Genomic DNA, 55214 nt, shown 5'->3' with positions numbered 1-55214 from the left:
ATAAGCTTTTCCGGATGATGCTGGAAGCGTTCGTCCGGCCCTTTATGTAAATGCTCGAAACCGTGCCTGTTTCAAAGCTGCTTCTGACTATGCAGAAAGAACCCATATGACTGTCCTTCTGGATGAGTGTGGCGGAACAGCCGGACTTGTCACGGCTGAGGACATTATTGAAGAAATCGTTGGAGAAATTCAGGAGGAATTTGATATAGAAGAGCATGCGCTGGTCGAAAAAGTGCTGGTAGAAGAGATCAATAAACTTCTGGATATTGATGTTACAGAAGAAGTAGTAGACAAGATCGGGGATAGGTGTTTCAGGTAAACGAAATGGATCATCAAATTAAACTAATCGAAATCAGAAAAGCGGATTCTGCTACAGAAACCTTTGCTGCCCATAAAAACAACAGCAGGTTGTGAACTTTTTTTTACAATTTCAGTGAAAATCGCTTGATTTTTTTTAGGAAGGGAGTATGATAATCTCAATAAGGAGATGATTACATGATTGCAGCACATTTTTTACAAAGCTTCCGCTTTGTCATGATGGGAGCAATGGGGCTTACAGCATTAAGTCTGGTCACTTTCCAGTGCGTTGAATTGTATCACGCATTGATGACAATGTTTCACAAATAAGCAGTACGCATATAAAAACCCGTTCTCTATGGCAGAGAACGGGTTTTTGAATGGGGAGAATGATCAGACAGTCTTCTCTTACGAATAAACAGAACAAAACCGATGGCACGTAAACCATCGGTTTTAGTCGTTCATTTCCCACGCTACTTTCAGGGAATCTGTAATATACTCTGCAACTTCTTCTTCATTAAGCTGGTCAGTAACCATCTTGGAACTGTGGTCAGCATAGATCATTTTCCGTTTGTTAAACAACTCTTCGATTTCTTCCAGACTGCGTCCCTGGAGTACCGGCCGGTTGTCCACAATCATATGGAGGCGTTCTTTCCAGGAATCCCATGTAATATCAAGATAAAAGATAATGCAGTTAGCCATACAGGTTTCGCGGACTTCTTCCTGCATAAAAGCGCCTCCGCCCACAGAAATAACCTTTAATTTCTGCCGGGCATAATGCTGGATCAGCTGCTTTTCTTTTTCCCGGAATTCTTTCTCCCCGATAGTTTTGAAAATTTCCGGCACCGGCATCTGGTATTCCTGTTCGATGACTTCATCAATATCTATAAAAGACCGGTACAGCTTCTTTGCTACAAGCTTGCCTATAGTTGTTTTGCCAACGCCCATAAAGCCGATAAACACGATACTTTTTTCTCTGAGTGCCCGTTCGTTTGTCTGCATAAAAAGCTCTCTTTCCTTTATAAGAATGTCATTTCCAGCTTATCTTCTAAAATGAATTGTACCACATCCGGGTCCGGACACGCCAAAGCCTTCCTCTGGAAAACCGGTGATTATTCCATGCAGAAAAGTGGAATAGGTGGAAGAAGACATACATAAGAGAGAGGGGCTGTCAGGTATGATGGACAACACAGAAGCAATTATAGAACATTCCTTGTATTCATTAATGGAAAATAAAAAATTTCTTCCTGATTTACAGGAAGAAGACAGAACCAAAGCTTTTTCTTCCCTGCTTTCTATACTTTCTACTCCAAACCACATTCATAAATCCTTTCTCCGGGTGACACTCCGAGATGGAAAGGTAGTACGGATTCCGGCTTTCCGGGTCCAGCACAACAATACGCTGGGTGCTTACAAAGGAGGCATTCGTTTTCATGAAAGCGTAAATGAAGAAGAGACGGTTACTCTTGCTTCATTAATGTCTCTTAAAAATGCCCTTCATGATGTACCGTTCGGCGGTGCCAAAGGCGGCATCTCCATCAATCCGAGAGATTATAATAAAAAAGAGCTGAATCTTATCTGCAAAAAATACGTGCAGTATTTTGCTGATATTCTCGGGACGGATAAGGATGTGCCGGCTCCCGATGTGGGATCAAGCGAAAGGGAAATGGACTGGATGATGGCCGAATTTAAAAATATTCATCCCGGGCAGTCCTACCGCGGAAGCTTTACTGGAAAAAGCGTTTTGAATGGAGGATCGCTTGGGCGTAAAGAAGCAACGGGAAAAGGCGTTTACTTTACCTTTCGTTATATTCTTCATGACTTTCTTAAAGAACATAAGAGCGATTATCCGGACAGCACAAACGCTTTTTTGAAAACAGCCGTACGCTATACGGATAAGCCGTTAAAAATTGCGGTGCAGGGATTTGGAAATGTTGGTTCCGTTGCTGCGCTGGAGGCGTATCACTGCTCTCATTTAAACAATAAAGTGGTCGCCGTTAGCGATAGAAATGTAACGCTCTATAATGAGAATGGTCTGGCTGTGCCTGAACTTGCCGCTTTTACGAAGGAAAACGAAGGAGATCTTCCTCAAACTTCCGACGAAATCAAGGAGCTGGGCATAGAAGCTGATATTATGGAACGCGACGACATCATTACAATGGATGTTGATGCTTTATTTTTTGCGGCACTTGGTAATGTAGTAGATGCAGCCAACATGAAAGACATTAAAGCGGAGCTGCTTGTTGAAGGAGCCAACACACCTATTACAGCAGAAGCAGACAAGTACTTAAGTGATAAGGGCACTGTGATTATTCCGGACATTCTGGCTAATGCCGGCGGTGTTATTGTTTCCTATTTGGAGTGGCTGCAGGGAAGAGAGACGACAATGTACACGGAAGAAGAGGTATTTGAGCAGCTGATCGGCAAAATGAAGCATACGATGAATACGATTCTTCCCCAGTTCTTCGGTGATCCTTTTTCCCTTCGCCAAAACTGCTTTATTCACTCTGTCACCAAGCTCTCCACTATTTTGTATATCCGGGGAAAGCTTTACTGACAGAGAAGCAGATTCATTTTCTCCCTATTTGATTGGGCGTATAATAGATGTACACCAAGAGAAAAGGGGGCAGAACAATGGATATTTCCTTATATAAAGATGTCATTAAAGATGAGCGCGGCAATTATTACAGAGCGATAGCCTACCGTAAGAAAAAATTAGTGCTCGTTCACGCGTTTATCGATCTTTCGTTTGATACTATTCTGGAGTTTACGAAGAGCTTTCAGGAAAAGTATGGCGCATACGAGCACCAGTTTTTGGGCAAACAGCCGATGGACAGACTGCGTCATGACTATATGTTTGCCCTTGAAAATCGGGATGGGATGCGGCTGTACACCCTCGAAGAAGTTGAAGAATATTATGATATCGAATTTATAGATGCTATTGAGTTTTTCCGCCATACTCAGGCGGGAAGGCCTGCTCTGTAATGAAGAAGCTGGGATAATGGCAGAAAAACACCCGGAGCCTTTTCGGGGCTCCGGGTGTTTACATACAACGTAATAAGTGGGGTGAAACAAAAAAGCAGTATAACGCCGGCCTAATGCTGCGCTGTATTATTTCTTTTTGGCATAAGCTCCGTTCAGGCGCAGGATATTATCAATCTTTTTCGTGTTCGGCCCTACGACACTCAGCGTTTTATCTTTAATGCTGATAACGGTATACGGAACAAATTTCTGGCCCGCTTCCCCAAATTCCTTATTTGCTGCCGGATTGTTCACGATATCTTTTTCGGTATAGGAAATCTTCTGCTCCTGCAGCCACGTTTTGACTTTCAGGCAGGATTCACAGTTTGGCTGGGTAAATACATCAATAGAATAACTCATTGATCTTCCTCCTTCGTTTATTTAGAAGATTCATTTTTGTTGGCGTTGGCTTCCTTAATAGCATTCCATTCTTTTACGATAAGAATGCAGGGAATGACAGAAGCTAATAAAAAAGCGATCATCCAAACCGTATCGCCTTCCTGAAAATGATTATAGGCAAAAAACAGCCCAAATCCAATAAACAATCCTAAATACAGCATTTTGCCGATTTGTACAATAGAAATTTCCATGCGGACACCTTTTCCTTCCGGATATTTTTCCCTCAGGCATTTTATTTTAATACTTGTAAGTATAGCAAACAACCCGTATGGGAGCGACACTCCTGTTCTTTGATCCGGTTGATTGGTCCGGGGGGTTTCAAGGAGGCGGAAAAAGGATACATAGAATAAAGATAGATTAAATATGCCGATGAGGTCCAACCACATAACATTGGCATAAAGATGGAGGAGAAGTTATGAAAAATATTTCAAACTGTACCTGGAGCCTGATCGCGGTTTTTGCTGCTGTAGCAGCGGTCGTGCTGGCAGCCAGCCGCAAAAACAACCAAAAAGAACTGCCGCAGCGCTCAGAAGAAGAAACAATAAGCAATTCCCCCAAAATAGATAAAAGAGAAAGTGTGGACGCTGAAACAGATCCTTCAGAAGAAGGTCTCTCCCAGCTTGATTCTGCCCATAAATCAGAATGGCAGGCCAACGGCTTTCCTCAAACCCATAAAGGGCTGAAAGAACTGGAAGAAGCTGAAAACAAAAACAAGTAACAGCGTGAAGCCGTCCTGGAGAAGGATGGCTTTTTTTGATGGCGCCGTTTTTTATAAAAGAGGTGTTAGCGCTCTTCGTTTTGGGAATACAAAAGTCATGAACGATAAAAGGAGAGATAAGTAAATGGAAAGAGTATATGTAACAAACGCTTCGACTGCAGAAAGAAACCTGGCCTTTACGAAAGCGGTGCTTGAAAGTGGAGACGCCCACAACACAACAGACCAGCTTCTTCACATAGATGGTCTCCTTGATCCAGAAGATTTGGAAGGAAAAGAATTTCAGCTGACGTTTAAGACAGACAAAAATGAAGAATTAACAAAAAAAGTAAAACACGATACATCATTTCAGCCTAACTATGGCCAGACGACCTTTATTATTCAACCGTAACAAACAGAGAAGCTGCCCCTTTCCGGCAGCTTCTTTTTTCGTTGGATGACTTATAATTGTCAATTTTACTATGATTTCCTGTGATTTAGATCACACTGTTATGTACAAAGACCTATTATACTAAGGGTAGATAGAAAACTACCTTTGAAAGGGGTAATGATCAATGGAAAACTACCAAAAAATTCTGGCAGCCGTGGACGGATCGGAAGAGTCTAAAAATGCTTTCAAAAAAGCAGTCGCTTTGGCTAAAAAAGAAGATGCGGAGCTTATTATCTGCCATGTCGTCGATACCAGCTCCTATAACAGAATTGAACATTACAGCTCCGCCTTTATTGCAGGTCTCGAAGACTATGCCAAAGAACTTCTTGATGACTATGAGAAGCAGGCCAACGAAGCCGGAGTGAGAAAAGTAACACCGGTACTCGAGCACGGTTCCCCTAAAGTGAAGATTCCAAAAGAAACAGCCGGAAAGCACGAAGCAGACCTCATTGTGGCAGGCGCTACCGGTCTCGGAGCAGTAGAACGGTTTATTATAGGAAGTGTTTCCGAACAAATTGCAAGACGGGCCAAATGTGATGTCCTGATTGTTCGAATGACTGAACAGGATAGTTAACAGAATTTTCCCAATTTACAGCATACAAAGGAGTGCCGTACCTGTTATGATTAGGGTAAATAGTAAGGGGGAGTGATAACCATGACCTTTGCTTCTTCCATTGAAAGCCGGGCGCGATTGAAGAACAGCCAGGCCGTTCGTGATTTTTTGTATGATGATCCATTCCGCCGGCTGCAAAGCCGGATGCAGCGGCCGGTGATTCATAAGTGCCGCGGGAGCTATCTTTTTTTCGAAGGCGATCGAGCTGACGAATTTTACTTTATTCGAAAAGGGAAGGTCAAGCTCCAAAAAACGACCTCAGACGGCCGGGAAATTATCTATTCCGTCATTAATGAAGGAGACCTGATCGGGGAGTATTATGGCGAAATCGACGGTTCTTACAGTTATGGCGCGGTAGCTTTGGAGAAAGTAGAGGCTTTGGTTATCTCTGCCGGCTCTTTAGAAGATTTGATGCGGGAATCGGGTGAATTTGCGGTTGAGTTTTCAAAATGGATCGGCAGAAAGCAGTATTTGTACCAGAAAAGATGCCGGGACCTGTTATTGTATGGAAAAAAGGAAGCACTTGCCTCAACGCTTCTGGAGCTCGATGCCTCTTTTGGCACTCCCTGTCCGGAAGGAAGAAGGCTGTCTGTCAGGCTGACGAATACGGAAATAGGTGCGTTAATCGGTCTGACCAGAGAAAGTGTGAACCGTTTTTTAAACAGCTGGAAGCAGGAAGACGTGATTGATTTTCAGGAAAACCGTATTGTTATAAAAAATATTCATCATCTGCAGGCGTTGATGTCCAAATAGAGATGCATACTATATCAGAAAAACCGGTGATGTTGTCTTCACCGGTTTTTTTGCTATACTAAAGAATATGGAATAAAAAGGAACAAAGGGGTAATCAATGAAGCCGTTACTAATGAGAACAGCGGGACTGATCCTGTTTTTCATGGGATTTTTTCCTATTGCCGGAATTACCGGATATTATTTTTTCATGCCGGCCCAGCCTGTAGCTTTAGCGGCTACAGTAATGGGAAGTGCATTACTTATTTTGTCGTCGGTGTTCCGTCCAGCCCGGGAAGAATAAGCGCAAGCTGTTGAATAAAGAAAAGTTGTCAAAAATAGAGGAACTCTATACAATAGTACAGTGTAAGAAAATCGTATGTGTACTAAGCCTTACGAGTTTATATCTTGCAAATATAAAACAATAGGTGATAAAAGATGGAAGAAAAACAACAGTATCGGGTGTTATTGTACTATCATTATGTAACGATCGAAGATCCGGAAACAAAAGCCGCTGCCCATTTGAACTACTGTAAGCATATTGGCTTAAAGGGGCGCGTCTTTATAGCGTCGGAAGGCATCAACGGCACCGTTTCCGGAACGGTGGAACAGACCGAAAAGTATATACGCGCCATGCGCCATGATGAACATTTCGCAGACACTATTTTTAAAATAGATGAAGTGGAAGGCCATGTATTCAAAAAAATGCATGTCCGTCCCAAGCGTGAACTCGTTTCCTTAAGGCTGGAAGATGATATTGATCCTAAAGAGCAGACAGGGGATTATTTAAGCCCGAAAGAATTCTATGAAGCGATGCAGCGTGAAGATACGATTGTCCTGGACGCACGTAACGATTATGAGTACGATATCGGTCATTTTGAAGGGGCTGTACGCCCGGACATCCGCTCTTTTAAAGAACTGCCGGACTGGATAGAAGAGAATAAAGAACAGTTTGAAGGAAAGCAGATTCTGACGTATTGTACCGGCGGTATCCGCTGCGAAAAATTTTCCGGATGGCTTAAAGAAGAAGGATTTGAAAATGTGTCTCAGCTTCACGGGGGCATTGTTACCTATGGAAAAGATGAAGAAGTAAAAGGCGCCGGCTGGAACGGGAAATGTTATGTATTCGATGAGCGCCTGAGTGTGCCCGTAAATCAGCTCGAGCATGTTATAGTCGGGCGCGACCACTTTGACGGGCAGCCCTGCGAACGTTACGTTAACTGCGGCAACCCTGAATGCAATAAGCAGATCCTCTGTTCGGAAGAAAATGAAGCGAAATATATGAGAGGCTGCACGCATGAATGCCGTGTCACGCCTAGAAACCGTTATATTATTCAACATGAACTGTCTAAAGCAGAAGTGGATGAACGACTTGAACTCATCCGCCGGGAGAACGTCCAGCACGCATAGGAGCATAATAGCATGAAGCCGAATGTCCGCCCGGCCTCATGCTTTCTTTCTATCATTAATAACTACATAGGAGTGGAATGGATGAATCAGGCATCTAACGAGCAGTCAAAGATAAATCAGATGGATAAACAAATAAAGCAGTCAGGCAGCGGGTATTCAAAAACGGTACTCGAAACGGTAAACGATGTATTTAACATAGATTTAATAGAAATTTCCGACCGCGGAGAAGGCAGGTACAATGAGCGTTACAGCGACCCGGTGATGGAGGCGGCAGGGGAAAATCGTCAGCCTATCACCGATATAGAGATTATGAAGCTGTCTAAATGGGACGTGCTGCAGGACTGCCTGGAGCAGGAAGCGTACCTGGACGGAGAAAAGGCACGGATGTGGATAGATGAGGTATTTGGCATCAACCTTAAAGGTGTGGCATCATTGGAAGAAGCAAGGATTTCTGTTTATTCTAAAGGGATCTGGGTGTCCCGTCAGCCGGAAGACTTAATTGTTATTGATACAGGCAGAGGAGATATCGACGTGCACGTCTATCCTTCTCCTGCTTATACAGCAGCAAAAGGAACGTCAGAACTTCCCTCTTCCCTTCGGCAGGCCCTGCTGTCTCTCGGGTATATTCATTTAGAAGAGAGCCATTCGTTTTATTATAAAAATGAAAACAATGAAAGTGTGTCGACGTCTTTTAAGGGACGGACAATGGCTGTAATTTCGGAAGCTACGGCTTTTATGGCATAATAAAAGCCTCTGCACGTGGCAGAGGCGGATACTTTATGCTTTTTCTACAATATAGGCTTTTTTCTCAATATACTTTTTGCCGCCGATTTCTTTTGAGTGATCGAAGTAGCCCTGCACTTCGTGAATTACCTTGTATTGGCGTTTAGGATCGCTGAATAAGTAGTTTTCATTTGTAGCGATTAATGTCACGTGCGTATTTTCCACGAAGCTGTCCAGCTCTTTCGCTGTATAGTTGGCTCCGATTTTTAGTGATTGTCCTGCTTGGCTTCCCATAAAAAAATCCTCCTCATAATATCTTCTATTACTGCGCATTACCCGTTCTCCGGAAAAGTATGCAGATTTACCGGAATTTCTAAAAGGAGGAATAGAATGAATATAAGAAAAATGACCGAAGCAGATATACCAAATGTACAGGAGACAGCGGAAGCCTCCTGGCGCGAAGCCTATGAAGGCCTGGTCGAAAAAGAGGCGCAGGATCGTTTCCTCGAGTATGCCTACTCTTCCCAGATGCTGAAAATGAGGCTTAAGCGTTCCGCCTTTTTTGTAGCAGAAGAAAATGACCTCATCGCCGGATTTATTAACGTTACGTACCCAAACGGCGATCGGGAGAGCGTGCTGGCCGCTCTTTATGTGCGTCCTGACTACCAGCGTAAAGGTATCGGAGAAGCCCTGTTCAGAGCCTGCTTTGATGTGCTCGAAGAGGCAGAGGTTCTCACGTTACATGTGGAAGCGGAAAACAAGAAAGGAACAGCGTTTTATAAAAAACATGGATTTGTTGAAGTAGAAAGAATGGAAGAAACGCTCGGTGATGATACGTTTCAATCTATTCTCATGAAAAAGTCTTTTTTATCATAAATAATGATCAGCCAGACGCAGCATGTGGCTGATTAAAGACAGCGCACCAAGTACAGCGAGCGTGAGCAGCAGTTTATTTTTCTGCCGGCGTCGTCTCTGATCCAAAAAAATAAATACAATACCGGCAAACAAAAGAGCCGGAAGAGCAAAACGGATCCATTCCATATGCAGGCTCCTTTCTATTTCCATTATAGGGAGAAACGATAGGGTCTGTAAATTCAGGCACGTTTTCTGCATAATCCGCTTTTTCTTCGGGAAAGGGAAAGCAAACAGGGAAAAGGGGGCGGTCTAAGTGTATATTTTTTCTGAAGGAGACATCCGCAGCTGCGTAGAGCTCGATGAGAACATGCTTCACGTTATTGAAGAGGGGTTTGAAAAACTTGATAACGGCGAAGTGACGATGCCGCCTGTACTGCGGGTGGATATTCCTGAAAATAACGGAGAAGTGGACGTGAAAACAGCGTACGTGAAAGGATGGAGTCAGTTTGCTCTAAAGGCGTCCTCCGGATTTTTTAATAATCCCGAAAAGGGACTTCCGAGCTTAAGTGGTATGATGCTGTTGTTCAGTACGGAAACAGGCATGCTGGATGCGTTTCTTCAGGATAACGGCTATCTAACAGATATACGGACGGCATTAGCCGGAGCTGCAGCCGCCAAATATCTTTCTAAACAAGGGCCGGTCCGTGCCGGAATAGTCGGCACCGGCGCTCAGGCCCGCTTCCAGCTGCGTGCCCTTGCGCTTGTAAGGGAGATTGAAGAAGTACGTGTTTACGGACGGAAGGAAGAGCGGGTCCAGGCTTATATCGGAGAGATGGAAGAAGAGCTGAACATTCCGGTACAAGCCGCTGTTTCTATAGAAGAGACGGTCCGGAAAAGCGATATAGTCATTACAACGACTCCTGCCAAAGCACCGCTCATAAAAAAAGAATGGCTCCACCCGGGCCTGCATATTACTGCAATGGGGTCCGACGCAGAAGAAAAAAATGAAATAGCGCCGGACGCACTGGCAGCGGCAGATATCAAGGTGTGTGATTCCAAAGCCCAGGTGTTTCGTCTCGGTGAGTTCCATCATGCAGAATCGGCCGGACTGCTGGGTCCTGATGATCCTTCGATTGTAGAACTTGGCACGATTATTAACGGAAAAGCCCCCGGCCGGACGACCGGTGAACAAATCACGATTTGTGATTTAACGGGCACCGGTGTTCAGGATACGGCCATTGCGGTCCAGGCTTTCAAAAAGCTGCGGGCCGAAAACAAAGGCACCGTGTTTGGAGAGTAGAAGCAAGCAGGATGCGATGTCAGCCGATATCGCATCTTTTTATGTGTGTTTTCAAGGAAAGCCTCCGCTGTTTTGTGGATTGTGCTTGCAACGCCTGAAGTGACACGCTACACTTTATCATATTGGACGAAAAGGCAGAGTAACAGAGGAAGGGAGGAGAGCAATGGAACCTACCGCCAAAACACCAGTGAACGTGGAGATGGTAACAAAAATAACCCAGGACGGGGAAAAAGATGAAATTCGTCTTTCCACAAAAGGCAGCCTCGTTCACAAAAACGACTGGGTGTATGTACTTTTTACGGAAACAATGGAAGGCGTGGGAGAGGTGAACACCACGCTTAAAATAGGTACATCGGAAATGCTTATTCTCCGGTCCGGATCTGTTTCGATGCGCCAGGTATATATTTATGGGCAGATGACAGAAGGCACGTATGAAATGTCTTTTGGGAAATTTGCGACAGAAGTCCAAACCCATCACCTTGCCGCTTTATGGGAAGACAGCGGCAGAGCAGGCAGGATCAAGTTCGGCTATGACCTGAAGCTGCAGGGAGAAGAAGCAGGACGGTACGACATCACAATTGCGATAGAGGAGGAAAAATAAGTACATGAACATTGCAGAACAGATAAAAGATACGTTAAAGCAGGAAATTATAAAAGCAGTAGAAAAAGCCGGGCTCGCCTCGGGAGCAGATATTCCCGAGGTGGTGCTGGAAACGCCTAAAGATAAAGCACACGGGGACTTTGCTACCAATATGGCCATGAAGCTGGCGAAAATAGCCAAAAAGGCGCCGCGTCAAATTGCAGAAGACCTGGCAGCAGAGATAAATAAAGAAGCGGCTTCCATTAAGACAATAGATATTGCAGGCCCCGGATTTATTAACTTTTTCCTCGACAACAGCTACTTAAAAGAAATTATCCCGGCTGTGCTTCAGGAAAGAGAAGACTACGGCTGGACAAATCACGGAAACGGCAAAAAGGTGCAGGTGGAGTTTGTCTCCGCCAATCCGACAGGAGACCTTCATCTCGGCCATGCACGTGGAGCGGCTGTCGGCGACTCGATCTGCAACATTCTGGCTAAAGCAGGCTATGACGTATCCAGAGAGTATTATATTAACGACGCCGGCAATCAGATTAACAACCTGGCCTATTCCATTGAAGCCCGCTATCTGGAAGCGCTCGGCATGGAAAGCACAATGCCGGAAGGCGGCTATCAGGGAGCGGACGTCAAGGGTTTCGGCGAGGACCTTGCAAAGGAACACGGCGATAAATATATCAGTATAGACGAAGCAGAAAGACTCGCTTTTTTCCGGGAATACGGCTTGAAGCGTGAAATGGAAAAGCTGAAAGAAGCCCTGCAGGAGTTCCGGGTGGAATTTGACGTATGGTTTTCGGAAACATCTCTTTATGAAAACGGGAAAGTGAAAGCGATTCTGGACTTTCTTAAAGAAAAAGGCGAAACGTATGAAGAAGGCGGTGCTGTCTGGTTCCGTTCCACTGAATATGGAGACGATAAAGACCGCGTGCTTGTGAAAAACGATGGCAGCTTTACGTACCTCCTGCCGGATATTGCGTATCATAACGATAAGTTTGAACGCGGCTTTGAACAGTTGATTAACGTATGGGGCGCCGATCATCACGGGTATATCCCGAGAATGAGAGCTGCCGTGCAGGCGATCGGCTACGATAAAGACCAGCTTGCTGTAGAGATTATTCAAATGGTGAATTTATATGAAAACGGCGAACGTATCAAAATGAGCAAACGAACGGGAAAAGCTGTCACGCTCAAAGATTTGATGGAAGAGGTAGGCAGAGATGCCACCCGCTACTTCTTTGCGATGAGAAGCCCGGATACGCATCTTGATTTTGATTTGAGTCTCGCTAAATCAGAGTCCAACGAAAATCCGGTGTACTATTCCCAGTATGCCCATGCGAGAATTTCGAGCATTCTGCGTTCTGCAGAACAAAAAGGCATCCCGTATAATCCGGAAGCGGAAATTGATGGCATCGGCACCGAAAAAGAAATGGAACTCTTAAAGAAAATCGGGGAGTTTCCAGAGACGGTCGTGTTTGCAGCAGAAAAGCGGGCGCCTCACCGCATCACGAACTACCTGCATGAACTGGCTTCTTCGTTCCACAGCTTCTACAACGCAAATCGTGTCGTAGATCCGGAAAACGTACCGCTTTCCCAGGCCCGCATGAAGCTGGCCGCTTCTGCGCAGTATGCCCTGAAAAACGGTATGAAGCTGATCGGTGTTCATGCTCCGGAAGAAATGTAAGATACTAAAAAAAGAAAATGACATGCTGAAGGTTTCGGTTCCCCATTCGTGGGAACCGGCCTTTTTTATTGGCGGCGGAAGCGTTTGAACAGCGGAAGCTTCCATAAAAAGGAGCGGGCCGGCTTCTGCTGTGGTTCCTGCTGTTCCTGATACGTTTCAAAAAACAAGTCTTTCACAGGGGTGGACGGGGGCACGGGAGGATCGAGTGTAACGAGATCGCCTTCTGTCATGTGAATCAGCTCCGTATGACATTCGGGCAGTTCTTTCACAAGGTCTGCCTGAAAAGCAAGCGCCCGCTGGAGGGTGGGAAATGAGGCTTCCAATATACCTGTATCCTCCTCTGTAGACGGTGTCCGGGCTGCGGTTGTTTCAATCAGCGTTACTTTATAATGAGAGGGCATATTCATTCCTGCCTTTCCGATCGCTCAAGCGTTCTTTCTCCTACAATACCCGGAAAAGCAGATAGATAAGCCAATCGTCTCTCCGGCGGGTTTTTAAAGATTTTATTACAAAAAATTCAGGAGACTCGGCTACATTTTCATTTATGATACATTGAAAAAAGAAAAAGGGGGAGAGGACATTGGCAAAGAGAAAAACGAGCCTGTTGTCTATTTTTATTATATCGCTTCGTCTCGGCCTGACGTCATTTGGAGGACCTATTGCCCATCTGGCTTTTTTCAGGCAGGAATATGTAGAGCGCAGGCGCTGGCTGCAGGAAAAAGAATATGCAGACCTCGTCGCTTTGGCGCAGTTTATTCCCGGGCCGGCAAGCAGCCAGGTCGGAATGGGAATCGGGCTCATGCGGGGAGGGCTGGCCGGTGCATTCGTCTCGTTTCTGGGATTTACGCTTCCGTCCGTCGTTGTCCTTATGGTATTTGCTCTTGCTTTGCAAAGCTACGGGCTGGCAGACGCCGGCTGGATTCAAGGGTTGAAAGTCGTCGCCGTAGCGATTGTAGCCCAGGCGCTGATTGGAATGGGCAGAAACCTGGCGCCTGACCGGGAGCGGGCGACGATCGCGGTACTGACGATAATTGTCCTGCTTCTCTGGCAGACAGTATTCAGCCAGGTTGTTTTAATTGCAGCCGCAGGTGCTGTAGGTTACATATTGTACAAAGGAAAAACAAATGAACGTACCAGCCCCTTGTCGGTACCTCTATCGAAAAAAACGGGTACGGCCTTTTTAGCCGTCTTTTCCGGCCTGCTCGTTATGCTTCCGCTTCTCCGCCCGGTAGTGAATACGTGGTGGTTTGATATGTGGGACAGCTTTTACCGGGCGGGAGCGCTTGTGTTTGGCGGAGGCCACGTGGTGCTGCCTTTACTGGAGCAGGAAGTTGTGCCGGCAGGGCTGGTCACCGCCGATGAGTTTCTGGCAGGATACGGGATGGCGCAGGCAGTACCGGGTCCATTGTTTACTTTTGCTTCTTATTTAGGAACGGTGGCCTCCGGTATTCCCGGCGGAATAACAGCCACGGCGGCTATTTTTCTGCCTGCCTTTCTGCTGATTGCCGGGGTACTTCCTTTTTGGAATGCAGCAAGGCAGAGCCGGTCGATGCAGGGAGCGCTGTACGGCATTAATGCCTGCGTAGTCGGTATACTAGCTGCTGCATTCTATGACCCTATTTTCACAAGCGCAGTTCAGACCTCTATAGAGGCCGCGCTTGCAGTCCTGCTATTTGGGCTTTTGGTTTTCTGGAAAGCAAAGCCGTGGGTGGTTGTGCTGGCCGGCGCTGTACTCGGCCAATTATTACTTTAGAAAAGAGGGGTAACAATGCATGCAGAACACATATTAAAAAAGTTATTTTTATGCGGCGAAACAGAAGCCGAAGAGGCGGCACAGCAGATGCATCCCGACTATGTGATTGATCTGCGGGCAGAGGCGGAGCAGCCTCTGCAGGGAGCGGTTTCCAAAGAAGGAACGGTGTCTTTTTCGCTGGTGAACGGCGGGCCGACACCGCTGGAAGAAATGCAGCGGGCGATTGCTTTTACAGCAGAAACGGTAAAAAATAACAAAAGCGCAGTACTGCACTGAAAAGGCGGAAAAAGCCGCACAGGTAGTGTGGCCGCAGGTGTGTTATTGGAACTGGGGATTACGGAAAAAGTGCAGGAAGCAGAAGCGCTCGTACGGGGAGCCAGGCCGGAAGCGGTTCTGGATGTACATGCAAAAGAAACGCTGCGCAGGCTGTATGAATAGACAAAGGACCGGCCGCGGCCGGTCCTTTGTTATCGATTGGACATAAATTTAATCATTTCCGCCAGGTCGCCGAGTATTTTTTCAAGCCGTTCAATTCGTTTTTCAAACCGCATCAGCAGATACATCGAAATCATAATAGGGAAACCGAAGTTGGCCAGCAGGTGGACAAACAACGGAATATCATACAGGCTGTTCATTAGAAGTCCTTTCCAGGCAGCGCTTGAGCTTGATAAGAGCCTGACGGTTGATTTTGGAAACGCCCTGCTGGGTAATAGCGAGACGGGCGCCTGCTTCCTTCGTTGTCAGGCCTTTATCGTATAAAAGCTGAAGCACTTCGATCTGTCTGGGCGTCAGGGATGACATCCCTTCGTAGAGCTTCCCATTTTCTATTTTTTCCCCAAGATGCGGTTTTTTCTCTACTACCTGCGTTTCCAAAGACTCTTCTTCGCCGTCTGCCGTTTCGGAAAAAAAGCTTTCTTCATAGTCTGATCCGCTGTCGCGGTAGACATGTTTGTCGGTATACCTCCGTTCTTTTTTATCAAACTGTACTGCTTCCCAGCGGATGGTTTTACTGACATACTGAAGCAGCCGGATACTGCTGAGAAAAGAATGAAAGGCGCGGTCGAGTTCTTGTTTTGCTTCGGATGAAGACTGGCAGACATGGTCAATAAACAGCCGCCGATGCGTTTCCTCCTTCAGAAATGACTGAATAAGCGGGTGATCCAGAACAGCACGCTGCTCCTTCAGACAGGCTTCCATAGCAGGGCATGGGCAGTAATCACTAACGGTGAGATTTTCTATAAAATGGCAGGTCATGTTGATCCCTCCTTACTCTATAAAGGGGAATAACGCCAGAAATAACAACCGGAATAAGAACACTTGTTCGTTTTTATGATTTATCTTTATAAAAAACGTGTTCCGCTCTTATTTCGTTATCTTCCAAATGGAGGACGCCGAAGGAATAATAAGGCAGTTTTCTTTTGTCTGTCACCGATCCGGGATTAAACAACAGTGTTTTATTTACATAACGAAGCAGAGGCAGGTGGGAGTGGCCGAAAAGAATACAGTCCGGTGCTTTTTCCATATCAGCGAACGCTGCCACAGCCCTTTTTTCTGTCGTCTGCCTGTCACCGTGTCCGTGAACGAGGCCGAATGTCTGACCGCCGGCGGAAAAAATATCCCGTTCCGGGAGGCGGGTTCGTTCGTTTTCCCCGTCTGTATTTCCAGCTACTGCTTTCACAGGCGCAAAGCGTTCCAGTTCCTGTAAAAAAGAAAGCTCCTGAATGTCTCCTGTATGCACAATCAGGTCGCAGTTTTCTATTTCCTGCATGAATCTGGATGGAAAGCGGCTTCCTTTTTTAGGCATATGGGTGTCCCCTAATACGACAATTTTCATAAAAGCGGCTCCTCTCTTTAATAAAATACAGAAGTGAATAAAAAGTGTAGCAGGAAAGGGCGGGAAAATGAACTATACAGCGGCATTTGACCTGGGCACCACGTCCATTAAAGGGATTTTAATCAGTAAAGATGGTGTAATAAAGCATACAGCAGAACGAAAGGTTCATACGTATTACCCTGAAAAGGGGTACGTGGAACAAGATCCGCAGGAATGGTGGAAGCATTTTTGTTCCATCCTGAACGAATGGAACAGCAGTGGTGTATCCGCTGCGGATATTCTGGCTCTTTCTTTCAGCGGTCAGATGCAGGATTGTATTCCAATAGATGCAGAAGGCCGGCCGCTGCGACGGGCTGTTTTATACAGCGATGCAAGAGCGGGAAAGGAAGCAGAAGAGCTCTCCGATCTGTTTTCGACAGCAGAAAGCAATCCGTTTAATGGTACGATGCTGCCGCCCAAACTGCTGTGGATCAACCGACACGAGCCGGAAGTGGTCGAAAAAACAGCGTATTACCTGGTCGGGGCAAAGGATTATATTATTTTCAAACTGACCGGACAGGCCTGCACGGACCCTACGACAGCTTCCACGACAGGAATGTTTGATCTGTCGGAAAAAAACTGGATGACAAAAGAATTAACGGCATGCAGTCTCCCGGCAGATAAACTGCCGCGTCTTTGTGCAGCGCACGAGCCCGCAGGTGTCGTGCAGGCAGAAGCCGCCGAGGCATGCGGTCTTCTATCCGGTCTGCCCGTTTTATGCGGAAGCGGGGACGCAGGAGCTACTACGATTGGAGCAGGAGCGGCCGCCGCCTCCCAGATGTATCTATATATGGGAACGACCGGCTGGATGGCCTATGTCAGTGCAACGCTGGAAAAGCAGCGCGAGGGGGTCTTTCAATTACTGCACCCTTCACAGCATGCCTATATTGTTATCGCGCCAATGCTTAATGGTGGTAATGTGCTGGAGTGGGCGGCAGAAACGTGGTATGGAGAGGAAGCAGACCCATACGGAAAGATGAAGGAAGAAGCAGCTCTTGTGCACGAACCTTTCCCGGGGCTGCTGTTTCTGCCTTACCTGCAGGGAGAGCGGTTTCCCGTCCAGGATATGGAGGCATGCGGGGTATTTACCGGAATAAAAAAAGAAACCGGACGAAAAGAACTCGTACGGGCCGTTTACGAGGGGCTTGCTTTTCATGTGCGGCAGGCGTTGGAGCAGTTTCCGCGCGGCCATAAAAACGAAATGGTGATTCCGCTGATTGGAGGAGCGGCTCAAAACGAGGAATGGTGCAGGGTATTAGCTGAGGTGACCGGAGAATGCTGGACCGTTCCGACGGGCATGGATTTTCTGCCTTGTCTCGGAGCGGCCGCACCGGCTTTTATTTATCTAGGCTGGTCGTCCGGTTATGACGCTTATGCTGCACAGGTACTGGTCCGGCACGAAAAAAGCAGATACGTTTCGGGTGTATCTGAAACCTATGAGATGCTTTATGACAGCTACAAAAAGCTTTATCTGCTGTCAGCAGCCTTGTAAATAAAGGCACGGCCGGAGGGGAAGAGCCTGCGGCCGATCTTTTTTATACATGCCTGTAGTTTGGGGGTTATTTTTTCGGGGTACTTGTTTTTTAACAATGTTTCTATCTTATTCATTTTTTGTAAGCGCTTAACAAATAATGAGGAGGTAAGACGATGGCCAATATGAACCACCCGAAGCCGAAACTGTATGTGATGGACAATGGCCGAATGAAAATGGACAAAAATTTTATGATCGCGATGCATAACCCGGCAACCGCAGATAACCCGAATGCTCCGGCAGAATTTGTTGAATTTCCCATTTATACGGTGTTGATCGATCATCCTGAAGGGAAAATTCTATTTGATACAGCGTGTAATCCAAACTCAATGGGACCGGAAGGCAGATGGATGGAAGCCACGCAGAAAACGTTCCCGTGGGAAGCGGGGGAGGAATGCTACCTGCACAACCGGCTGGAGCAATTAAATGTCAGGCCGGAAGATATTAAATATGTCGTGGCATCCCATCTTCATCTAGATCACGCCGGCTGTCTGGAAATGTTCACGAACGCCGAAGTAATTGTCCATGAAGATGAATTAAATGGTGCCCTGCAGAGCTACGCGAGACACAAGCAGGCAGGTGCCTACATCTGGGCAGATATAGATGCATGGATCAAAAATGGCCTGCAGTGGAAAACCGTCCGCAAAAACGAGGATTTTCTTAAGCTGGCGGACGGCGTTACGCTGCTGAATTTCGGAAGCGGTCACGCCTGGGGAATGCTGGGCCTTCATATAAACATGCCTGAGCAGGGTGGTATTATTCTGGCTTCGGATGCGATTTATACAGCGGAAAGCTACGGACCGCCGATTAAGCCTCCCGGTATAATTTACGATTCGGTCGGATTTGTCCGAACCGTGGAAAAGATAAAAAAACTCGCAGATGAAACCGGGTCGCAGATCTGGTACGGACATGATTCGGCCCAGTTTAAACAATTCCGCAAGTCGACGGAAGGCTACTATGAATAAGCACTAAAAAGGAGAAGTGAAAGCATGAGTAACGCAAAACTGGTATTTACCCCGTTATCCTATACGGGCTGGGGATCTCTTTCCCATCTGCCGGGAGAAGTGGAAAAACACAGCCCGAAGCGGATATTAGTCGTGACCGATCCAGTACTTCAGGACATCGGCGTAGTAGAAAAAGTAATCTCTCCTTTAAAGGAGCAGGGATATGACACAGACGTATATACAGAAGTAGTGCCCGAGCCGCCGATTGAGGTTGGAGAAAACCTGGTGGAGTATATTAGAAAAGGCGGGTATGAATTAGTTATTGGGCTTGGCGGCGGCAGTGCTCTTGACATGGCTAAAGCAGCGGCTGTGCTGGCGACCCATGAAGGAACTGCAGAGAGCTATTTGAATTTAAGCGGCAGCCGGGAGCTCAGCAGCAGAGGGCTGCCCAAAATTCTAATTCCAACCACCGCAGGAACCGGCTCAGAAGTAACCAATATCGCCGTATTCAGTCTGGAAAGTACGAAAGATGTGATCACACACGATTATCTGCTGGCAGATGCAGCCATTGTAGATCCGGAGATTACGATGAGCGTTCCTGCGAAAATAACGGCAGCAACCGGAGTGGACGCCTTAACGCATGCGATGGAAGCTTATATTTCCAAGTTTGCAAGCCCGGCAACGGATGCTCTGGCACTGCATGCAATAAAGCTGATCGGGCGTTCGCTCGTAACAGCTGTGAAGGATGGAAACAATAAAGAAGCACGGTCAGATATGAGCCACGGCAGTTACATTGCGGGGCTGGCTTTCTTTAATGCGGGAGTGGCCGGCGTTCATGCACTGGCTTATCCGCTGGGCGGCCAGTTTCACATCGCCCACGGGGACTCCAACGCTGTGCTGCTGCCTTACGTTATGAGCTATATCCGCAAAAGCAGTGAAACCCGCATGAAAGATATGTATGAAGCCCTTGGCTTTGATGGCAGAGACCTCACAGCGGAAGAAGGGTCCAAAAAACTGATTGCCGCATTGGAAGGCCTTGTAGAAGAAGTCGGGATTCCTAAAACCCTGCAGGGCTTTAATGTGCCTGAATCAGCACTCGATTCCCTGACCGACGATGGCGTGAAGCAGAAGCGGATTCTGGCAAGAAGTCCGCTCACGCTCGAAAGAGAAGATATCCGGAAGATCTACCAATCGGCGTTTTCCGGCAGAGCTATAGAAGCATAAGATTTATTTCAAACAAGAAGCCCAGTCTGCATAAGCAGGCTGGTTTTTGGCGTGAAAGCAGCTGGAAACAGATGATCTGCCTGTTTGAAAAAGCAATAATCGGTAAAAAAATGAAATAATTTATATGACTGAATGTTCATTCATTACGTTTTTTGTTATACTGTAATTAATAAACGATAAAAAACGTCGAGTGATTCTTTATACAAAATGAAGAATCACATTTTGAGAGGAGCGATACATCTTATGGAAACATTCATCATCGTTAACTGGATTGCCTTTATTCTTGTAACCGCTTACGCATTATTTCTGTTCGGACAGCTCGTTTATACCCGCTACACGTATATAAAACTCGGGAAAAAAGCGGAATTTGACCGCAGTACCAAAGAGCGCTGGAACGATATCATGGTCAATGTGTTCGGTCAGAAGAAATTATTGAAAGATAAAAAAAGCGGTATTATTCATCTTATGTTTTTTTACGGATTTCTGCTCGTGCAGTTCAGCGCGATTGATATTATCTGGAAAGGGCTTGCGGTAGGCTCCCACCTGCCTCTTGGGCCACTGTATCCGGTATTCACGCTGTTTCAGGAAGCCGTTGTGTTAATGATACTTATTGCAGTGGTGTGGGCATTCCACCGCCGCTACGTGGAAAAACTTGTCCGCCTGAAAAGAAACTGGAAAGCAGGGCTCGTGCTCATTTTTATCGGCGGCCTGATGGTATCGAAAATGCTTGCCAAAGGCATGGAATTTATTTGGCTCGATAAATCATTAACCGGTTTTGAACCGATGGCCTCTGCGATTGCGTTTGTGGCCTCTCCACTGGGCGCAGGAGCCGCAGGACTATTGTTTTACGTGTTCTGGTGGGCCCACCTGCTGTTTCTGCTTACGTTTCTTGTGTACGTGCCGCAGTCCAAGCATGCGCATTTGCTGGCCGGTCCTGCCAACGTATGGCTTGGCCGCACGGAGCCGGTCGGAAAGCTGTCCTCGATTGATTTTGAAGATGAAACAAAAGAAGAGTTCGGCGTTGGAAAGATTGAAGACTTCAATCAAAAGCAGCTTTTGGACCTGTACGCCTGTGTAGAATGCGGACGCTGCACGAATATGTGTCCGGCTACGGGAACGGGCAAGATGCTGTCACCGATGGATCTGCTTCTTAAAATGCGTGATCATTTAACTGAAAAAGGGGCCGCTGTAACCTCGCGGTCGCCATGGATGCCGGCCTATGCGTTCAGCGGAACGAAGGGGAACCAGCTGGCTGCCCAGGGGCCTGAAGCTGCAATGGATGCTTATCATCCAAGCCTGATCGGCGACGTGATTACAGAAGATGAGATCTGGGCCTGTACGACCTGCCGGAACTGCGAAGACCAGTGCCCGGTGATGAACGAGCATGTAGATAAAATTATCGATCTCCGCCGTTACCTTGTACTGACCGAAGGAAAGATGGACCCGGATGCCCAGCGCGCCATGACGAACATTGAGCGGCAGGGAAATCCTTGGGGGATTAACCGCAAGGAACGGGAAAATTGGCGCGAGACGCGTGAAGATATTGACGTGCCGACGGTAAAAGAAATGAATAAAAAAGGCGAAGAATTTGAGTACTTGTTCTTTGTAGGCTCGATGGGATCCTATGACAAGAGAAGCCAGAAGATTGCCCAGTCCTTTGCGAAGCTGTTAAACGAAGCGGGCGTCAGCTTTGCCATTCTTGGAAACAAAGAAAAAAATTCAGGTGACACACCGCGCCGGATTGGAAACGAATTTTTATTCCAGGAGCTTGCGGCTGCCAACATCAGTGAATTTCAGAAAAACGACATCAAGAAGATTGTGACGATTGACCCGCACGCGTACAACATGTTCAAAAATGAATACCCGGAATTCGGCCTTGAAGATGTAGAAGTGTTTCACCACACCGAGCTTCTTGCTGACCTGGTAAAAGAAGGAAAGCTGAAGCCATCACATGAAGTAAAAGAAACGATCACGTACCATGACTCCTGCTATCTCGGGCGCTATAACGAAGTATATGATCCACCAAGAGACATTCTGGAAGCAATACCGGGTCTTATAGTAACGGAAATGGAACGAAACCGCCAGGACGGCATGTGCTGCGGCGCAGGCGGCGGCATGATGTGGATGGAGGAAGACAAAGGAGAACGTGTCAACGTGGCCAGGACGGAACAGGCGATGGACGTCAATCCTTCCATGATCGGAAGTGCCTGCCCTTACTGCCTGACGATGCTTTCCGACGGAACGAAAGCAAAAGAAGTAGAAGAGGATATTCAAACGATGGATATTGCAGAAATACTGGAATTATCGGTAGTAGGAAAAAAACAGGCAGTATAAGGAAAAGAGGGCTCTATTTTTAAAAAGGAGCCCTTTTTCTCCATTTTTTCTGCATGAAAGAAAGGCGCAGGCTCTTGCCTTTTAACCAGGATTCTTATACATTTATGATAAAGAAAACGCTTTCAAATACAACGAGTGAGCGTTCGCTCAATAAAAAGCGAGGAGACAACTAAAATGGAAAAAACAGCAATTATAGCAGGGGCAAGAACTCCCTTCGGAAAATTTGGCGGAACATTGCAGCCACTTTCCGCGAGTGCCCTGGGGGGAGAAGCGATTAAAGGAGCCCTGAAGCATGCGGGAATAGACGGACAGAGTGTAGAAGAAGTGCTGATGGGAAATGTGCTGCAGGGAGGCCAGGGCCAGCTCCCTTCCCGACAGGCAGCGAGGTATGCAGGCCTTCCTTGGGAAACAGAGACGGAAACGATAAATAAAGTCTGTGCCTCCGGCATGCGCAGCCTCACGCTTGGAGACCAGATGATACGGGCCGGTGATAAAAGCCTCATCATCAGCGGCGGCATGGAATCAATGAGCAATGCTCCTTATTTTTCCGACACGGCCCGGTGGGGAACGCGGATGGGAAACGCCGCGCTTAAGGACATGATGGTTCATGACGGGCTGACCTGTTCTTTTCAAAACGTTCATATGGGCGTTTACGGCGGGGAAGTCGCTGAGAGCTTTGGCATTGCGCGAGAGCGGCAGGATGAGTGGGCCCTTAGAAGTCATATGCGGGCGGCGCAGGCAATAGATAAGGGCTGGCTCGCCGAAGAAATAACAGCGGTTGAGGTGCCGCAGCGAAAGCAGGACCCTTTAACGGTTCTGCACGATGAAGCGCCGCGGCGCAATACGACGCTGGAAGGACTGCAGCAATTGCCGCCAATTTTTGCGAAAAGCGGCACGATCACAGCCGGCAATGCTCCCGGCGTAAACGACGGTGCCTGTGCCATGGTGTTAATGAATGGAAGAGAAGCGGAGGCCGGACAGAAGCAGCCGCTCGCCTGGATTGAAGCACATACGGCGCTCGCTGTGGAAGCGGAGCTGTTCCCGAAAACACCGGGCCTTGTCATACAAAAGCTGCTCCAGAAAACAGGCTATAAGCCGGAAGACATTGATTTATTTGAAATTAACGAAGCATTTGCCGCCGTGGCACTTGTCAGCAGCGATATAGCCGGATTGGATGAAAGCAAGATAAACATCAACGGCGGAGCGGTGGCGCTCGGGCATCCGATTGGCGCCAGCGGAGCCCGTATTATCCTTACTCTTGCCCATGCGTTGAAGCGCCGGGGCGGCGGGCTCGGTATTGCAGCCATATGCAGCGGCGGCGGCCAGGGGGATGCTGTTTTAATCAAAGTAGACTAGCAGGAGGTTCATATGAAAATTAAAACAATAGCCGTCATCGGCGCAGGACAGATGGGAACAGGTATTGCTCAGGTTCACGCGGAGGCCGGATACGAAGTATATTTGTACGATATTAATGAAAAGCAGGTCGAGAGCGGCCTGGCATCGATTCAAAAACGACTGGAGCGGAACGTCGAAAAAGGCAGAATGACAGCTGAAAATCAACAGCAGACGATGAAAAGCCTGCATGCTTCTCATGTTCTGAGTGATGTAGCGAGGGCTGAATTAATAATCGAAGCCGCTTCTGAAAAAATGGAAGTCAAAAAAGCGATTTTTACCCAGCTGAATGACGAAGCAAAGGAAGGCGCTATTCTTGCTACCAACACATCCTCGCTTCCTATCACGGAAATAGCCGCTGTAACGACAAGAACCGAACAGGTTATCGGCATGCACTTTATGAATCCGGTCCCGGTGATGAAGCTTGTTGAAGTAATCCGCGGACTGGCTACAAATGATGAAACAACCAAAGCGGTAATGGACGTCATCGAAACGCTCCAAAAAACAGCGGTGGAGGTCCAGGATTCTCCGGGCTTTGCGGCGAACCGTATTTTAATGCCGATGATCAATGAAGCGGTGTTTACGCTGCATGAAGGAACGGCTGATGTAAAAGGAATTGATAACGTCATGAAACTCGGCATGAATCATCCGATGGGGCCGCTGGAGCTTGCTGATTTTATCGGACTGGATACGTGCCTGTATATTATGGAAATTCTGCATCAAGGTCTGGGCGAGGACAAATACCGGCCATGCCCTCTGCTGCGTAAATATGTAAAGGCCGGCTGGCTCGGCAAAAAGACAGGACGCGGTTTTTATGAATACACCTAAAGAATAGGGGCGGGAAAATGAATCTCCGATGGACGGACGAACAGCAGATGATGCGGAAAACAGCCAGACAGTTCGCTGAAAAGGAAGTAGCTCCCGAAGTAGCACGTATGGAAGAAGAAGACCGCTTTCCGGTGGAACTTGTGCAGAAAATGGCCGGATTGGGCTTTATGGGCATCCCGATCGACGAAGAGTGGGGAGGAACTGGAATGGACTTTTCTTCCTATATTCTGGCGATTCATGAAATATCGAAAAAAAGTGCGGCGCTCGGCGTTATTTTATCGGTCCACACGTCTGTAGGAACGATGCCGATCGTTCATTTTGGTACAGAGAAACAAAAAGCACATTATCTTCCAAAGCTTGCCTCAGGGGAGTACCTCGGAGCGTTTGCTCTTACGGAAGCAGGCTCCGGCAGTGACGCGTCCAGCCTGAAGACAACAGCGGAAAAGAAGGACGGGCGTTACGTGCTGAACGGATCGAAAGTGTTCATTACGAATGCGGGAGCGGCGGACACCTATATTGTGTTTGCGTCGACCACTCCAGGAACCGGTGCAAAAGGCATTAGTGCATTTATTGTAGAAAAAAACTTTCCGGGCTTTTTCGTAGGGAAAAAAGAACGGAAGATGGGCATGCACGGGTCCAACACCTGCGAAATTATCCTGGATCAATGCGAAGTGCCTGTTGAAAACCTGCTCGGCAGGGAAGGTGAAGGATTTTCAATTGCCTTATCCAATCTGTATGCAGGGCGGATCGGTATCGCCGCCCAGTCTCTGGGCATAGCGGAAGCCGCACTGGAAGCGGCTGTCGCTTACGCCAAAGAACGCAGACAGTTCGGAAAGCCGATCGGCTCGATGCAGGGAATCAGCTTTAAACTAGCTGATATGGCCACAAAAGTGGAAGCAGCCCGGCTTTTTGTGTATCAGGCAGCAGACGCCTATGAAAAAGGAAAAGCGACCGCTCAATCGACCTCCATGACCAAACTGTTTGCCTCAAAAACGGCAATGGACGTAGCGGTTGAGGCAGTCCAGGTATTCGGCGGCTACGGCTATACAAAAGAATATCCGGTGGAACGTTTTTTCCGTGATGCAAAAGTGTGCGAAATTTATGAAGGAACAAGTGAGATACAGCGGATTGTAATTGGAAAAAGCCTGATGGCGTAAAAAGGAGAGAGACATATGGATTTTGGACTAACGGATGAACAGCAGATGATAAGAAAAATGGTACGCGACTTTGCCAACAAGGAAGTGGCACCGACCGCGGAAGAACGGGACGAAGAAGAACGGTTTGACCGCAGTATTTTTAACAAAATGGCAGAGCTGGGACTTACCGGAATACCGTGGCCGGAAGAGTACGGAGGCATAGGCGGCGACTACGTAAGCTACGTCATTGCTGTAGAAGAGCTTTCCAGAGTATGTGCATCAACGGGCGTAACCTTGTCTGCGCACCTTTCCTTAGCAGGCTGGCCGGTTTATACTTATGGAACAGAGGAGCAAAAACAAAAATATTTAACCGCGATGGCTTCCGGTGAAATGATGGGCGCTTACGGCCTTACAGAGCCCGGATCAGGTTCTGATGCTGCCGCCATGAAAACAACAGCAAAAAAAGAAAACGGGGAGTACATTCTGAATGGATCGAAAATATTTATTACCAACGGAGGCGAAGCCGATGTCTATATCGTATTTGCCGTAACAGATCCCGCCTTAAAGCATAAAGGGGTAAGCGCATTTATTGTAGAAAAAAACTTCCCCGGGTTTTCGGTAGGAAAGAAAGAAAAAAAGCTCGGCATCCGCTCGTCTCCTACAACGGAAATTATTTTTGAAGACTGCCGCGTGCCGGAAGAAAACCTGCTCGGAAGCGAAGGACAGGGATTTGCTATTGCCATGAAAACACTTGACGGCGGGCGCAACGGCATTGCCGCCCAGGCGGTGGGCATTGCCCAGGGCGCGCTTGATGCTGCGGTTGACTACGCGAAGGAACGAAAGCAGTTCGGAAAGCCGATTGCCAGCATGCAGGGAATCAGCTTTAAACTGGCCGATATGGCTGTGAAAGTGGAAGCCTCCCGTCTGCTGACCTACCAGGCGGCCTGGAACGAAAGTGCCGGAATCGCATATGGAAAAGAGTCTGCTATGTCGAAGCTGTTTGCAGGCGATTCAGCGATGGATGTTACGATAGAAGCAGTTCAGGTATTCGGTGGCTACGGATACACGAAAGATTATCCAGTCGAGCGGTACATGCGGGATGCTAAAATCACCCAGATTTACGAAGGGACAAATGAAGTCCAGCGTCTCGTTATCGGTAAAATGTTGCTCAACGACTGATGAATACAGGAGGAGAAGCATGCAGAAGAAAAAAGTGCCTTCCATGGTAAAAGACGAGCAGCTCATACAAATCAGAAGAGAACAGTTAATAAAAGGAGCGGTAAAGCTTTTCAAAGAAAAAGGCTTTCACCGGACGACCACGCGCGAAATGGCAAAAGAAGCCGGCTTCAGCATCGGTACGCTGTATGAGTACATCGGCTCCAAAGAAGACGTTCTCTATTTGGTCTGTGATTCGATATACGAAGAAGTAAGAACCCGCCTGGATGCCCATCTTGCAAAACAGGAAGCGGGAATGGACCGGCTTAAACAAGTCATTGCCTCGCTTTTTAAAGTAATGGACGAAATGCAGGACGAGGTGCTTATTATGTACCAGGAAGCCAAATCTCTTCCGAAAGAATCGTTGTCCTATGTATTGAAAAAAGAAGCGGAAATGACCGGACTTGTAGAAAGTGCTGTTCGGGAAGCGTCAGAAGCAGGCAGCATCGGCCCGTTAAACCCGATGGAAATGGAAATACTGGCCAATAACATTATGATTGCCGGACAGATGTGGACATTCCGCCGCTGGACCGTGCAGAGAGCCTGCACACTGGAAGAATATACGGCTGTCCAGAGCAAACTGCTGCTTTCGAGTCTGGTCGCTGAAACAAAGTAGGATACAAAAGGGAGGAATGCAGGATGGCAGTACAGGAAATGCATACGTTGAAAAACCCGGTACGGTTTGTTACTGCTTCCAGCCTGTTTGATGGACATGACGCCTCGATTAATATTATGAGGCGTCTGCTTCAGGCAGGAGGAGCGGAAGTTATTCATTTAGGACATAATCGTTCTGTTGAAGAAATTGTAAACGCTTCCATACAAGAAGACGTTCAGGGCATCGCAATTTCTTCTTATCAGGGCGGCCATATGGAATATTTTAAATACTGCTACGACCTTCTCCAGGAAAAAGGAGCCGGCCATATCCGCATATACGGAGGCGGGGGTGGAGTAATCAATCCCCCTGAAATTAAAGAGCTTCATGCATACGGGATTGCCCATATTTTTTCTCCTGACGACGGAAGAACCTTCGGCCTGCGCGGCATGATCAGCCAAATGCTTGAAGAGTGTGATTTTCCGGTAAAATCAGATCAGGTATTTTCGCTCAAAGATATTAAAGAAAAAAACGATCAGGCGGTAGCCCGCTTTATGACAGTAGCGGAAAATGAAAACCTGCGGACGGGTCCGTGGAAAGAAGCGCTCCTCTCGATCCAGCGCACCGAGGAGACATACCCGGTGCTTGGTATTACAGGAACAGGGGGCGCCGGAAAAAGCTCATTAACCGATGAACTGGTGCGCCGTTTCCTGCGGGAATTTACCGATAAAACCGTTGCGGTGCTGTCTATTGATCCGACTAAGCAGAAAACAGGCGGCGCTCTGCTCGGGGACCGGATCCGGATGAACGCTATCCATCACCCGCGGGTTTTCATGAGAAGCCTCGCCACCAGAAGCTCCAAAACAGAAACGTCCAGCAGCCTCCGCGATGCTATTCAGGTAGCTAAAGCGGCAGAGTTCGATTTGATTATTGTAGAAACAAGCGGCATCGGCCAGGGGGATGCGGAAATTGCCGAGATTGCCGACGTGTCGCTTTATGTCATGACAAGTGAATTCGGGGCACCATCCCAGCTGGAAAAAATCGATATGATTGATTTTGCCGACGTTATTTCCATCAATAAATTTGACCGTAAAGGCTCAGAGGATGCGCTTCGGGACGTAAGAAAACAGTACCAGCGCAGCCGGGAGTGGTTCGATAGACGGACAGAAGAAATGCCTGTTTACGGTACAATAGCAAGCCAGTTTAACGACCCCGGCACGAATATCCTTTTTTCCGAAATCATTCAGGCTATTGAAAAAAAGTGCGGCGTAGACTGGGAAACAACGATTAATACAGACGAAGAAACCGGTAAAAAAGATATGATTATACCTGCAGACCGGACCCCGTATTTACGGGAAATCGTTCAGACGGTGCGGGGATACAAAGAACATGCAGCCGAGCAGGCGGAAACTGCACGGAAGCTTTTTCAAATTGACGGCACGATGCGTCTTCTCGAACAGAGCGAAGGCGGCCCGGACACGCTCAAGGAGCTTGAAGGCATAAAAGAGCAGATAGAAAAGCAGCTCGATCCGGAAGCGAAGGGGCTTCTTGACGGCTGGGAAGAGTTAAAAGAAGCGTACAACGGCGATACCTTTACCTCGAAATCCCGGGGCAGGGAAATTGTCACGGAACTAAATGTAGAAACGCTTTCCGGTTTAAAAGTAAAGCGTGTGGCGCTTCCCCGTTTCAAAGATTGGGGAGCGATCATAGAATGGCAGATGCTTGAAAACATTCCGGGATCCTATCCATTTACGGCTGGTGTGTTTCCGTTTAAACGCAAAGGCGAGGACCCCAAACGGCAGTTTGCCGGAGAAGGCACGCCTGCCCGGACCAATCGGAGATTTCATTATCTTTCCAAGGATGATGAAGCAAAAAGGCTGAGCACCGCTTTTGATTCGGTCACTTTATATGGAGAAGACCCGGACGAGCGCCCGGATATTTACGGAAAAGTCGGGGAAAGCGGAGTAAGCATCTGTACGCTTGAAGACATGAAAAAGCTCTACGAGGGATTCGATCTGATTTCACCGACCACTTCTGTTTCCATGACTATAAACGGGCCGGCGCCTATTATTCTGGCTATGTTTATGAATACCGCCGTCGATCAGCAGCTGGATTTATTTGCGGAAAAAGAAGGACGGCCGGCTTCGGAAGAAGAAAAGCAGGAAATCAAGGCAGAAACACTGGCCACGGTTCGTGGAACAGTCCAGGCTGATATTTTAAAAGAAGACCAGGGCCAGAACACGTGTATTTTTTCAACGGAGTTTGCTCTCCGGATGATGGGGGATATTCAACAGTACTTTATTGATAACAAAGTGCGTAACTACTATTCGGTGTCGATTTCGGGCTATCATATCGCGGAAGCGGGAGCCAATCCGATCAGTCAGGTCGCTTTTACGCTCTCCAATGCGTTTACGTATGTAGAGTATTATTTAAGCCGCGGCATGGATATTGATGAATTTGCAGCCAACCTGTCCTTCTTTTTCAGCAACGGACTCGATGCAGAATACGCCGTGATCGGCCGGGTAGCCCGCAGAATCTGGGCTGTGGTGATGAAAGAAAAGTACGGCGGCAATGAACGAAGCCAGAAGCTGAAGTATCATGTACAGACGTCAGGCCGGTCCCTGCACGCCCAGGAAGTGGACTTTAATGACATCCGTACTACGCTCCAGGCGCTTCTGGCTATCTACGATAACTGTAATTCACTTCATACGAATGCGTATGACGAAGCGGTAACCACACCGACGGAAAGCTCAGTCCGACGGGCCATGGCCATTCAGATGATTATTACGAAAGAGCTCGGCCTTGCCAAAAACGAAAATTCCACCCAGGGATCTTTCATTTTAGAAGAATTGACGGAACTGGTGGAAGAAGCGGTGCTTCAGGAAATGAGCCGCATCGACGACAGGGGCGGCGTGCTCGGCGCGATGGAAACCCAGTATCAGCGTGGGAAAATCCAGGAAGAATCGATGTATTATGAAATGAAGAAACATACGGGTGAACTGCCGATCATCGGTGTAAATACGTACCTGGCGCCTGAACAAGATGAAACCGTGTTTGATATGGAGCTGGCCCGTGCAGATAAAGAAGAAAAAGACAGCCAGATTGCAGCCCTCCGTCAGTTTCAGCAGAAGCATGAAAAAGAAGGCCCGGAGTCGTTGAGACGGCTGCAGGAAACGGCTGTATCCGGAGGCAATGTATTTGAAGAGCTTATGGAAACGGTGCGGACGGCAAGTCTCGGCCAGATTACGCACGCTTTGTATGAAGTAGGCGGCCAATACCGGAGAAATATGTAATTTTAAAGATTCCTTATCAAATAACTAGTAAATTAAAAGAAAATATGTTTATAATGGAAAGTATGATTTTAACGGTGCAGATAGGATAATGAAGAATCTGACCCGGCAGCAAGAATACTTTCTGAAAGGATGTGCGGCCAGTGAGCATCCGCGATTTTACGGAAGAACAAATCGTCGAAATGTCCGCTATTGAGGTGGCTTTTGTATTATTGAACGAGGAAAAAAAGCCATATGATTACCAGCAGTTATTCAATCGCATTGTTGATCTGAAAGGGTTGAATCACGAAGAAACAAGCCGCCGCCGAACAAAGCTGTTTACAGCTTTTAACCTGGATGGCCGGTTTATTCATTTAGGCGAGAATCACTGGGGCCTTAGAGAATGGTATTCTCTTGACCAGAGTGATGAAGAGCTTAGTGATACCGTGAAACCAAAAAAACCTTCAGACGATGATTTTGAATTAGAAGAAGAAGCGGAGTCTGACGACGATCTTGAAGATATCAAAGATGAGTTGGATGATTTTTCCGCAAAGGAAGACGCTGACGAAGACGAAGACAACTTAGAAGGATTCGGAAACGTAAAGAAACCAAAAGTGCCGGACGAGATCGAAGAATAGAATTACGGGAGGCAGCTCCTTGACTTTTATTCAAAGGCTAGGTAAAATCATTTTTGGGCTTTACAAGAACGTATCAATTCATTCATAACGTTGACGTTAATGACGAACAAGCAAAAGGGCGCCCCTCCCGAGGGTGAGGTGTCGCTTTTGCTTTTTTTTTGTTTTCATGCCCCTTTTACCGGTACCGCATGAAATCATTTATAGCAGGAAATAAGCAGGAAGTTAACATACAAAGGAGTAGATCGAGGGATGGCGAGCAAATATATTTTTGTAACAGGTGGCGTTGTATCTTCGCTTGGAAAAGGAATCACGGCAGCATCATTAGGAAGGCTGCTGAAAAACCGCGGACTAAGCGTAACAATTCAAAAGTTTGACCCGTATATTAACGTAGATCCCGGCACAATGAGCCCGTATCAGCACGGAGAAGTATTCGTGACCGATGACGGCGCGGAGACAGATCTCGACCTTGGGCACTACGAACGTTTTATTGACATTAACCTAAGCCAGAACAGCAATGTGACAACCGGGAAAATATATTCTTCTGTTATCCGGAAGGAACGCCGCGGGGACTACCTGGGCGGAACGGTTCAGGTTATCCCTCATGTAACGAATGAAATAAAAGAACGCGTGTATAGAGCAAGCCGGGAAACCAATGCAGATGTAGTTATTACAGAAATCGGGGGCACGGTCGGGGATATTGAAAGCCTTCCTTTTCTGGAAGCCATCCGCCAGATCAAAAGTGACGTTGGCGTGGAAAACGTGCTGTATCTTCACTGTACGTTGATTCCCTACCTTTCTGCAGCAGGGGAAATGAAATCCAAGCCGACCCAGCACAGTGTGAAAGAGCTGAGAAGCCTTGGCATTCAGCCAAACATCATTGTAGTCCGTACAGAAAAACCAGTGCCGCAGGAAATGAAAGAAAAGATTGCACTTTTCTGCGATATTAACAAAAACGCTGTAATTGAATGCCAGGACGCGGATACGCTTTACAAAGTACCGCTCGAGCTTCAGGCACAGAACCTCGACCAGATTGTGTGCGACTACCTGCATTTGGATGCAAAGGAAGCAGACATGACGGAATGGAAAGAATTAGTGAACCGCGTCCAGAACCTTTCCGGCACCGTAAATATTGCGCTTGTTGGTAAGTATGTAGCTCTTCCGGATGCGTATCTTTCGGTAGCAGAATCATTAAAGCACGCCGGGTATGCGTTTGATGCCGATGTAAAAATCAGCTGGATTAACTCGGAGAATATTACGCGCGAAAATGCAGCGGAAACTCTTTCCGGAGTAGACGGGATTCTTGTACCGGGTGGATTCGGCGACCGGGGCATTGATGGAAAAATCTTTGCTATTCAGCATGCACGTGAAAACAATGTGCCATTCTTTGGTATCTGCCTTGGCATGCAGCTGGCTTCTGTCGAATTTGCCCGTAATGTTGCAGGTCTTCCGGAAGCAGGGTCTGCGGAACTGCATCCTCATGCAAAAGACCCAGTCATTGATCTGCTGCCGGAGCAGAAAGACGTGGAAGACCTTGGCGGAACCCTTCGTCTCGGCCTGTATCCATGTAAACTGAAAGAAGGCACGAAAGCGAAGGAAGCATATGGAGAAGAAGTGGTGTATGAACGCCACCGCCACCGCTATGAATTCAGCAACTCCTACCGGGAAGTACTGGAGTCTGCCGGCTTTATCTTCAGTGGTACGAGTCCGGACGGACGCCTGGTGGAAATTATTGAGCTTGCCGACCATCCTTACTTCGTGGCTTCTCAGTTCCATCCTGAATTTGTATCAAGACCTACGCGCCCTCAGCCGTTATTCAGGGACTTTATTAAAGCATCTCTGAAAAAACAATAAATACAAAAAAAGGAGCTGCCCCTGCGGGCGGCTCCTTTTTTAGAGTGATAATTCCTCAAGCATTTCCTGCATATACAAAAACAAAAGCTGGCCGGTAAAAAGGGCAGCAAGGGCTGTTGGATCCCCATGCTTTTCGCCGGTGTCTGATGGAACGATTCCGCCGCGCACAAAGGTGGACAGCCATACATCAAGCGGGTCGGGTTCTATATGCTCCTGCCCGGAAGCAGGACCGATAATAACGGTGGAAGCAGAGGCCTGAACTACTGCTTTATGCCATGAAGATATGGCGTTAGTATCTTTAGAATCCGCAAGCAGCAGCAGACGGTCTGTTTCCCGGATATCGTCGGGAAGGACGTCGATGTAAACGACTCCTTCCGGCGCATCCGGGTGGCTGCAGAGCGAGAGGGCTGTCCCTTTAAGAGCCGGCACAGCAGCTATGTAAAGCGTACCTGTACCTGACCCGGCCTGCAGCAGCAGCCTGGATGCATCTTCAAATGCTTCTTCCTGTTTGGACGCAATGGACTGGAAGATTCCCTGCAGCTGGGTGGCAAATATCTTCATCCTATCTCTCCTTTTTAATACAATCAGACTTCTATTGTGCAGGATGGGACCCGAAAAGAAAAGCGGGACGTTTAACGAAGCGGCTCTAGGTGAAAAGACATGTATACGCAATAGTAAGGAGTTAGTTCAAATGAAAAAAATTTTAATTGTAGATGATCAATACGGTATACGGGTGCTCCTCAATGAAGTATTGAAAAAAGATGGCTTTGAGATCTTTCAGTCTGCTAATGGAGAAGGGGCCCTGGAACTTGTGCAGGAGGAGAAGCCTGATCTTATGCTTCTCGACATGCGGATACCGGGCATGAACGGCCTGGAGATTATGAGGGAAATCAAAAAACGCGGAACGGATAATGGGATGAAGGTTATTCTAATGACGGCCTTCGGCGAAGAACAGATGATGCTCGAAGCAAAAGAGCTGGGCATTACAGATCATTGTGCGAAGCCTTTTGACATTTCCACTATCCGCGAAAAGGTGAAGCTGCATTTAGATTCCTAGCCTAAGAGCGGTTTTGATCTTTTTTTTAAGAAGTAACCGTTCTCATTTAAGGTGGGCAGATGAATTTTTATTATGATGTGCTATAATACAAACAGAAACCATTAGAACAGCTTTTTTCACGTTTCTTTCACAAAAGAAACAGCTGTTTTACTGGAAATATTGTTCAAATGGAAGAGGGAGGACCAACATGCCTTTAGTATCAATGAAAGAAATGCTCGAAACAGCTAAAGCAGAAAATTATGCAGTAGGTCAATTTAATTTAAACAACATGGAATTCACACAAGCCATCCTTCAGGCTGCAGAAGAGGAAAAATCTCCGGTAATCTGTGGTGTATCCGAGGGCGCTGCCCGTTACATGGGAGGATTTGAGTTTGTTGTAGATATGGTGAAAGCTTACATCAAAGCATACAACGTTACGGTTCCCGTAGCTATTCACTTGGACCACGGTTCCAGCTTTGAAAGCTGCGTCCAGGCAATTAAAGCAGGCTTTACGTCTGTTATGATTGACGGATCCCATCACCCGCTTGAAGAAAATATCGCTATTACAAAGCGTGTCGTAGATGTAGCCCACTCTGTAGGCGTATCTGTTGAAGCTGAACTTGGCCGCGTTGGCGGACAGGAAGATGATTTGATCGTTGATGATGCAGAAGCAGCTTATGCTATTCCTGCTGAGTGTAAAGAGCTTGTAGAACAGACCGGCGTTGACTGCCTTGCAGCTGCTCTTGGATCTGTACACGGCCCTTATAAAGGCGAGCCGAACCTTGGCTTTGACCGTATGGAAGAAATCAATCAGATGATCGGCGGCATTCCGCTTGTTCTTCACGGTGGTACTGGTATTCCAACAGACGACGTGAAAAAAGCAATCCGTTTCGGTCACGCTAAAGTGAACGTAAACACAGAAAGCCAGATCACTTCTGCACAGGCAGTACGTGATACTCTTGCAGCTCAGCCTGAGCAGTATGACCCACGTAAATATCTTGGTCCTGCACGTGATGCGATCAAGACAACTGTTAAAGGAAAAATGCAGGAATTTGGTTCTTCTAACAAAGGTTAATTAGATAATAGGAAGAAGAGCTGACTAGTAAAAGGCATCAGCATAATACGTGGCGTCTTTTACTGTTAGCTCTTTTCTTTTTTACCAAATCCAGGTATTATTTTAAAGAAGGTTTCTTTTTATACGTAATTATGACAGCGCTATTATATCTGTATTATTAGAATTATCAATCGAATGGAGGAGTCATGTTATGAAGTTTTTCATTGACACAGCAAATTTAGATCAAATAAAAGAAGCCAACGACCTTGGCATACTAGCAGGGGTTACAACAAATCCAACCCTGGTTGCAAAAGAAGGCGTGGACTTTCACAGCAGGCTGAAAGAAATCACGAGCCTCGTGGACGGATCTGTCAGCGCAGAAGTAGTTGCTCTTGATGCGGAAGGAATGATTGAAGAAGGGCTTGAGCTTTCTAAAATCGCTCCTAACATTACAGTAAAAGTACCAATGACGCTGGAAGGTTTGAAAGCGGTTAAAGCGTTCTCCGATAAAGGCATCAAAACAAACGTAACACTCATTTTCTCAGGCGTGCAGGCTCTTCTGGCAGCCAGAGCCGGAGCAACCTATGTATCGCCGTTTCTTGGACGCCTTGATGATATCGGCCAGGACGGCCTTCATTTAATTGATGAAATCTCCGACATCTTTGTGGTTCACGATATTCCTACAGAAATTATTGCGGCTTCAATCAGACATCCGATCCACGTATCAGAAGCAGCACGAAGAGGAGCGCACATTGCAACGCTCCCATCGAAAGTAATCGGGCAGCTTGTAAAGCATCCTCTTACGGATAAAGGAATTGAACAGTTTCTTGCAGACTGGAATAACCGAAGCGAATAATAAAGCTTAAAACAGAGCTGCCCATGCGATCAGAGCAGGGCAGCTTCTGTTCTCTTCTTATACAGGTGCTGGTATATACATCCAATCCACTTAAAGGAGGACACTATCATGGAAAGAAGTCTATCAATGGAACTGGTACGAGTGACAGAAGCTGCTGCACTATCTTCAGCCCGCTGGATGGGCAGAGGCAAAAAAGTAGAAGCAGATGAGGCAGCAACTAGTGCAATGCGCGATGTGTTCGATACGATCCCAATGAAAGGCACTGTAGTGATCGGCGAAGGGGAAATGGACGAAGCACCGATGCTCTATATCGGTGAAAAACTCGGAACCGGATTTGGTCCCCGTGTAGACGTTGCGGTGGATCCATTGGAAGGAACCAACATTGTAGCAAGCGGTGTGTGGAACGCGATTGCTGTTCTGGCCATTGCCGACCATGAAAAACTTCTCCATGCTCCGGATATGTATATGGAAAAACTGGCTGTAGGTCCTGAATCTGTTGGAATGGTGGATATTAAAGCCCCGGTTATTGATAATTTAAGAGCGGTGGCAAAAGCTAAAGGCAAAGACGTGGAAGACGTAGTCGTTACTATGCTTCACCGCGACCGGCATTCCCGTCTGATCCAGGAAGTCCGCGATACGGGAGCGCGCATCAAGCTTATTCCGGATGGAGATGTGGCGGCCGCCATAAATACAGCGTTTGATGAAACAGGCGTTGATATTCTGCTTGGCTCCGGAGGGGCGCCGGAGGGCGTTATTGCCGCCGTAGGACTCAAGTGCCTGGGCGGCGAGCATCAGGGCATTCTGCTGCCACAGGACAATTCCGAACTGGAACGCTGTAAAAGAATGGGGATTGAAGATGTAAATAAAGTATTTTACATGGATGATCTTGTCGGAGGCGACGATGCGATCTTTGCGGCCACCGGAGTAACAGATGGCGAACTGTTAAAAGGCGTCCGCTACAAAGGACCGAAGGCGACGACGCAGTCATTGGTTATGCGTGCCAGGTCGGGCACCGTACGCTTTGTAGACGGCAGCCATAATGTGAAGAAAAAACCGGATTTCGTGTTCCGCTGAAATGAATCCAGAGAGCAGGAGGACATGCCCTCCTGCTCTTTTTTATTTAGGGTTTCCCTGTATACAGCAGACAACTTTCATACGAAAAGTAATGATTTATGATTGCATGCAGAGATCATCCCCGTTACAATTAATAAGAATCCTTGAGCAAGCAAAGCGGAAAGCGATCCGCTCCTTCCCAGACTCTCCCGTCAATGAACAGCCGCTGCCTCCACCTACAGGGCAGGTCTTCTATCTCCGGCTGCTTACACCATCTCTCAAGTAAAACACAGCAGTTAAAACATAAAAATACAAACATAGCCGCATGCCCCAGAATGGACGCATGCGGAAGAAAAGTGGTGACCATCGTTGAGTAGTATTAATTTAGCAGGGTTGGAAAATATGACGCTCAAAGAATTATATCGTTTAGCAAAAGAGTATAATGTTTCTTATTACAGCAAGCTGACTAAAAGAGAGCTTATTTTTGCGATTCTAAAAGGACGTGCTGAAAAAGACGGCCTCATGTTTATGGAAGGTGTCCTCGAAATTATTACGACGGAAGGATACGGATTTCTACGTCCTATCAATTTCCTGCCGAGCTCGGAGGATATTTATATTTCCGCTTCGCAGATCCGCCGGTTTGAGCTGAGAAATGGAGATAAAGTCTCTGGAAAAGTAAGGCCGCCGAAAGATTCCGAAAGGTACCACGGCCTGCTGCAGGTCGAAGCCGTCAACGGCGAAAACCCGGAAAGTTCAAAAGAGCGTCCGCATTTCCCTGCTCTGACTGCTTTATACCCGGACCGCCGCATTCATATGGAAAATGCGCCCAACCGTATTTCCTCCCGGATTATTGATTTAATTACACCGGTAGGGTTTGGGCAGAGAGGACTTATTGTCGCGCCTCCTAAAGCAGGAAAAACCTCCCTGCTTAAAGAAATAGCCAACAGCATCACAGAAAACCATCCGGAAGCAGAATTGATCGTGCTGCTAATTGATGAGCGTCCGGAGGAAGTAACAGACATCGAGCGCTCCGTTAAAGGAGATATTGCCAGCTCTACGTTCGACGAAGTTCCGGAAAATCATATTAAAGTAACCGAGCTTGTGCTTGAACGGGCGATGAGGCTCGTAGAGCACAAAAAAGACGTTATTATTCTAATGGACAGCATTACGCGTCTGGCAAGAGCGTATAACCTTGTGATCCCGCCGAGTGGGCGCACGCTGTCCGGTGGTATTGACCCGGCTGCCTTTCACCGCCCTAAGCGTTTCTTTGGAGCGGCAAGAAATATTGAAGAAGGCGGCAGTCTGACGATACTGGCTACCGCCCTGGTGGAAACCGGTTCGCGGATGGACGACGTCATCTATGAAGAGTTTAAAGGCACCGGCAACATGGAGCTTCATCTGGACCGTAAGCTGGCAGAGCGGAGAATTTTCCCGGCAATCGATATCCGCCGTTCCAGTACCAGAAAAGAAGAACTGCTTACCTCAAAAGAGCAGCTTGAAAACTTATGGGCGATCCGTAAAACGATGAATGATTCTCCTGACTTTGTGGATCATTTTATCCGCAGAATGAAGCAGACAAAAACGAACGATGAGTTTTTTGAAGAAATGGAAAAGGATAAAGCGAAGACAAAAGCAAGGCCGGCTCCAGCAAGAAGATAAAAGTATTTCATTTTTACATTGAAAAAATAGGCTGGGCTTGTTATAATCTCGTTATGTGTGATTACAAATTCTGATTCGAATAGAATTAGGGCAAAGGGAGTGAAATTAATGAAACAGGAAATTCATCCAAATTACCAAAAGGTAGTATTTATGGACACGAGCACAGGCTTTAAGTTTTTGAGCGGCTCTACTAAGGGTTCTGCTGAAACAGTAGAATGGGAAGATGGCAACACTTACCCACTATTGAAAGTAGAAATCAGTGCTGATTCTCATCCGTTCTACACTGGTAAGCAAAAGCTTGCTGATGCCGGCGGACGTATCGATAAATTTAAAAAGAAATACAACATGTAAGACAAATAGAAACAGGCAAGGGAACGCCGCTTGCCTGTTTTTTTATTTGGCCTAAAAGAAGCCCGCTTCGGCGCCTCTGGCTGAAATGAGGCAGAACAGTGACTGAGATTTCCAGTTTTTACGAAAGAGAGCCTCCGAATACACACAAAAATATAGTATACTTTTACATAGAATGAACACCAAACTGCATGAAGCGGATGAAGCATAAGGAGTGGCAAAATGCATATAATGAGAAAAGAAGGCTGGGTGGAGCTGATCTGCGGAAGCATGTTTTCCGGAAAATCAGAAGAACTGATCCGCCGGATTAGAAGAGCCTCTTACGGCAGCTTAAATGTTGTTGTATTTAAGCCTGCTTTGGATAACCGGTACAGCGAAGAAGAAGTCGTATCGCACAACGGATCAAAAGTATGGTCTAAATCTGTTGTCCATTCCCTGGATATTTTAAATGAAGTAGAAGAAGATGCTCACATGGTAGCCGTAGATGAAGTGCAGTTTTTTGATATGAATATTGTAGCGGTAACCGAAGAGCTTGCCAATAAAGGCATTCAAGTAGTAGTCGCCGGTCTGGACCAGGACTTCCGCGGAGAGCCGTTTGGGGCGATTCAAGAACTGATGGCCCTGGCAGAAGATGTAACCAAACTGCAGGCGGTCTGTCCGAAATGCAGCTCTCCTGCTTCGAGAACGCAGCGCCTGATTGATGGAAGGCCGGCGCACTATGACGATGCGATTATATTAGTAGGGGCGGATGAGTCATATGAACCCCGCTGCCGGCACTGTCATGATGTTCCCGGTCGTCCGAACCGGCTTAAAGCCGTTATGGAAGCCTCTGCGGCCGAGTAGAATGTCTTTTTGCTGCGGTGTACATATCGTGAAACTTCCGGGTATAGAAACATGTGTATCAAAAGAAAAAGCCTCTTTCAGTTGAAAGGGGCTTTTTGGTGAATAAATAGAAGCCGGCAGGCTCAGCGTCCGGTCTTTGCCCGGCGAGCTGTCTGCTGGATAGGGTCCCAGACTCCGTTGTAGGGGGGAGCATAGGATAAATCAAGGTCTTCTAATTCATCAATCCCTGCTCCGTAGTACATAGCGGTGGCAAGAACATCAATGCGTTTATCCACACCGGCTTCTCCGATCACCTGGGCCCCGATAAGTTGTCGGGACTCTTCTTGGTATAAAAGTTTAATCGTCAGCTTTTTATGCTCCGGAAAGTATCCGGCGATATGGAAAGACGTGCTCACCGCTGTGCCGAATACTATATTTTCTTCCCGGGCTTCTGCTTCGGACAGTCCGGTTTTAGCCAGCGTTAAATCAAAAAACTGCAGGATGGAAGTGCCGGTAATGCCTTTAAATTCTTTGGAGATTCCTCCCATGTTAAGGCCGGCCAGACGTCCCTGCTTATTGGCGTGGGTGCCAAGTGGAATATAATCGTTTTTTTGTTTCATGCGGTGGAATTGAACCGCGCAGTCTCCGGCGGCATAGATACTGTCTACGCTGGTTTCCATGTGTTTATTAATGACGACTGCGCCATTGTCCAGAAGGTCAACGCCGGTGCCCTGCAGAAAATCAGTGTTTGGCGACAGGCCGGTCGCTACAATAACAAGGTCAGCCGGATAGGTGCCGGTTTCTGTGGAAATAGAAGTAACGCGGTTTCCGCCATTGATGGAAGTGACATTTTCCTCCAAATGAAGCGTCACCCCATGCTTTTCTGCTTCCTCTATGATCATATTCCCCATATCGGGATCAAACATTGATGCCAGACGGCTGTCCCGTTGAATAATGCGGACGTTCTGGCCGTTTCTAATAAAATTCTCCGCCATTTCCAGTCCGATATAGCCGCCGCCGATAATAATAGTTTCCTGCACGTCCGGAAGTTCCTTGGCAATCTTTTCGATGTCAGGAATTGTTTTGACAGTGTGGACACCTTCTTTATCCGTTCCCGGCCAGTCTGGAACCGAAGGACTGCCGCCGGAGGCGACAAGAAGTTTGTCATAGGACACTGTAAAGGGATCCCCGCTGGAAAGGTCGGTGCCGGAAACCGTTTTCTGTGCAGCGTCGACTTTTGTTACATGGTGCAGAATCCGGGCATCAATTCCGTATTTATTCCGAAACGTCTCCACTTTTCTTGCGATCAGATCTTCTGTGCGTGAAACGACTCCGCCGACTATGTAAGGAAGGCCGCACTGGGCATAAGAATAGATAGTGCCCTGCTCCAGGGTGGTGATTTCCGCTTGTTTTGTGTTGCGGACAAGCTGCATCGCTGCGCTCATTCCGGCCGCATCGCCGCCAATAATGACATATTTCATCGTTGCATCGCCTGCTTTCTTCGTTAATAAAGGACATAATATTATTGTCTATTCCCTTTCTGATAATGAAAAAAACAAGAAAGGCGCCTGTCTGAATATCGGAATGAAGGGTGCTTTGACTGCTGATATGGCGTATACTATAATTAGAATGTTATGCAATAGTATAAAGAGGTGAAGTTTGTGATAGATCGATTACAAACGGTAGAGGACAGGTATAATCATTTAAACGAGTTACTCAGTGATCCGGACGTTATCAGCGATACGAAGAAACTAAGAGAGTATTCAAAAGAGCAGGCCGATCTTTCCAAAACAGTGGAAGTATATAGAGAATACAAAACAGTTACGGAAGAGTTAAAGGAAGCCAAATCCATGCAGCAGGAAGCGCTGGACAAAGAAATGGAAGAAATGGTAAAGGTGGAAATCGATGAGCTCTCGGAAAGACAAACAGCAATCGAAGAAAAACTCCATGTGATGCTTCTTCCGAAAGATCCAAATGACGATAAAAACGTTATTGTGGAAATCCGCGGAGCAGCGGGCGGCGATGAGGCTGCTTTGTTTGCCGGGGATTTATTTAAAATGTATTCCCGCTATGCGGAAAAAATGAACTGGAAAACAGAAATAATTGAATCAAGCTCCAGTGATGTCGGTGGATACAAAGAGATTATTTTCATCGTAAACGGAAGCGGTGCGTATTCCAGGCTGAAATATGAAAATGGCGCACACCGTGTCCAAAGAGTCCCGAGCACTGAATCCGGCGGTCGTATTCATACGTCAACCGCTACTGTAGCCATTCTGGCAGAGGCGGAGGAAGTGGAAGTCGATATCCACGACAAAGACATCCGCGTGGATACATTCACCTCAAGCGGCCCCGGCGGCCAGAGTGTTAACACAACCATGTCCGCCGTTCGTTTAACGCATGAGCCTACCGGCGTGGTAGTTTCCTGTCAGGATGAAAAGTCGCAGATTAAAAACAAAGAAAAAGCAATGAAAGTGCTGCGTGCCCGCATTTATGATAAGTATCAGCGTGAAGCGCAGGCAGAGTATGATGAAACGAGAAAGTCAGCCGTGGGTACAGGGGATCGTTCCGAGCGTATCCGTACGTATAATTTTCCACAAAGCAGAGTCACCGATCATCGTATCGGCTTAACGCTTCAAAAGCTGGACCAGATTCTGGCCGGCGAGCTGGATGAAATTATTGATCCGCTTGTAGTAGAAGAACAGGCAGAAATGATGGAAAGAGCAAGCGAAAGATAATGAACATACCTTACGTATATGAGGCCCTTAACTGGGCTTCTTCTTTTTTAGGTGAACACGGACGGGAGCCGCAGGCGGCAGTATGGCTGCTTGCGTACAGAGTAAATACAGATCAGACCTCGCTTCATCTTGACCGGGGCGAACGGCTTACAAAAGAAGTTTGGGACGCATTCCAGACGGATGTAAAAACGCATGCTTCGGGGGTACCGGTGCAGCATATTACAGGAGAAGGTGCTTTTTACGGCAGAATGTTTTCTGTTAATGAACATGTACTGATTCCAAGGCCGGAAACCGAAGAGCTGGCTTATGAAGTTATTCAATGGCTCGGCAGACAGATGCCGGGAGAAGTCCGCCGCGGAGTGGATATCGGGACAGGGAGCGGAGCGCTTGCGGTGACAATTGCGCTGGAAGCAGACCATATTGAAATGACAGCTACAGACTTAATGGCCGGGGCCCTTCAGAAAGCAGAACAAAATGCCCGCATGCTGGGTGCCGCCGTGGAGTTTATCCAGGGGGATCTGGCCCGTCCACTTGAGGGGCGCCTATTTGATGTCATTGTCTCCAATCCTCCTTATATCCCGCAGGACCAGTGGGAGGAGCTGGACGATATCGTGAAAATCCATGAGCCGAGAACGGCACTTGTCGGTGAGGATGCCGATGGGCTTTTCTGTTACAGACAGATGGCGGAAGATATTCCTGCTCTCCTGAAGCGTCCCGGGATCGCAGCGTTTGAGATTGGAATGGATCAGGGAAAAGAAGCGCTGGCCATCTTTAAGAAGGCTTTTCCGGATGATCACGTCTGGCTGAAACAGGATATCAATAAACGAGATCGCATGATTTTTGTAGAAAAAAAGTAAAAGTTATATACAAGCAGTTATCCACTTATTAAGATATTACTGTGGATAACTTTTTTATTTTGAAAAAACACTAACAAAAACCGTAGAAATCAACTATTTTCTTTACATGGAAAAGAGGGGAAACAATTGAGTTATACACATACAAAGATATGGACTGTGGATAAGTCGAAAAAATCATTGCAGGAAGATCCTTCCATTCTGGAAGCTGCTGACTATATTAAAAGAGGAGAAGTAGTGGCTTTCCCTACTGAGACAGTGTATGGGCTTGGTGCAGATGCTTCCGGAAGCGAAGCAGTTAACAAAATATTTGCTGCGAAGGGAAGACCTGGGGATAACCCGCTTATTGTCCACATTGCAGATTATCCACATCTGGATAACTTACATGTGGAAACGCACGCGGTGGAGCGTCGGTTGATGGAAGCATTTTGGCCGGGACCGCTCACGATCGTCCTGCATGGCAGCTTTCCTGTTGCCTCTAACGTAACAGCTGGGTTAAAGACACTTGCTGTCCGTATGCCGGACCATCCCGTGGCACTGGCATTAATAAAAGCGTCGGGAAAAGCGCTTGCGGCCCCAAGTGCTAATTTATCCGGCAAGCCAAGCCCGACAAAAGCGTCCCACGTAATGTTTGATCTTGACCATAAAATTGCAGGGATAGTGGATGGAGGAGAGACGGGATACGGCCTGGAATCAACGGTAGTGGAATACAAAGACGGGGTGTGCTGGATTCTGCGTCCGGGCGGGATTACGAAAGAACAAATGGAAAAGCTGCTTCCAAACACGCCGGTAAAAAATGAGACAGGCGGCAGCGGGGAAGCACCTAAGTCTCCGGGAACTAAATACCGCCACTACGCTCCAGAGACTCCTCTTTTTTTAATAGAAAACGCCCAAATAATACATGAAGTCCGACGCGCTCGAAAACAGGGAAAGAAAACAGGAGTATTGGCGGGAAGTGAAAGCTACCATGACCTGGCAGCGGAGGCTGATTTTTGTCTGGATATGGGGTCGTTTCATACACCATCCGTATTTTCCTCGAGGCTTTACAGCGCACTGAGAGAAGCGGACGAACATCAGCTGGATGTTCTTTTCTGCCCTGTATTTGAAGAAACGGATATGGGAGCTGCACTGATGAACAGGCTTAGAAAAGCAGCCGGAGCTGAAGCGGAGTAATAAAGCCGGGAAGATACGAGACAAAAAGAATCTATGATAAAATAGAAGGAAGCTTTATGTGAGAGATTAGCAGAAAGGAATGGCTGCGTAATGAAGCATGTCTTATTTGTATGTACAGGCAATACGTGCAGAAGCCCTTTGGCAGAAGCGATGCTGCTTCATAAAAATGATGAAGAGATTGAAGTGAAATCTGCCGGGGTACATGCAGCAGATGGTGTTCCGCCGTCGCAGGAAACGATGGAAGTATTAAAAGAAAAGAATATTCCCTACGAGCAAACGTCCAGCCTTTTAACAAAAAGTATGGTGGACTGGGCCGATATCATTCTCACGATGACCGTATCCCATAAGCAGATGTCTGTTTCGATGTATCCTTATGCGGCGGACAAAATATACACTCTCCATGAATTTGCCATCGATGATAAGGGTCGGGACATTATCGATCCGATCGGCGCAGAAACGGAAGTGTACAGGCAGACTGCTGCGGAAATTGAGCGTCTGATGGATCATGCTTTACCAAAAATAAAGAGCTTGTAACAAACATATATGAGGAGAGTGCTGGAATGAAGGTAGCAATTGGTTCAGATCATGGTGGATACAATTTAAAAGAGGAAATTAAAACAATGCTTGCTGAAAAAGGAATAGATGTAGATGACGTAGGGTGCGACTGCGCAGATTCAGTCGATTACGCGGACTATGCTGTTCCTGTAGCTGAAAAAGTAGCAGCAGGAGAAGCGGACCGGGGAATTTTGATCTGTGGCACAGGTATCGGTATGTCAATCGCCGCCAATAAAGTCAAAGGCATCCGCTGCGCGCTCGTTCATGACTTGTTCAGTGCAAAAGCAACACGGGCGCATAACGACAGCAATGTGCTCGCTATGGGAGAAAGAGTTATCGGACCGGGAGTTGCGCTTGAAATTGCAGAAACCTGGCTCGATACGGATTTTGAAGGCGGCAGACATAAAAAGCGGATCGATAAAGTATCTGCTATTGAAAAATAAATGAGGTGAAAAGCATGAAGAACACAGCGCATTGGAGAGAATCTCTCCCTGTATTTTTAGATGCTTTGTACCAGAAGAAAGCTCTTGATCACCGGCATGTGCTGATTATTGGAGCGAGCACGAGCGAAGTGATCGGCAAAAACATCGGCTCCGCCGGATCGGAAGAAGTAGCAGAGGACCTGTTTCAGGAGTTTGCGTCTTTTCGGGACAAAACAGGCGTGCACCTGGCCTTTCAAGGATGCGAGCATATTAACAGGGCCGTTACAGTAGAACGGGAGACAGCGGAGTGGCTGCAGTTGGAGCCTGTAAACGCCGTTCCCCATCCGCGTGCCGGAGGAGCAATGGCTTCCAGGGCCTATCGGAAAATGAAGGACCCGGTAGTAGTAGAGCATATCCAGGCAGATGCGGGAATTGACATTGGTGATACATTTATCGGTATGCATATGAAGCATGTGGCTGTGCCCGTCAGAACGTCAATTGATGCCATTGGTTCTGCCCATGTTACAATGGCCGTCTCCAGACCTAAGTTAATTGGGGGAGAACGCGCCAAATATTCTGCGGAGTAAAACTTAATATTTTTTAATATTTTATTCATAAAATACGGAAATAGACGATTTGAAATGTTATAATAGCTTCGGATATTCAGAAAAACAGCTAAATCACGAATAATAAAAGGATTGAGAGAGAAGGGAGCACTACAAATGTTAGAAACAGTAAAGAAAAAAGATGCCGCAGTATTTGAAGCAATGGAAAAAGAACTGCAGCGCCAGCGCGACAAGATTGAGCTGATTGCTTCAGAAAACTTTACAAGCGAAGCGGTAATGGAAGCACAGGGATCTGTCCTGACGAATAAATACGCAGAAGGTTATCCCGGCAAAAGGTTCTACGGTGGATGCGAGCACGTGGATACGGTAGAAGATCTTGCACGCGACCGCGCGAAACAGATTTTTAAAGCAGAGCATGCAAACGTACAGCCGCACTCAGGTGCCCAGGCTAATATGGCCGTATACTTCACTATATTAGAGCATGGCGATACGGTGCTTGGCATGAATTTATCCCATGGCGGTCACTTAACCCACGGAAGCCCGGTAAACTTCAGCGGCATTCAGTATAGCTTTGTGGAGTATGGTGTAACAGAAGATAAACAGGTAATTGATTATGAAGAAGTTAGAAAAGCGGCATTAGAGCATAAGCCCAAGCTGATTGTAGCTGGAGCAAGCGCCTACCCGCGTGAAATAGACTTTAAGAAATTCCGTGAAATTGCAGATGAAGTCGGTGCCTACCTGATGGTTGATATGGCACACATTGCAGGCCTGGTTGCAGCAGGACAGCATCAAAACCCGGTTCCGCATGCCCATTTTGTAACAACCACTACGCACAAGACACTCCGCGGTCCACGCGGCGGACTTATTCTCTGCGAAGAGCGTTTTGCTAAAAAAATCGACAAAACGGTCTTCCCGGGTATGCAGGGCGGCCCGCTTATGCACGTTATTGCAGCCAAGGCAGTAGCTTTCGGCGAAGCACTTGAGCCTGAATTCGTTGACTATTCCAAGCAGATTATTGTCAATGCGGTTCGTTTGGGAGAATCCCTTGTAAACGAAGGCATTGATCTTGTGTCCGGCGGTACGGACAACCACCTTCTTCTTTTGGATCTCCGCAAGATCGGCATCACCGGTAAAGTAGCTGAAAAGGCGCTGGACGAAGCCGGTTTGACTACAAACAAAAATGCGATTCCGTACGATCCGGAAAAGCCATTTGTAACAAGCGGAATCCGTTTAGGTACTTCTGCTGTGACTACGAGAGGATTCAAAGAAACAGAGATGGATGAGCTCGGAAAAATCATCGCTCTTGTTCTAAAAAATACAGAAAATGACGATAAACTGAAGGAAGCAGCTGATCGAGTAGATCAATTGACGGCTAAATTCCCAATGTATCCGAACCTGTAACATTTGATTATTTGAGAACCGCGGCCTGGTGCAGGCTGCGGTTTTTTTATGAAAACAGAGGCTTTATTTGTCTGAATCATTGCTATTTTCCAGGAAACCTTGATTGAAGGGGAATTATTCGGTAGAATTTCAAAAGAAGTGTGCGCACATTGAAACGTTTAGTACAGGTGACCGATATTCATTCGATTATATAAAAGAGGAGCTGCATGTATGTCAAAAGTACACGTTTTAGATCATCCATTAATTCAGCATAAATTAACATTTATCCGCGATGTATCCACAGGAACGAAAGAATTCAGGGAATTAGTAGAAGAAGTTTCCATGCTGATGGCCTTTGAAATTACTAGAGACCTTCAGCTGCAGGAAGTAACGGTGGAAACGCCGGTCGGCCCCGCAAAAGGACATACGCTTGCCGGTAAAAAGCTGGGTATTGTTCCTATTTTAAGAGCAGGCCTTGGAATGTCCGACGGAATTCTATCTCTTATTCCTGCGGCAAAAGTAGGGCACGTTGGATTGTATCGTGATCCTAAAACGTTGAAGCCGATTGAATATTACGTAAAGCTTCCAAGCGACGTAGCAGAACGTGAGTTTATCGTTATCGATCCTATGCTTGCTACTGGAGGATCTGCTGTTGAAGCGTTAAACAGCCTGAAAAAGCGCGGGGCCAAGAACATGAAGCTTATGTGCCTTGTTGCAGCCCCTGAAGGAGTGGCGGCCGTGCAGGAAGCCCATCCGGAAGTGGAAATATACCTTGGAGCCCTTGACGAGAAGCTCAATGAAAAAGGATATATTGTTCCGGGTCTTGGTGATGCCGGAGACCGTCTGTTTGGAACAAAATAATTATGGAAACCGTGTCGAATGAAGACACGGTTTTTTATTTCAAGAAAAAACAATATGCGTGTAACAGTAAATTTACAATCAAATTGTCATCTAATAGTCACATTTGCCAAGAGCGCTCAAACCCTTATATTGCAAGGTTTTTTTCCTCATTATGGATTGACAGAAAACTCTCCCTATTGTACGATTACAAAGGATATATGATAGGGTTTTCATGTTCATGAACAGATGAGTTCAAATCAGGATCTAGTTAAGCAAATGCTTAAGCTTCTCCTTTGAACCTTCCTAAGCAGTTATACATAGGAATACCATTCGTGCAGACAGTCTTCTTGTCACAGAAAGTCTATGAAGCTTAGGACGGCAGTATCTTAATGCTTTGATTCGGGGTGACGGACTAGTCCGTCTGCTGAAAAAAAGAAGGAGAAGGTCAGATGTCTTCCTTTCAGGAAATGTACAAGCGCTATTTTATGCTGAGTGTAGCAGTCATTTTTATCTACGCAGTATGCGCAGCACTGACGTCACACAGCCTGTTTTTCTTGAGCCTGGCTACTGGATCTCTGCTGGGATTGTTTAATTTATGGAGCATGTACCGTGATACGCAGGCGGCCACTGATTTTGAACGTTCGAACAAAGTGGCGTTTGCGTTAAGGATGCCTGCCAGAATAGCATCCGGTATCATCATCGCCCTGCTGTTTCTGCAGTTTCCGGAATACTTCGGTATAGTGCCGCTGGCAGTTGGTTTAATGACTCCGTACCTTATCATTCTTTTTTCTTTAGTATTTTTTGCTTTTTCGTCCGATTGATGGGGTAACACAGTCACTTGCTAAACTATAGGAAAAGGGGTGAATTTAACCATGGATCACGAATTTCCGATAGCCTACGATGTGTTTGGCATTCCGGGTTTTCATGCGAACCTGTCGAATATTCTTATGCTGGCAGTAGCGGCAGTTATCGTACTTATTATAGGAATGGTCAGCGCGAGGTCAATAAAAATGAAACCGACAGGAATGCAGAATGTGTTTGAATGGCTTATTGATTTTATTAAAAATATTATTTCCAACACAATGAGCTGGAAAACCGGCGAACGGTTTTTTGGATTAGGAATTACTATTTTCTTATTTATATTAGTAGCTAATCTTCTGGGTGTTCCTTTTATGCTCTTTACAGAAGAAACGCACACCGTCTGGTGGAGGTCACCTACAGCAGATCCAATTATTACGATGACTTTTGCTATTATGGTACTTTTTATCTGCCACTATTACGGCATTAGACTTAGGGGCGGAAAAGAATACGTGAAGGATTTCTTCCGGCCGATTCCTTTCTTATTCCCATTTAAAGTGCTGGAAGAGTTTACAAACACTATCACATTGGGAATGCGGCTTTTCGGTAACTTGTATGCAAAGGAAATCCTGCTTACAATGCTTGCCGCGGCAGGTGGAGCCAGTGTACTGGGTGCGCTTGGTGCAAGTGTGCCGATGATTGCCTGGCAGGCGTTCAGCTTGTTTATAGGAGGCATTCAGGCTTTTGTTTTCTTAATGCTTACCATGGTGTATCTGGCTCATAAAGTTGAGGAAGAACACTAGAAGTTCAATATCAGAAACAGCAGATTTTATATAAATTACAATACTAGGAGGATTTTTATTATGGGAGCTTTAGCAGCAGGAATCGCGGCAGGACTAGCCGCACTAGGTGCAGGTTTTGGTGTATCACAGATCGTACGTGGAACAATTGACGGTGTAGCTCGTCAGCCGGAATTAAAAGGTACATTACAGACGCTTATGTTTATCGGTGTGGCACTCGTTGAGGCACTTCCAATCATCGCGATAGTCATTGCCTTTCTCTTAATGGGTCAATAAACGGCGGAAATATGCATGCCGGAATAAAATGGCGAAGTCCTTCAACCGATGCTTCGCCATTCCTTTTGTAAAAATGTAGAAAGGAGTGAAAGAAATGCCAGAAACACTAACGTTAGCGGATCCGTTATTCGCAATAGTCACGTTCACTATCCTTCTCCTTCTTCTCCGGAAGTTTGCATGGGGACCGATGATGAACATGATGCAGGAACGGGAAGAAAAGGTAGCCAGCGATATTGATGCAGCGGAAAACAACCGTCTGGAATCAGAAAAGTATTTAGAACAGCAGAAGCTTGAAATAGATCGTGCCCGTGAAGAGGCACAGTCCATTATAGAATCAGCCAAGAAAACAGGAGAACAGCAGGGCCGGGATATTGTAGAACAGTCCCGTAAAGAATCCGAACAGGTGAAAGAAAATGCCCTCATTCAGATCCAAAGCGAAAAAGAACAGGCTGTGGCAGAATTAAGAGAGCAGGTAGCTACGCTTTCTGTCATGATTGCAACGAAAATTATCGAGAAGGAACTCGATGAGGCGGAGCAGGAAAAGCTTATTGAAGAATATCTTCAAGAGGCAGGCGGAAACCTATGAGCAATCCAGCAGCAGCAAGAAGATACGCCGTAGCCTTATTTGAACTAGCCAGTGAAAAAGGAATGCTTGAAGAAATTAATAATGAGCTTCAAATAGTGAAAGAAACCTTTGTTCAGAACGCTGCATATGTAGATTTTCTGGAAAATCCCAGAATTACGCAGGAAAAGAAGACAGCTTCTATAGAGGAAGCTTTTCTTTCAGCGAACGATATGATCCGCAGTACCCTGCAGCTTTTGTTAAAAAGAAGACGCATCGATTCGATCGTACTTATCGCTGACCAGTATAAAAAACTAGCAGATGACCAGCAAAAGCGCGGCTATGCGAAAGTATATACGGTAAAGCCTTTAAGCGAGCTGGAAAAAACGAGAATTTCAGAAGTATTTGCAAAAAGAGTCGGAAAAGACACCATATTTATTGAAAACATCATTGATTCATCTCTTATCGGCGGTATGAAAATACGCATTGGGGATACAATCTTTGATGGAAGCGTAAGAAATCAACTAAATCGTCTGGAACATCAGCTGATTTCCGGAAAAGACCTTAGATAGGGGGGAACACAATGAGCATCAGACCAGATGAGATAAGCTCTCTCATTAAGCAGCAGATTGAAGGATTTGAATCCGACGTCCAGGCAAGCGAAGTTGGTACTGTCATTCAAATTGGTGATGGTATCGCCCGCGCCCACGGCCTTGAAAACGCAATGGCCGGTGAACTGCTGGAGTTTTCTACGGGAGTAATGGGCATGGCCCAGAACCTGGAAGAAAACAATATCGGTATTATTATTTTAGGACCTTACTCCGACATTCGTGAAGGAGATGAAGTAAAACGTACAGGACGCATCATGGAAGTTCCTGTAGGTGAAGAAATTCTTGGACGCGTAGTAAACCCGCTTGGACAGCCTTTGGATGGAAACGGTGCTATCGGCACCACTAAAACACGTCCGATTGAAAGCCCGGCACCAGGTGTTATGGATAGAAAATCCGTACATGAGCCGCTTCAGACGGGAATTAAAGCAATTGACTCCATGATTCCTATCGGACGCGGCCAGCGTGAGCTTATCATCGGTGACCGTCAGATCGGTAAGACATCTATTGCAATTGATACGATCATCAACCAAAAAGATGAAGACATTATTTGTATTTATGTAGCAATCGGCCAGAAGGAATCAACTGTTGCAAACGTAGTGGAAACGCTTCGCCAGAAAGGCGCGCTTGATTATACTATTATTGTAAACGCAGGTGCTTCTGATCCCGCTCCGCTTCTTTACCTGGCACCATATGCCGGCGTATCCATGGGTGAAGAATTCATGTATAACGGAAAGCATGTTCTTGTCGTATTTGACGACTTGACCAAGCAGGCAGCAGCCTACCGTGAACTTTCACTGCTTCTTCGCCGTCCGCCGGGCCGTGAGGCATTCCCTGGTGATGTATTCTATATTCATTCCCGTTTACTGGAACGTTCCGCAAAATTAAGTGATGCGAAAGGCTCCGGTTCAATGACGGCACTGCCGTTCGTTGAAACACAGGCCGGCGACGTATCCTCTTATATTCCAACCAACGTTATTTCTATCACAGACGGACAGATTTTCCTTCAGTCCGACCTGTTTTATTCCGGTGTTCGTCCCGCTGTTAACCCGGGTATCTCCGTATCCCGTGTAGGTGGTTCCGCCCAGATTAAAGCAATGAAAAAAGTAGCCGGTACCCTCCGTCTTGATCTTGCAGCATTCCGGGAGCTCGAAGCGTTCTCCCAGTTTGGTTCAGATCTTGATGAAGCCACCCAGGCGAAGTTAAACCGTGGTGCACGTACCGTAGAAATGCTTAAGCAGGACTTGAATAAGCCGCTTCGCGTAGAAAAGCAGGTAGCGATTATTTATGCTCTGACCCAGGGTTATCTTGATGATGTTCCTGTAGTAGATATTCAGCGTTTTGAATCAGAGCTTATGGGCTACCTCGATGCAGAAGAAAAAGCTCTTCTTGACGGAATCCGTGAAACAGGAAACCTTCCTGAAAAAGAAGCTTTTAACCGTGCGATCGAAGGATTCAAGCGTACATTCAACCCTACAAAGTAATATAAGATAATCACCCTAAAGAAGAAGGTGGTGAGATAGTATGGCCTCTTTACGTGACATTAAAAACCGAATTAATTCGGTGAAAAAAACGAAACAGATCACTAAAGCAATGCAGATGGTATCGGCTTCAAAACTGAACCGCGCTCAGCGGCATTCCCAGTCCTATGAGCCGTATACCAGAAAGATAAAAGAGGTAGTGGCAAGTATTGCCGCGAGTAATACGGATATAACCCATCCTATGCTTGAAGAACGACCGGTTAAAAAAACAGCGTATATTATGATATTTTCCGATCAGGGACTGGCAGGCGGTTATAATGCCAGCCTGTTCAGAAATTTCATACAGACAGTGGAAGAGCGTCACGCTTCGAAAGAAGAGTACGGAGTAATCGTTATCGGCAGAATCGGGAGAGATCTTCTTAAACGAAAAGAGGTTACCATTTTTGAGGAAGTAACCGGTCTTTCTGATCAGCCAAGTTTCGAAGATATCAAAAATATCACAAGACTTGCTGTAGATATGTACAAAGATCAGGAAATAGATGAGCTCAACATCTGGTACAACCATTTCGTGAACCCAATTCAACAGGACGTTACGGAGAAAAAAATTCTTCCGCTTACTAATTTAGCAGAAGAAGATAAAAGTAACCAATCCTATGAATATGAGCCTTCCGAGGGGGCAATACTGGAACAGCTTCTGCCTCAGTATGCAGAAAGCCTGATTTATGGTGCATTGCTTGATGCGAAAGCAAGTGAGTTCGGTGCCCGAATGACAGCGATGAGCTCAGCAACGGATAACGCAACCGGCATCATCGATGATCAGACCATTATCTACAACCGTGCAAGACAGGCCGCAGTTACGCAGGAAATTACCGAAATTGTCGGCGGCGCTGCAGCTCTTGAATAAAAGCCTTTAAAGTAACAGTGAGGAGGGAAATGAATGAACAACGGACATATTACTCAGATTATGGGACCGGTTGTGGATGTAAGATTTCCAAGCGGCCACCTTCCTGAGTTGAATAACGCACTGACTATATCGCAGTCAAGTACGGCTGAAGGAACATCCGAGGTGCATGTAACTCTTGAAGTAGCACTTCACCTTGGCGATGACGCGGTTCGCACCATTTCCATGGGTTCTACAGATGGACTCGTACGGGGAACAGAAGTAGTAAATACCGGCGGACCTATTTCCGTGCCTGTCGGTGAACAAACGCTGGGCCGTGTATTTAATGTACTTGGAGATACCATTGACTTAGATGAAAAGCTGGATGAAGGCGCTGTAAAAAGCCCGATTCACAGACTTCCTCCTAAGTTTGATGAACTATCCACGCAGGCAGAGATTCTTGAAACCGGCATTAAAGTAGTTGACCTGCTGGCACCATACGTTAAGGGTGGAAAGATCGGTCTTTTCGGAGGCGCTGGTGTTGGTAAAACGGTTCTAATCCAGGAGCTTATCAACAACATCGCGCAGGAGCACGGCGGTATTTCTGTATTTGCCGGTGTTGGCGAGCGTACGCGTGAAGGAAATGACCTTTACTTTGAAATGACCGAATCCGGCGTTATTAAAAAGACCGCCATGGTATTCGGTCAAATGAACGAGCCGCCTGGTGCACGTATGCGTGTAGCTTTGACAGGTTTGACTATGGCAGAGCACTTCCGTGATAAGGAAGGGGCAGACGTTCTGCTCTTTATCGATAATATCTACCGCTTTACCCAGGCAGGTTCTGAAGTATCCGCCCTGTTGGGACGTATGCCTTCAGCGGTTGGTTACCAGCCGACCCTGGCAACAGAAATGGGCCAGCTGCAGGAACGTATCACTTCAACTAAAACTGGTTCCGTAACGTCGATCCAGGCGATTTATGTACCGGCCGATGACTATACTGACCCGGCACCGGCTACAACATTTGCCCACTTAGATGCAACAACAAACCTGGAGCGTAAATTAACAGAGCAGGGTATTTATCCGGCTGTGGATCCGCTTGCTTCCACGT

64 protein-coding genes (1 of these 64 cut by a window edge) are annotated in these 55214 nt (G+C 46.8%); 53 read left to right on the top strand and 11 right to left on the bottom strand.

What is annotated here, in order from left to right; translation table 11 throughout:
- Positions 1 to 106 precede the first annotated feature (106 nt).
- Positions 107 to 319 (top strand): hypothetical protein, encoded by a 213-nt coding sequence (locus tag AC5W2J_RS02760; RefSeq protein WP_496057954.1) that lies wholly within the window; start codon positions 107 to 109, stop codon positions 317 to 319.
- Between the two features lie 176 nt (positions 320 to 495).
- A complete protein-coding gene (locus AC5W2J_RS02755; RefSeq protein WP_256497878.1) occupies positions 496 to 627 on the top strand; it encodes a hypothetical protein in 132 nt (43 codons plus the stop codon).
- 123 nt (positions 628 to 750) lie between these two features.
- On the opposite strand, the gene AC5W2J_RS02750 is transcribed toward AC5W2J_RS02755, so the two are convergent.
- On the bottom strand, positions 751 to 1299 hold the full coding sequence (locus tag AC5W2J_RS02750) for a shikimate kinase (protein ID WP_496057953.1): 549 nt from the start codon (positions 1297 to 1299) through the stop codon (positions 751 to 753).
- Between the two features lie 175 nt (positions 1300 to 1474).
- Here AC5W2J_RS02750 and AC5W2J_RS02745 point away from each other — a divergent pair, with 175 nt between their 5' ends.
- On the top strand, positions 1475 to 2854 hold the full coding sequence (locus tag AC5W2J_RS02745; RefSeq protein WP_496057952.1) for a Glu/Leu/Phe/Val family dehydrogenase: 1380 nt from the start codon (positions 1475 to 1477) through the stop codon (positions 2852 to 2854).
- A 77-nt stretch (positions 2855 to 2931) separates the two neighbouring features.
- Entirely contained in the window at positions 2932 to 3282 is a 351-nt protein-coding gene (locus AC5W2J_RS02740) for a hypothetical protein (RefSeq protein WP_496057951.1), read from the top strand.
- 126 nt (positions 3283 to 3408) lie between these two features.
- Here AC5W2J_RS02740 and AC5W2J_RS02735 read toward each other — a convergent pair whose 3' ends face one another.
- The gene (locus AC5W2J_RS02735; protein WP_496057950.1) at positions 3409 to 3678 is read right to left on the bottom strand and encodes a glutaredoxin family protein; all 270 of its coding nucleotides are present in this window, start codon (positions 3676 to 3678) and stop codon (positions 3409 to 3411) included.
- 17 nt (positions 3679 to 3695) lie between these two features.
- Positions 3696 to 3908, bottom strand: a complete 213-nt coding sequence (locus AC5W2J_RS02730) for a hypothetical protein (RefSeq protein WP_496057949.1) — start codon at positions 3906 to 3908, stop codon at positions 3696 to 3698.
- Between the two features lie 224 nt (positions 3909 to 4132).
- Between AC5W2J_RS02730 and AC5W2J_RS02725 the strand changes: the two genes are divergently transcribed.
- From AC5W2J_RS02725 to AC5W2J_RS02695, 7 genes are all read left to right on the top strand, one after another.
- A complete protein-coding gene (locus AC5W2J_RS02725; protein WP_496057948.1) occupies positions 4133 to 4435 on the top strand; it encodes a hypothetical protein in 303 nt (100 codons plus the stop codon).
- 124 nt (positions 4436 to 4559) lie between these two features.
- Positions 4560 to 4823, top strand: a complete 264-nt coding sequence (locus AC5W2J_RS02720; protein WP_496057947.1) for a hypothetical protein — start codon at positions 4560 to 4562, stop codon at positions 4821 to 4823.
- A gap of 163 nt (positions 4824 to 4986) precedes the next feature.
- On the top strand, positions 4987 to 5436 hold the full coding sequence (locus tag AC5W2J_RS02715; RefSeq protein WP_496057946.1) for a universal stress protein: 450 nt from the start codon (positions 4987 to 4989) through the stop codon (positions 5434 to 5436).
- A gap of 81 nt (positions 5437 to 5517) precedes the next feature.
- The gene (locus AC5W2J_RS02710; RefSeq protein WP_496057945.1) at positions 5518 to 6228 is read left to right on the top strand and encodes a Crp/Fnr family transcriptional regulator; all 711 of its coding nucleotides are present in this window, start codon (positions 5518 to 5520) and stop codon (positions 6226 to 6228) included.
- 97 nt (positions 6229 to 6325) lie between these two features.
- A complete protein-coding gene (locus tag AC5W2J_RS02705; protein ID WP_496057944.1) occupies positions 6326 to 6508 on the top strand; it encodes a hypothetical protein in 183 nt (60 codons plus the stop codon).
- A 134-nt stretch (positions 6509 to 6642) separates the two neighbouring features.
- The gene (gene trhO, locus AC5W2J_RS02700) at positions 6643 to 7614 is read left to right on the top strand and encodes an oxygen-dependent tRNA uridine(34) hydroxylase TrhO (protein ID WP_496057943.1); all 972 of its coding nucleotides are present in this window, start codon (positions 6643 to 6645) and stop codon (positions 7612 to 7614) included.
- Between the two features lie 12 nt (positions 7615 to 7626).
- Positions 7627 to 8358: a hypothetical protein gene (locus tag AC5W2J_RS02695; RefSeq protein WP_496057942.1), complete on the top strand. Its 732-nt coding sequence runs from the start codon at positions 7627 to 7629 to the stop codon at positions 8356 to 8358.
- A 33-nt stretch (positions 8359 to 8391) separates the two neighbouring features.
- On the opposite strand, the gene AC5W2J_RS02690 is transcribed toward AC5W2J_RS02695, so the two are convergent.
- A complete protein-coding gene (locus AC5W2J_RS02690) occupies positions 8392 to 8631 on the bottom strand; it encodes a hypothetical protein (protein ID WP_496057941.1) in 240 nt (79 codons plus the stop codon).
- Between the two features lie 96 nt (positions 8632 to 8727).
- Between AC5W2J_RS02690 and AC5W2J_RS02685 the strand changes: the two genes are divergently transcribed.
- Entirely contained in the window at positions 8728 to 9213 is a 486-nt protein-coding gene (locus AC5W2J_RS02685; RefSeq protein WP_496057940.1) for a GNAT family N-acetyltransferase, read from the top strand.
- On the opposite strand, the gene AC5W2J_RS02680 is transcribed toward AC5W2J_RS02685, so the two are convergent.
- Entirely contained in the window at positions 9208 to 9378 is a 171-nt protein-coding gene (locus AC5W2J_RS02680; RefSeq protein ID WP_496057939.1) for a hypothetical protein, read from the bottom strand. The genes AC5W2J_RS02685 and AC5W2J_RS02680 overlap by 6 nt on opposite strands.
- A 127-nt stretch (positions 9379 to 9505) precedes the next feature.
- On the opposite strand from AC5W2J_RS02680, the gene AC5W2J_RS02675 reads away from it, so the two are divergent.
- The 3 genes from AC5W2J_RS02675 to argS all read left to right on the top strand — a co-directional run bounded on the left by AC5W2J_RS02675 (position 9506) and on the right by argS (position 12768).
- Positions 9506 to 10492 (top strand): cyclodeaminase, encoded by a 987-nt coding sequence (locus AC5W2J_RS02675; protein ID WP_496057938.1) that lies wholly within the window; start codon positions 9506 to 9508, stop codon positions 10490 to 10492.
- A 163-nt stretch (positions 10493 to 10655) separates the two neighbouring features.
- Positions 10656 to 11093: a YwiB family protein gene (locus tag AC5W2J_RS02670; RefSeq protein ID WP_496057937.1), complete on the top strand. Its 438-nt coding sequence runs from the start codon at positions 10656 to 10658 to the stop codon at positions 11091 to 11093.
- A gap of 4 nt (positions 11094 to 11097) precedes the next feature.
- Positions 11098 to 12768: an arginine--tRNA ligase gene (gene argS / locus AC5W2J_RS02665; protein ID WP_496057936.1), complete on the top strand. Its 1671-nt coding sequence runs from the start codon at positions 11098 to 11100 to the stop codon at positions 12766 to 12768.
- Positions 12769 to 12833: 65 nt separating this feature from the next.
- On the opposite strand, the gene AC5W2J_RS02660 is transcribed toward argS, so the two are convergent.
- Positions 12834 to 13169, bottom strand: a complete 336-nt coding sequence (locus AC5W2J_RS02660) for a hypothetical protein (RefSeq protein WP_496057935.1) — start codon at positions 13167 to 13169, stop codon at positions 12834 to 12836.
- Between the two features lie 179 nt (positions 13170 to 13348).
- Between AC5W2J_RS02660 and chrA the strand changes: the two genes are divergently transcribed.
- The 3 genes from chrA to AC5W2J_RS02645 are packed head-to-tail and all read left to right on the top strand — an operon-like array spanning position 13349 to position 14959.
- On the top strand, positions 13349 to 14521 hold the full coding sequence (gene chrA / locus AC5W2J_RS02655) for a chromate efflux transporter (protein ID WP_496057934.1): 1173 nt from the start codon (positions 13349 to 13351) through the stop codon (positions 14519 to 14521).
- A 15-nt stretch (positions 14522 to 14536) separates the two neighbouring features.
- Positions 14537 to 14797 (top strand): hypothetical protein, encoded by a 261-nt coding sequence (locus tag AC5W2J_RS02650; protein WP_496057933.1) that lies wholly within the window; start codon positions 14537 to 14539, stop codon positions 14795 to 14797.
- A gap of 27 nt (positions 14798 to 14824) precedes the next feature.
- Positions 14825 to 14959, top strand: coding sequence for a hypothetical protein (locus AC5W2J_RS02645; RefSeq protein WP_496057932.1), 135 nt, complete (start codon positions 14825 to 14827; stop codon positions 14957 to 14959).
- A 29-nt stretch (positions 14960 to 14988) separates the two neighbouring features.
- On the opposite strand, the gene AC5W2J_RS02640 is transcribed toward AC5W2J_RS02645, so the two are convergent.
- The 3 genes from AC5W2J_RS02640 to AC5W2J_RS02630 form a co-directional block, all read right to left on the bottom strand.
- Complete coding sequence (locus AC5W2J_RS02640) at positions 14989 to 15156, bottom strand: YvrJ family protein (RefSeq protein WP_496057931.1); 168 nt, start codon at positions 15154 to 15156, stop codon at positions 14989 to 14991.
- Complete coding sequence (locus AC5W2J_RS02635; RefSeq protein ID WP_496057930.1) at positions 15140 to 15775, bottom strand: sigma-70 family RNA polymerase sigma factor; 636 nt, start codon at positions 15773 to 15775, stop codon at positions 15140 to 15142. The genes AC5W2J_RS02640 and AC5W2J_RS02635 overlap by 17 nt, the downstream gene beginning before the upstream one ends.
- A gap of 73 nt (positions 15776 to 15848) precedes the next feature.
- Positions 15849 to 16355, bottom strand: coding sequence for a metallophosphoesterase family protein (locus AC5W2J_RS02630; protein ID WP_496057929.1), 507 nt, complete (start codon positions 16353 to 16355; stop codon positions 15849 to 15851).
- 67 nt (positions 16356 to 16422) lie between these two features.
- Here AC5W2J_RS02630 and AC5W2J_RS02625 point away from each other — a divergent pair, with 67 nt between their 5' ends.
- The 12 genes from AC5W2J_RS02625 (at position 16423) to pyrG (ending at position 33348) form a co-directional block, all read left to right on the top strand.
- A complete protein-coding gene (locus tag AC5W2J_RS02625; RefSeq protein ID WP_496057928.1) occupies positions 16423 to 17886 on the top strand; it encodes a xylulokinase in 1464 nt (487 codons plus the stop codon).
- A 155-nt stretch (positions 17887 to 18041) separates the two neighbouring features.
- Positions 18042 to 18890, top strand: a complete 849-nt coding sequence (ahlS, locus tag AC5W2J_RS02620) for an AhlS family quorum-quenching N-acyl homoserine lactonase (protein ID WP_496057927.1) — start codon at positions 18042 to 18044, stop codon at positions 18888 to 18890.
- A 24-nt stretch (positions 18891 to 18914) separates the two neighbouring features.
- Positions 18915 to 20093, top strand: coding sequence for an iron-containing alcohol dehydrogenase (locus tag AC5W2J_RS02615; protein ID WP_496057926.1), 1179 nt, complete (start codon positions 18915 to 18917; stop codon positions 20091 to 20093).
- 243 nt (positions 20094 to 20336) lie between these two features.
- A complete protein-coding gene (locus AC5W2J_RS02610) occupies positions 20337 to 22427 on the top strand; it encodes a heterodisulfide reductase-related iron-sulfur binding cluster (protein ID WP_496057925.1) in 2091 nt (696 codons plus the stop codon).
- A gap of 174 nt (positions 22428 to 22601) precedes the next feature.
- Positions 22602 to 23783, top strand: a complete 1182-nt coding sequence (locus tag AC5W2J_RS02605; protein ID WP_496057924.1) for an acetyl-CoA C-acetyltransferase — start codon at positions 22602 to 22604, stop codon at positions 23781 to 23783.
- Between the two features lie 12 nt (positions 23784 to 23795).
- A complete protein-coding gene (locus tag AC5W2J_RS02600) occupies positions 23796 to 24647 on the top strand; it encodes a 3-hydroxybutyryl-CoA dehydrogenase (RefSeq protein WP_496057923.1) in 852 nt (283 codons plus the stop codon).
- A gap of 17 nt (positions 24648 to 24664) precedes the next feature.
- Positions 24665 to 25804, top strand: coding sequence for an acyl-CoA dehydrogenase (locus AC5W2J_RS02595; RefSeq protein ID WP_496057922.1), 1140 nt, complete (start codon positions 24665 to 24667; stop codon positions 25802 to 25804).
- Positions 25805 to 25819: 15 nt separating this feature from the next.
- Positions 25820 to 26962 carry an acyl-CoA dehydrogenase gene (locus tag AC5W2J_RS02590; protein ID WP_496057921.1) on the top strand — a complete coding sequence of 381 codons (1143 nt, stop codon included), beginning with the start codon at positions 25820 to 25822 and terminating at the stop codon, positions 26960 to 26962.
- A gap of 19 nt (positions 26963 to 26981) precedes the next feature.
- Complete coding sequence (locus AC5W2J_RS02585; protein ID WP_496057920.1) at positions 26982 to 27614, top strand: TetR/AcrR family transcriptional regulator; 633 nt, start codon at positions 26982 to 26984, stop codon at positions 27612 to 27614.
- A 23-nt stretch (positions 27615 to 27637) separates the two neighbouring features.
- Entirely contained in the window at positions 27638 to 30883 is a 3246-nt protein-coding gene (gene icmF, locus AC5W2J_RS02580; protein WP_496057919.1) for a fused isobutyryl-CoA mutase/GTPase IcmF, read from the top strand.
- Between the two features lie 140 nt (positions 30884 to 31023).
- The gene (rpoE, locus tag AC5W2J_RS02575; RefSeq protein WP_496057918.1) at positions 31024 to 31497 is read left to right on the top strand and encodes a DNA-directed RNA polymerase subunit delta; all 474 of its coding nucleotides are present in this window, start codon (positions 31024 to 31026) and stop codon (positions 31495 to 31497) included.
- Positions 31498 to 31746: 249 nt separating this feature from the next.
- Positions 31747 to 33348: a CTP synthase gene (gene pyrG, locus AC5W2J_RS02570; RefSeq protein WP_496057917.1), complete on the top strand. Its 1602-nt coding sequence runs from the start codon at positions 31747 to 31749 to the stop codon at positions 33346 to 33348.
- Between the two features lie 39 nt (positions 33349 to 33387).
- Here pyrG and AC5W2J_RS02565 read toward each other — a convergent pair whose 3' ends face one another.
- The gene (locus AC5W2J_RS02565; RefSeq protein ID WP_496057916.1) at positions 33388 to 33909 is read right to left on the bottom strand and encodes a DUF2529 family protein; all 522 of its coding nucleotides are present in this window, start codon (positions 33907 to 33909) and stop codon (positions 33388 to 33390) included.
- 130 nt (positions 33910 to 34039) lie between these two features.
- Here AC5W2J_RS02565 and AC5W2J_RS02560 point away from each other — a divergent pair, with 130 nt between their 5' ends.
- The 7 genes from AC5W2J_RS02560 (at position 34040) to AC5W2J_RS02530 (ending at position 40197) form a co-directional block, all read left to right on the top strand.
- Positions 34040 to 34405: a response regulator gene (locus AC5W2J_RS02560; protein ID WP_496057915.1), complete on the top strand. Its 366-nt coding sequence runs from the start codon at positions 34040 to 34042 to the stop codon at positions 34403 to 34405.
- Between the two features lie 187 nt (positions 34406 to 34592).
- Entirely contained in the window at positions 34593 to 35459 is an 867-nt protein-coding gene (gene fba / locus AC5W2J_RS02555) for a class II fructose-1,6-bisphosphate aldolase (RefSeq protein ID WP_496057914.1), read from the top strand.
- Positions 35460 to 35649: 190 nt separating this feature from the next.
- Entirely contained in the window at positions 35650 to 36294 is a 645-nt protein-coding gene (gene fsa, locus AC5W2J_RS02550; protein WP_496057913.1) for a fructose-6-phosphate aldolase, read from the top strand.
- Between the two features lie 108 nt (positions 36295 to 36402).
- Complete coding sequence (gene glpX, locus AC5W2J_RS02545) at positions 36403 to 37368, top strand: class II fructose-bisphosphatase (RefSeq protein WP_496057912.1); 966 nt, start codon at positions 36403 to 36405, stop codon at positions 37366 to 37368.
- A 348-nt stretch (positions 37369 to 37716) separates the two neighbouring features.
- Complete coding sequence (rho, locus tag AC5W2J_RS02540; RefSeq protein WP_496057911.1) at positions 37717 to 39006, top strand: transcription termination factor Rho; 1290 nt, start codon at positions 37717 to 37719, stop codon at positions 39004 to 39006.
- A 108-nt stretch (positions 39007 to 39114) separates the two neighbouring features.
- A complete protein-coding gene (locus AC5W2J_RS02535; RefSeq protein ID WP_496057910.1) occupies positions 39115 to 39357 on the top strand; it encodes a type B 50S ribosomal protein L31 in 243 nt (80 codons plus the stop codon).
- A 219-nt stretch (positions 39358 to 39576) separates the two neighbouring features.
- A complete protein-coding gene (locus AC5W2J_RS02530; RefSeq protein ID WP_496057909.1) occupies positions 39577 to 40197 on the top strand; it encodes a thymidine kinase in 621 nt (206 codons plus the stop codon).
- 122 nt (positions 40198 to 40319) lie between these two features.
- On the opposite strand, the gene AC5W2J_RS02525 is transcribed toward AC5W2J_RS02530, so the two are convergent.
- On the bottom strand, positions 40320 to 41657 hold the full coding sequence (locus tag AC5W2J_RS02525; protein WP_496057908.1) for an FAD-dependent oxidoreductase: 1338 nt from the start codon (positions 41655 to 41657) through the stop codon (positions 40320 to 40322).
- Positions 41658 to 41837: 180 nt separating this feature from the next.
- On the opposite strand from AC5W2J_RS02525, the gene prfA reads away from it, so the two are divergent.
- The 16 genes from prfA to atpD form a co-directional block, all read left to right on the top strand.
- Positions 41838 to 42911 (top strand): peptide chain release factor 1, encoded by a 1074-nt coding sequence (gene prfA / locus AC5W2J_RS02520; protein WP_496057907.1) that lies wholly within the window; start codon positions 41838 to 41840, stop codon positions 42909 to 42911.
- Positions 42911 to 43768: a peptide chain release factor N(5)-glutamine methyltransferase gene (gene prmC / locus AC5W2J_RS02515; RefSeq protein WP_496057906.1), complete on the top strand. Its 858-nt coding sequence runs from the start codon at positions 42911 to 42913 to the stop codon at positions 43766 to 43768. Before prfA ends, prmC begins: the two co-directional genes overlap by 1 nt.
- Positions 43769 to 43894: 126 nt before the next feature.
- Positions 43895 to 44938 carry an L-threonylcarbamoyladenylate synthase gene (locus AC5W2J_RS02510; RefSeq protein ID WP_496057905.1) on the top strand — a complete coding sequence of 348 codons (1044 nt, stop codon included), beginning with the start codon at positions 43895 to 43897 and terminating at the stop codon, positions 44936 to 44938.
- A 90-nt stretch (positions 44939 to 45028) separates the two neighbouring features.
- Complete coding sequence (locus AC5W2J_RS02505) at positions 45029 to 45472, top strand: low molecular weight protein arginine phosphatase (RefSeq protein WP_496057904.1); 444 nt, start codon at positions 45029 to 45031, stop codon at positions 45470 to 45472.
- 26 nt (positions 45473 to 45498) lie between these two features.
- Positions 45499 to 45936: a ribose 5-phosphate isomerase B gene (gene rpiB, locus AC5W2J_RS02500; RefSeq protein ID WP_496057903.1), complete on the top strand. Its 438-nt coding sequence runs from the start codon at positions 45499 to 45501 to the stop codon at positions 45934 to 45936.
- Positions 45937 to 45950: 14 nt separating this feature from the next.
- Entirely contained in the window at positions 45951 to 46502 is a 552-nt protein-coding gene (locus tag AC5W2J_RS02495) for a TIGR01440 family protein (protein WP_496057902.1), read from the top strand.
- A 135-nt stretch (positions 46503 to 46637) separates the two neighbouring features.
- Complete coding sequence (glyA, locus tag AC5W2J_RS02490; RefSeq protein WP_496057901.1) at positions 46638 to 47882, top strand: serine hydroxymethyltransferase; 1245 nt, start codon at positions 46638 to 46640, stop codon at positions 47880 to 47882.
- A 210-nt stretch (positions 47883 to 48092) separates the two neighbouring features.
- Positions 48093 to 48722, top strand: coding sequence for a uracil phosphoribosyltransferase (gene upp / locus AC5W2J_RS02485; protein ID WP_496057900.1), 630 nt, complete (start codon positions 48093 to 48095; stop codon positions 48720 to 48722).
- A 428-nt stretch (positions 48723 to 49150) separates the two neighbouring features.
- Entirely contained in the window at positions 49151 to 49522 is a 372-nt protein-coding gene (locus AC5W2J_RS02480) for an ATP synthase subunit I (protein ID WP_496057899.1), read from the top strand.
- Between the two features lie 51 nt (positions 49523 to 49573).
- Positions 49574 to 50302, top strand: coding sequence for a F0F1 ATP synthase subunit A (gene atpB, locus AC5W2J_RS02475; RefSeq protein ID WP_496057898.1), 729 nt, complete (start codon positions 49574 to 49576; stop codon positions 50300 to 50302).
- Positions 50303 to 50362: 60 nt separating this feature from the next.
- Positions 50363 to 50575 (top strand): F0F1 ATP synthase subunit C, encoded by a 213-nt coding sequence (atpE, locus tag AC5W2J_RS02470; RefSeq protein WP_496057897.1) that lies wholly within the window; start codon positions 50363 to 50365, stop codon positions 50573 to 50575.
- A gap of 94 nt (positions 50576 to 50669) precedes the next feature.
- The gene (atpF, locus tag AC5W2J_RS02465; RefSeq protein ID WP_496057896.1) at positions 50670 to 51161 is read left to right on the top strand and encodes a F0F1 ATP synthase subunit B; all 492 of its coding nucleotides are present in this window, start codon (positions 50670 to 50672) and stop codon (positions 51159 to 51161) included.
- Entirely contained in the window at positions 51158 to 51709 is a 552-nt protein-coding gene (locus tag AC5W2J_RS02460; protein WP_496057895.1) for a F0F1 ATP synthase subunit delta, read from the top strand. Before atpF ends, AC5W2J_RS02460 begins: the two co-directional genes overlap by 4 nt.
- 11 nt (positions 51710 to 51720) lie before the next feature.
- A complete protein-coding gene (gene atpA / locus AC5W2J_RS02455; RefSeq protein ID WP_496057894.1) occupies positions 51721 to 53229 on the top strand; it encodes a F0F1 ATP synthase subunit alpha in 1509 nt (502 codons plus the stop codon).
- 40 nt (positions 53230 to 53269) lie between these two features.
- Entirely contained in the window at positions 53270 to 54130 is an 861-nt protein-coding gene (gene atpG / locus AC5W2J_RS02450) for an ATP synthase F1 subunit gamma (RefSeq protein WP_496057893.1), read from the top strand.
- A gap of 33 nt (positions 54131 to 54163) precedes the next feature.
- On the top strand, positions 54164 to 55214 hold the 5' portion of the coding sequence (gene atpD, locus AC5W2J_RS02445) for a F0F1 ATP synthase subunit beta (RefSeq protein WP_496057892.1). The gene runs 362 nt beyond the window's last position; only the first 1051 of its 1413 coding nucleotides appear in the window; it begins with the start codon at positions 54164 to 54166; its stop codon lies off the right edge, out of view.

It is taken from the genome of Sinobaca sp. SA16-1 (assembly GCF_059510515.1).
Note: the sequence above shows the minus strand (reverse complement) of the source record. Positions and strands in the feature narration are given on the sequence as shown.

What these genes read in the sequence shown, in the direction of transcription:
- AC5W2J_RS02595 (WP_496057922.1), top strand. Translation starts at nt 24,665, where the DNA reads ATGAATCTCCGATGGACGGACGAACAGCAGATGATGCGGAAAACAGCC.
- atpE (WP_496057897.1), top strand. Translation starts at nt 50,363, where the DNA reads ATGGGAGCTTTAGCAGCAGGAATCGCGGCAGGACTAGCCGCACTAGGT.
- argS (WP_496057936.1), top strand. Translation starts at nt 11,098, where the DNA reads ATGAACATTGCAGAACAGATAAAAGATACGTTAAAGCAGGAAATTATA.
- fba (WP_496057914.1), top strand. Translation starts at nt 34,593, where the DNA reads ATGCCTTTAGTATCAATGAAAGAAATGCTCGAAACAGCTAAAGCAGAA.
- AC5W2J_RS02705 (WP_496057944.1), top strand. Translation starts at nt 6,326, where the DNA reads ATGAAGCCGTTACTAATGAGAACAGCGGGACTGATCCTGTTTTTCATG.
- AC5W2J_RS02695 (WP_496057942.1), top strand. Translation starts at nt 7,627, where the DNA reads ATGAAGCCGAATGTCCGCCCGGCCTCATGCTTTCTTTCTATCATTAAT.
- pyrG (WP_496057917.1), top strand. Translation starts at nt 31,747, where the DNA reads ATGGCGAGCAAATATATTTTTGTAACAGGTGGCGTTGTATCTTCGCTT.
- AC5W2J_RS02745 (WP_496057952.1), top strand. Translation starts at nt 1,475, where the DNA reads ATGATGGACAACACAGAAGCAATTATAGAACATTCCTTGTATTCATTA.
- AC5W2J_RS02735 (WP_496057950.1), bottom strand. Translation starts at nt 3,678, where the DNA reads ATGAGTTATTCTATTGATGTATTTACCCAGCCAAACTGTGAATCCTGC.
- AC5W2J_RS02640 (WP_496057931.1), bottom strand. Translation starts at nt 15,156, where the DNA reads ATGAACAGCCTGTATGATATTCCGTTGTTTGTCCACCTGCTGGCCAAC.
- AC5W2J_RS02710 (WP_496057945.1), top strand. Translation starts at nt 5,518, where the DNA reads ATGACCTTTGCTTCTTCCATTGAAAGCCGGGCGCGATTGAAGAACAGC.
- upp (WP_496057900.1), top strand. Translation starts at nt 48,093, where the DNA reads ATGTCAAAAGTACACGTTTTAGATCATCCATTAATTCAGCATAAATTA.
- AC5W2J_RS02565 (WP_496057916.1), bottom strand. Translation starts at nt 33,909, where the DNA reads ATGAAGATATTTGCCACCCAGCTGCAGGGAATCTTCCAGTCCATTGCG.
- fsa (WP_496057913.1), top strand. Translation starts at nt 35,650, where the DNA reads ATGAAGTTTTTCATTGACACAGCAAATTTAGATCAAATAAAAGAAGCC.
- AC5W2J_RS02535 (WP_496057910.1), top strand. Translation starts at nt 39,115, where the DNA reads ATGAAACAGGAAATTCATCCAAATTACCAAAAGGTAGTATTTATGGAC.
- rpiB (WP_496057903.1), top strand. Translation starts at nt 45,499, where the DNA reads ATGAAGGTAGCAATTGGTTCAGATCATGGTGGATACAATTTAAAAGAG.
- AC5W2J_RS02715 (WP_496057946.1), top strand. Translation starts at nt 4,987, where the DNA reads ATGGAAAACTACCAAAAAATTCTGGCAGCCGTGGACGGATCGGAAGAG.
- glpX (WP_496057912.1), top strand. Translation starts at nt 36,403, where the DNA reads ATGGAAAGAAGTCTATCAATGGAACTGGTACGAGTGACAGAAGCTGCT.
- atpA (WP_496057894.1), top strand. Translation starts at nt 51,721, where the DNA reads ATGAGCATCAGACCAGATGAGATAAGCTCTCTCATTAAGCAGCAGATT.
- ahlS (WP_496057927.1), top strand. Translation starts at nt 18,042, where the DNA reads ATGGCCAATATGAACCACCCGAAGCCGAAACTGTATGTGATGGACAAT.
- AC5W2J_RS02680 (WP_496057939.1), bottom strand. Translation starts at nt 9,378, where the DNA reads ATGGAATGGATCCGTTTTGCTCTTCCGGCTCTTTTGTTTGCCGGTATT.
- atpF (WP_496057896.1), top strand. Translation starts at nt 50,670, where the DNA reads ATGCCAGAAACACTAACGTTAGCGGATCCGTTATTCGCAATAGTCACG.
- AC5W2J_RS02495 (WP_496057902.1), top strand. Translation starts at nt 45,951, where the DNA reads ATGAAGAACACAGCGCATTGGAGAGAATCTCTCCCTGTATTTTTAGAT.
- AC5W2J_RS02600 (WP_496057923.1), top strand. Translation starts at nt 23,796, where the DNA reads ATGAAAATTAAAACAATAGCCGTCATCGGCGCAGGACAGATGGGAACA.
- AC5W2J_RS02650 (WP_496057933.1), top strand. Translation starts at nt 14,537, where the DNA reads ATGCATGCAGAACACATATTAAAAAAGTTATTTTTATGCGGCGAAACA.
- AC5W2J_RS02720 (WP_496057947.1), top strand. Translation starts at nt 4,560, where the DNA reads ATGGAAAGAGTATATGTAACAAACGCTTCGACTGCAGAAAGAAACCTG.
- AC5W2J_RS02560 (WP_496057915.1), top strand. Translation starts at nt 34,040, where the DNA reads ATGAAAAAAATTTTAATTGTAGATGATCAATACGGTATACGGGTGCTC.
- AC5W2J_RS02610 (WP_496057925.1), top strand. Translation starts at nt 20,337, where the DNA reads ATGGAAACATTCATCATCGTTAACTGGATTGCCTTTATTCTTGTAACC.
- AC5W2J_RS02480 (WP_496057899.1), top strand. Translation starts at nt 49,151, where the DNA reads ATGTCTTCCTTTCAGGAAATGTACAAGCGCTATTTTATGCTGAGTGTA.
- prmC (WP_496057906.1), top strand. Translation starts at nt 42,911, where the DNA reads ATGAACATACCTTACGTATATGAGGCCCTTAACTGGGCTTCTTCTTTT.
- AC5W2J_RS02660 (WP_496057935.1), bottom strand. Translation starts at nt 13,169, where the DNA reads ATGCCCTCTCATTATAAAGTAACGCTGATTGAAACAACCGCAGCCCGG.
- atpB (WP_496057898.1), top strand. Translation starts at nt 49,574, where the DNA reads ATGGATCACGAATTTCCGATAGCCTACGATGTGTTTGGCATTCCGGGT.
- AC5W2J_RS02615 (WP_496057926.1), top strand. Translation starts at nt 18,915, where the DNA reads ATGAGTAACGCAAAACTGGTATTTACCCCGTTATCCTATACGGGCTGG.
- AC5W2J_RS02590 (WP_496057921.1), top strand. Translation starts at nt 25,820, where the DNA reads ATGGATTTTGGACTAACGGATGAACAGCAGATGATAAGAAAAATGGTA.
- AC5W2J_RS02725 (WP_496057948.1), top strand. Translation starts at nt 4,133, where the DNA reads ATGAAAAATATTTCAAACTGTACCTGGAGCCTGATCGCGGTTTTTGCT.
- atpG (WP_496057893.1), top strand. Translation starts at nt 53,270, where the DNA reads ATGGCCTCTTTACGTGACATTAAAAACCGAATTAATTCGGTGAAAAAA.
- AC5W2J_RS02625 (WP_496057928.1), top strand. Translation starts at nt 16,423, where the DNA reads ATGAACTATACAGCGGCATTTGACCTGGGCACCACGTCCATTAAAGGG.
- AC5W2J_RS02460 (WP_496057895.1), top strand. Translation starts at nt 51,158, where the DNA reads ATGAGCAATCCAGCAGCAGCAAGAAGATACGCCGTAGCCTTATTTGAA.
- trhO (WP_496057943.1), top strand. Translation starts at nt 6,643, where the DNA reads ATGGAAGAAAAACAACAGTATCGGGTGTTATTGTACTATCATTATGTA.
- AC5W2J_RS02505 (WP_496057904.1), top strand. Translation starts at nt 45,029, where the DNA reads ATGAAGCATGTCTTATTTGTATGTACAGGCAATACGTGCAGAAGCCCT.
- AC5W2J_RS02525 (WP_496057908.1), bottom strand. Translation starts at nt 41,657, where the DNA reads ATGAAATATGTCATTATTGGCGGCGATGCGGCCGGAATGAGCGCAGCG.
- AC5W2J_RS02635 (WP_496057930.1), bottom strand. Translation starts at nt 15,775, where the DNA reads ATGACCTGCCATTTTATAGAAAATCTCACCGTTAGTGATTACTGCCCA.
- AC5W2J_RS02750 (WP_496057953.1), bottom strand. Translation starts at nt 1,299, where the DNA reads ATGCAGACAAACGAACGGGCACTCAGAGAAAAAAGTATCGTGTTTATC.
- AC5W2J_RS02760 (WP_496057954.1), top strand. Translation starts at nt 107, where the DNA reads ATGACTGTCCTTCTGGATGAGTGTGGCGGAACAGCCGGACTTGTCACG.
- AC5W2J_RS02690 (WP_496057941.1), bottom strand. Translation starts at nt 8,631, where the DNA reads ATGGGAAGCCAAGCAGGACAATCACTAAAAATCGGAGCCAACTATACA.
- AC5W2J_RS02685 (WP_496057940.1), top strand. Translation starts at nt 8,728, where the DNA reads ATGAATATAAGAAAAATGACCGAAGCAGATATACCAAATGTACAGGAG.
- AC5W2J_RS02585 (WP_496057920.1), top strand. Translation starts at nt 26,982, where the DNA reads ATGCAGAAGAAAAAAGTGCCTTCCATGGTAAAAGACGAGCAGCTCATA.
- AC5W2J_RS02605 (WP_496057924.1), top strand. Translation starts at nt 22,602, where the DNA reads ATGGAAAAAACAGCAATTATAGCAGGGGCAAGAACTCCCTTCGGAAAA.
- AC5W2J_RS02670 (WP_496057937.1), top strand. Translation starts at nt 10,656, where the DNA reads ATGGAACCTACCGCCAAAACACCAGTGAACGTGGAGATGGTAACAAAA.
- icmF (WP_496057919.1), top strand. Translation starts at nt 27,638, where the DNA reads ATGGCAGTACAGGAAATGCATACGTTGAAAAACCCGGTACGGTTTGTT.
- AC5W2J_RS02740 (WP_496057951.1), top strand. Translation starts at nt 2,932, where the DNA reads ATGGATATTTCCTTATATAAAGATGTCATTAAAGATGAGCGCGGCAAT.
- AC5W2J_RS02730 (WP_496057949.1), bottom strand. Translation starts at nt 3,908, where the DNA reads ATGGAAATTTCTATTGTACAAATCGGCAAAATGCTGTATTTAGGATTG.
- AC5W2J_RS02530 (WP_496057909.1), top strand. Translation starts at nt 39,577, where the DNA reads ATGCATATAATGAGAAAAGAAGGCTGGGTGGAGCTGATCTGCGGAAGC.
- AC5W2J_RS02630 (WP_496057929.1), bottom strand. Translation starts at nt 16,355, where the DNA reads ATGAAAATTGTCGTATTAGGGGACACCCATATGCCTAAAAAAGGAAGC.
- AC5W2J_RS02755 (WP_256497878.1), top strand. Translation starts at nt 496, where the DNA reads ATGATTGCAGCACATTTTTTACAAAGCTTCCGCTTTGTCATGATGGGA.
- glyA (WP_496057901.1), top strand. Translation starts at nt 46,638, where the DNA reads ATGTTAGAAACAGTAAAGAAAAAAGATGCCGCAGTATTTGAAGCAATG.